A 55309-nucleotide genomic window follows, 5' to 3' on the forward strand; every position below is an offset into this window, starting at 1 on the left:
CCCGGAACGCATTCACGTGTCGCGCGAGAAACCGAGCTCGAAACACAACTGGGCGCGCGGCGTCGTGACCGACATCGCGTACATGGGCAGCTACTCGCTGTACCACGTGCGCTTGCCGAGCGGCAAGACGGTGGTGTCGAACCTGTCGAGCTCGCACCTGATGAACGACAGCGCACCGGCGTGGAACGACGACGTGTTCGTGTCGTGGTCGCCGGCCAGCGGCGTCGTGCTGACGCAGTGAGGACGCCACGATGAGAACCTCCGCCTCCAATCCGTCCGCGCCGGTGCCGACCGGCGCCGCGAGCGCCGGCACCGGCCGCGCCCGCCCGGGCCGCTTTGCCGCGCTGTCGCGCTTCCTGCCGTCGGGCCGCAGCGTTGCGATCGGCGTGCCGTTCCTGTGGCTGGCCGTGTTCTTCGCGCTGCCGTTCGTGCTGGTGCTGAAGATCAGCTTCGCCGACCAGGTGATGGGCATTCCGCCGTACACGTCGCTCGTCGAGATCAAGGACGGCGTCGTGCACTTCGCGCTGCAGCTGTCGCACTACGCGTTCCTGCTGCAGGACGACCTGTACATCGCGACCTACCTCAGCTCGCTGAAGATGGCCGCCGTGTCGACGGTGCTGTGCCTGTTGATCGGCTATCCGATGGCGTACTACATCGCGCGCTCGGAACCGAATCGCCGCAACGTGCTGATGATGGCCGTGATGCTGCCGTTCTGGACGTCGTTCCTGATCCGCGTGTACGCATGGATCGGCATCCTGAAGGACGACGGCCTGCTGAACCACACGCTGATCGCGCTCGGCATCATCCACACGCCGCTGCGCCTCTACCACAGCGATGCCGGCGTCTACATCGGGATGGTCTATTCGTACCTGCCGTTCATGGTGATGCCGCTGTACGCGCACCTCGTGAAGATGGACCTCACGCTGCTCGAAGCCGCGTACGACCTCGGCGCGAAACCGTGGGTCGCGTTCACGCGGATCACGCTGCCGCTGTCGAAGAACGGGATCATCGCCGGCAGCCTGCTGGTGTTCATCCCGGCGGTGGGCGAGTACGTGATTCCGGAACTGCTCGGCGGCGCCGACACGCTGATGATCGGCCGTGTGATGTGGGATGAATTCTTCAACAACATGGACTGGCCGATGGCGTCCGCAGTGACGGTCGCGATGGTGCTGCTGTTGCTGGTGCCGATGGCGCTGTTCCAGTACTACCAGGTCAAGGAACTGGAGGACGCGAAATGATCAAGCCGAGCAAACCGCTGTCGACGGGCGTTCTCGCCTTCGGCTTCCTGTTCCTGTACATCCCGATCATCAGCCTGATCGTGTACTCGTTCAACGAGTCGAAGCTGGTGACGGTGTGGTCGGGCTTCTCGCTGAAGTGGTACTCGGCGCTGCTGGACGACGACGAGCTGCTGACCGCCGCATGGCTGTCGCTGAAGATCGGCTTGCTGACCGCCACCGCGTCGGTCGTGATCGGCACGTGGGCGGGCTTCGTGCTCGCGCGCTTCGGCCGCTTCAAGGGCTTCACGCTGTACACGGGGATGATCAACGCGCCACTGGTGATTCCGGAAGTGATCCAGGGCATCTCGCTGCTGCTGCTGTTCGTGGCGCTGGAGCAGATGTTCGGCTGGCCGAAGGGCCGCGGGATGGTGACGATCTGGATCGGTCACGTGATGCTGTGCGTGTCGTACGTGGCGATCATCGTGCAGTCGCGCGTGAAGGAGATGAACAAGTCGCTCGAAGAGGCAGCGCTGGATCTGGGCGCGACGCCGCTGAAGGTGTTCTTCGTGGTGACGCTGCCGCTGATCTCGCAGGCGCTGCTGTCGGGCTGGCTGCTGTCGTTCACGCTGTCGATCGACGATCTGGTGCTGTCGGCGTTCCTGTCCGGGCCGGGCTCGACGACGCTGCCGCTGGTGGTGTTCTCGCGCGTGCGGCTGGGGCTGAACCCGGAGATGAACGCACTGGCGACGCTGTTCATCACGGCCGTGACGATCGGCGTGATCGTCGTGAACCGGATGATGATCGCGCGCGAGCGGCGCCGCATGGCCGACATGAAGGCGGCGTTCGCGGTGGCGTGACGCCCCGCCACCCGCGTCAAATATAACAAGGACTGCAGACAAGCAAGACGCGCTGCCCCAGGGGGGGCGCGCGATTCGATCCCGATTTGACAGGCGCACGACAAGGAGAATCCGCAATGAAGAAGAAACTGATCTGCCTGCTGGTGGCCGGCGCGTTGCCGGGCATCGCGCTGGCCGACTCGACATCCGCCGAGATCAAGGCGCTGCAGGCGCAGGTCACGGCGCTGCAGAAGCAGATGAAGGCGATGCAGGCACAACTGTCGGCCAAGGGCGGCACCGCCACCGCCCAGGCCGGCACGAAGGCAGGGGCTGGCGCCGCGCCGGTCGCGGTGGCCGTCGATCCGAGCTCGCCGGACTATGGCAAGGCACAGGCCACGCTGACCAACGACGAGGTCGGCGAAATGAAGCAGCAGATCGCGAACCAGCAGTTGAAGGTCGACTCGCTGACCGATGCGGCCAACACAGGCCCGCTCGCCGGCCTGTCGGTCACGGGCTACATCGATCCGACCTACATCTACAACCGCGCGCCCGGCACGTCGTCGTTCCTGTTCGCGAACCACGAGAACGCGTACAACTACTTCAACAGCACGTTCGGCGATCTCTACCTCGACATCAAGAAGACCTTCGGCGTCGGCCCGATGGCGCCGTCGGCGGAAATCACGCTGATGCCGAACCGCGGCAACGGCATCACGCTGCTGCAGAACTCGCGCGGCTCGATCACCGACAACCTGCTGAACACGGCGGTCGTCAACGTGCCGATCACCGCCGAGACGACGCTGGTCGCCGGCCTGATCCCGAGCTTCGGCGGCTACGAGGTGCAGCAGTCGAACCAGATGCTCACGCTCACGCACAACCTGCTGTACGATTTCTCGGATCCGGGCAGCTACGTCGGTATCGGCGCGAACTACACGAAGGGCAACTGGGCGTGGAAGTTCTTCCTCGGCAACGAGCAGTACCGCACGTACGGTTCGGTCACGACGACGGGCACCAACGCGCTCGGCGATCCGATCACCACCAGCAACAAGGTGCCGACCTTCACCGCGCGCGCGGACTACACGTGGTCGAGTGCGCTCGATCTCGGCGGTTCGTTCAACATCGGCCGCCAGACGCTCTCGAGCGCGATCGATGCGAACGGCGTCGTCCACTACGGCCCGGGCGGCGCGGCGCCGAGCGCATACGGTTCGTTCTTCTTCGGCGAACTCGACGCGACCTACACGCTCGCCGACATTCAGTACAACGCGGAAGTCGACTACGGCCGTCAGCAGCATGCGGCGTTCAACGGCGGGCTCGCGCAGTGGTACGGCCTGTCGCTGCTCGCGCACCGCAAGTTCAACGCACCGGTGGTCGGCCGCATGGGCGTGACGCTGCGCTATGACCTGCTCGCCAACTCGAAGAACGGCGGCGGCGGTGGCGGCATCGCGCTGAACGGCAACGGGATGGATCCGAGCAACGGCTTCGGCGTCGACGCGGACTGCCTCGCACAGTCGAAGGCCGGCGGCGGCCTGGGCTTCGAGTGCAAGGGGGCGGTACGCCAGGATGTCGCGCTCGACCTGCTGTTCTATCCGACCCAGCAGATCACCGTGAAGGTCGAATACCGCCACGACTGGGCGAACAACAAGGTGTTCCTGCGCAACGACGGGTCGTACGGCAAGTCCAACGATCTGCTCGCGACGCAGTTCATCTATTCGTTCTGACGCGGGGTGCGCGGGACGCCGTGCCGTGCGCACGGCGTCCCGCGCCGTTTTACCGGCCGGATGACGGTGCGCGATGCACCGGCGCCGGCTGCAACGAGGGAGTCGGATTCATGACGCAGTCTTTCACCCGCCGCGCCGATGCGCTCGCGCGCGACTCGTACTACGAAGCGACGGCCGAACGCCCCGCCGTGGACGACCCGTCGCTCGACGGGACGATCGACGTCGACGTCTGCGTGATCGGCGCCGGCTTCGCCGGCCTGTCGACGGCGCTCGACTGCCGCGCACGCGGGCTGTCCGTCGCGGTAATCGACGCGCACCGGCCCGGCTGGGGCGCGTCGGGCCGCAACGGCGGCCAGGCGATCACCGGCTTCGCGAAGGACGAGGAGATCGAACGGCAGCTCGGCGCCGACGGCGCACGCGCCGCGTGGTCGCTGTCGCTCGACGGCGTCGCGCTGATCGCCGAGCGGATCGCGCGCTACGGAATCGACTGCGATTTCACGCGCGGCTACCTGACGGTCGCGACGAAGCCGCGCCGCATCGACGACCTGCACGCGTGGATGGACGCCGCGACGTCACGCTGGGGCCATCCGTCGCTCGCGTGGCTCGAACCCGCCGACATCCGCACGCGCATCGCGTCGACACGCTATCTGGCCGGCGTGCACGATCCGCTGTCGGGCCACCTGCATCCGCTCAAGTACTGCCTCGGCCTCGCCGATGCCGCGCGGCGCGAGGGCGTCGCGCTGTACGCGCATACGCCCGCGCTCGACGTCGCGCGCGGTGCGCGGCCCGTCGTGCGCACGCCGTCGGGCGACGTGCGCTGCCGCTTCGTCGTGTCGTGCTGCAACGCGGGCCCCGGCGGCGTGCTGCCGGCCGCGACGGCCGCGCGCATCGCGCCGATCGCGTCGTACATCATCGCGACCGAGCCGCTCGGCCAGGCACGCGCCAACGCGCTGATCGCGCAACGCGAAGCCGTGTGCGACAACAATTTCTTCCTCGACTATTTCCGGCTGTCGGCCGACCACCGGATGCTGTTCGGCGGTCGCGCGAATTCAGCCGGCGCGTCGCCCGCCACGCTCGCCGAAACGATCCGGCGCCGCATGGTCGGCGTGTTCCCGCAGCTCGGCGACGTGCGCGTCGACCACGCGTGGGGCGGCTTCGTCGACGTCACGCGCAACCGCGCGCCGGATTTCGGCGCACTCGATCCGAACTTCTTCTACGTCCAGGGCTTCAGCGGGCACGGCGTCGCGCTCACCGGCATCGCCGGGCGCGCGGTCGCCGGCGCGATCGCGGGCGACACGCGCGCGTTCGACCTGTTCTCGCGCATCCGTCACCGGCGTTTCCCCGGCGGCGACGCCTGGCGGCAACCCGCGCTCGAACTCGGGATGCTGTACCACCGCGTGCGCGAGCTGTTCTGAGCCCACTTTCTCCGCTCTCCTGATCATGCAGACATTCGCCAACCAGCCGCACGTCGCGTCCTACTACGCGGCGACTGCCAACGATACGACCCGCCACGCGCCGCTCGCCGGCACGATCGACGCCGACGTGTGCGTGATCGGCGCGGGCCTCACGGGCCTGTCCGCCGCGCTCAACCTCGCCGAGCGCGGCCATTCGGTGACCGTGCTCGAAGCGTCGCGGGTCGGATGGGCGGCGAGCGGCCGCAACGGCGGTCAGCTGATCGGCGGGTTTGCGTGCGACATCGACACGTTCGGGCAATTCATGCCGGAAGGCGACGTGAAGCGCATCTGGGACATGGGGCTCGAAACGCTGGCGCTCGTGAAGTCGCGCATCGCCAGGCACGACATCGACTGCGCGCTGGTGCCCGGCTACCTGACCGCCGCGAACACCGAGCGTGACGCCGATTCGCTGAAGCGCTGGCGCGACGAGGCCGCGAAGCGCTTCGGCTACGACCGCCTCCACTTCGTCGAAGCCGACGAACTCGGCGACTACGTGCAGTCGGCCCGCTATTGCGGCGGGCTGTACGACCCCGACAGCGGCCACCTCCATCCGCTCAACTACACGCTCGGCCTCGCCCGCGCGGCGACCGATGCGGGCGTGCGGATCCACGAGGACAGCTGCGTGACGCGCGTGCGCGACGTCGCGGGCGGCCATGTCGTCGAGACGAGCGGCGGCAACGTGCGCGCGCGCTTCGTCGTGCTCGCGTGCAATACCTTCGTCGGCACGCTCGCGCCCGCGCTGGCGAAGAAGATCATGCCGGTCGGCACCTACGTGATCGCGACCGAGCCGCTCGGCGACGCGCGCGCCGCCGCGCTGATGCCCGCACGCGCGGCGATCTGCGACAGCCGCTTCGTGCTCGACTATTTCCGGCCGGCGCCCGACACGCGGCTCGTATGGGGCGGCAAGGTCAGCTATTCGACGCGGGAGCCGCGCGATCTCGCGGCGGCGATGCGCGCGGACATGCTGAAGACGTTCCCGCAGCTCACGGACGTGAAGGTCGAGTACGCATGGGGCGGCTTCGTCGACATCACGATGAACCGTGCGCCGCACTTCGGCCGCATCGCGCCGACGATGTATTTCGCGCAGGGGTTCTCGGGGCACGGCGTGAACACCACCGCGCTCGCGGGCAAGCTGATCGCCGAGGCGATCGACGGCCAGGCGAGCCGCTTCGACCTGTTCGACAAGATCCGCCATCGCGACTTCCCGGGCGGCGAGGCATTGCGCACGCCGGCGCTGGTGCTCGCGATGAGCTGGTACCGGCTGCTCGACGCGTTCGGCGTGCATTGAGCAACGGCCACATCGACGAAAAACGGCTGCGCCGAAACGCAGCCGTTTCTTGCCGCCGAGCGCCGACGCGCTCTCGCTAGTCGGCCACCTTCTGCCGCATCGTCACGAACTCCTCGGCCGCGGTCGGATGGATGCCGATCGTGTCGTCGAACTGCGCCTTCGTCGCGCCCGCGCGAATCGCGATCGCGATGCCCTGGATGATCTCGCCCGCATCGCGGCCGACCATGTGCGCGCCGACCACGCGCTGGCTGTCGCGCGCGACGACGAGCTTCATCAGCGTGCGCTCGTCGCGGCCCGACAGCGTATGGCGCAGCGCCTTGAACGACGTGCGGTAGATGTCGACGTCGCCGTCGTACAGGTCGCGCGCGGTCGCTTCGGTGAGGCCGACCGTCGCGACTTCGGGCTGGCTGAACACCGCCGACGGCACCCATTCGTGATCGGCCGCGACGCGCGACCCGCCGAACAGCGTGCGGGCGAGCAGCCCGCCGTCGCGCGTCGCCACCGGCGTGAGCTGCGGGCGCGACGTGACGTCGCCGATCGCATGGATCGACGGCACCGACGTCGCCGAATACGCATCGACGGCAATCGCGCCGCGCGCATCGAGCGCCACGCCCGCCTGTTCGAGTCCGAGCCCGTCGACGTTCGGCACGCGGCCGGTCGCATAAAGCACCTCATCGTACGGCCCGTGCCGCGCATCGCCGACGCGCACGCTCAGCGTGCCGTCATCCGCGCGCTCGATCGACTCGACCACCGAGCGCGCGTGGATCGCGACGCCCTGCTTCGTCATCTCGTCGGTCAGGAACTGGCGCACGTCGTCGTCGAAGCCGCGCAGGATCTTCTCGCCGCGATAGAACAGGTCGACGTGGCTGCCGAGGCCGTTGAAGATGCCCGCGAACTCGACCGCGATATAGCCGCCGCCGACCACCGCGATGCGCTTGGGCAGCGCGGCGAGCGACAGCGCCTCGCGCGACGTGATCGCGTGCTCGATGCCGGGCCGCGCCGGGTGCGACGGGCGCGAGCCGGTCGCGATCGCGATGTGGCGCGCGCGGATCGTGCGTTCGCCGATCGCGACCGTGTGCGCGTCGACGAGCGTCGCGCGGCCGGCGTGCATCTCGACGCCCGATTGCCGCAGCAGGTTGATGTAGATGTCGCTGAGCCGGTTGATCTCGCGATCCTTCGCGGCAATCAGCGCGGGCCAGTCGAACGTGCCGGCGCCGAAGGTCCAGCCGAAGCCCTTCGCGTCCTCGACTTCGTGCGGGTAGTGCGATGCGTAGACGAGCAGCTTCTTCGGAATGCAGCCGCGCAGCACGCAGGTGCCGCCGATCTGCTCCTCTTCCGCTATGCCGACACGCGCGCCGTATGACGCGGACATGCGCGCGAGCCGCACGCCGCCCGAGCCGGCGCCGATGACGAACAGGTCGTAGTCGAAATCCATCGCATTCCCTCATCGCAGTTCGGATGAAGGCACGATAGCAAGATTCCGGCATTCGTGCGGCGCACGGTGCAGCCGGGAGCGCGCCCAATAAAAAACGGCGAGAGACGTTGCCTCTCGCCGATCAACCCAGCTGCCGGGTGTGCCATGCGTCACCGATCGACCGCATGCCCGACGGCCGGCTGCGCGGCACCGGTCCGCCCGGGCGCGCGAAGGGCGCGCCCGCGGCCGGACCAGCCGCCATGCTCAGGCCTGCGACGTGTCGCTGCCGTCCGTCGCCTGCGTGTCGTCTGCCTGCTGCGGCTGCTCTTCCTTCTTCTCGAGCATGCCTTCGATCGCTTCCGCACCCTTGAAGCCGGCGACGGCTGCCGCCGCCTTGGTCAGCAGGCCCGCATCCGGATCCAGCTTTTCCGCGCCTTCGACAGCTGCGACTGCGCCAGCGATTTCACCCACGGTGTTCAGGATACCCATCGTCATCCCCTTTCAAGAAAATCGTGAGCGCATCGTCCCACGAAAAAAACCGGCGGACCGCGATTGTCATCACCGGATACACAAGTTACGCACCAGGCCGGCCGCACTCGCCGAGCGCGACCGGAACGACGCACGCGCGCGCCTCACGGCACGCAACGGGCGATGCACGCAGCGTAGCGGAAAGCCTGCGCGCGTACTGTAAAAGTATGTTCTGGATTGCCGACGGATCCCTTACGGCGCGGGGGTCTCGTGATGAAGCATTCGCCGAATAGTCGTGCGCGCGTATGAAGGTCGCGTGACGAAAAAAAAGAGGCGCCTCGCGGCGCCCCTTCGATGCGTGCCGGACGACTGCCGGCGCGTGCGTTCCGACGTTCGTCAGAAGATATTGCGCAGGCCGATCGCGATGCCGGTCTGGTTGCTGCGACCCGGCAGCTCGACGTTCGCCGCGCCGCTCGTCTTGTTGAAGTCGACGGTGCCGTACACTTCCGTGCGCTTGCTGAGCGCGTACTCGGCGATGCCGACGACCGCGTAGCGGTTGCCGCTCGCGAGCGTGCCGTTGGTGGTCATCGCATTGCGCATATGGTCGTAGTAGAACGCGCCCGTCAGCGTCAGCGGCGCGCTGACCTGCCAGCTCACGCCGGCGAACGGACCGTCGTCGATCCGGCCAGTGCCCTTCGCGACCGGAATCGACTGCTGCGCGAGCAGGCTGTCGACGAAGCCCGTGTCGTCCTTCGAGCGCAGGTAGCCCGCGTAGATCTTCGCCTTGCTGAACGCATACACGACGTTCGCGTGGTAGATCGTCTGCTTGCGCGCCGAGTTGTCGCTGTTCTGCTGCGCGCCGGCTGCGATGCTGAGCGGGCCCATCACGTACGACAGCGACACGCCCCACGCATTGCCCTTGCCGAGCGAACCCGGGATCTGGCCCGAGAAGCCGCCGGCGCCGGTCGATTCGTAGTTGGTGCCGGTCGAGTACATCGCCTTCGCGGTCAGCCCTTCGAACTTGCCCGTGTACTTGATCTGGTTGTCTGCATACAGGCCGCCGCCGAGTGCGACCGGCAGCCACGCGTTTTCGAGGTAGTTACCGACCGTCAGCGGATCGTAGGTGTCCGACAGCAGGTCGAACAGCGGCGTCTTCTGGCGACCGAGGGTCACCGTGCCGTACGGGCTCTGCAGGCCGACGTACGCTGCGCGGTTGAACAGGCGGCCGCTGTCGGCGAATGCGCCGTTCTGCAGGTTCACGCCGCTTTCGAGGTTGAACACGGCCTTCAGGCCGCCGCCGAGGTCTTCCGTGCCGTAGATGCCGAAGCGGCTGTTGGTGATCGCGCCGTTGGTCATCGACAGCAGGCCGTCGTTCTTGGCGTTGGCGTTGGTCAGGTAGCGGATGCTGGCGTCGGCGACGCCCCACAGCGTGACCGAGCTTTGTGCGGCCGCGTACTGGCTGGCGAATGCGAGCGCGGCGCCCCCTGCGATGGCTGCGAGTCGGGTGGTCTGCTTCATGAGCTTTCCTTTTTGTAGGTGTCTCCATTCATGGCCGGCCGCGTGCGCAGCCGGGTGGCGATCGCTCACGTTCTTGGCGCGCGCGATGTGGGCTGAATCATATGACGAGTGCAATCGCTGAAAGAAATTGAAATGCGCGGTAACGGCAGAACTGTCGCCCGCGCACAACGCTGCGCGTGCGAGGCTTGCCCGGCGGGCGTCGGGTGCCGCGCAGCAGCATTCGGCCACGCGGCTGACGGACCGTTAGGACTGTAAGACTCACCCCGCGGGCGCGGGGAAACAGGCAGGCGGCCGGGAGCGCCGGCGGGATGCCCCGCTACCGTTACGCCGCGGCCGGCGGCTCGCCGGGCGTCGCGCGGCGACGCCACGCACGCCGCACGATTTCCGCGAACGCGCCGACGAGCAGCAGCACGGCGCCCCACAGCGCGACGTCCGGCACGAGCCGCGTCACGAGGCCGCCGACCACCGCGCCGGCCAGGAAGCAGAAGCTGATCGTCGCGAGCAGCGCCGAGTCGTGCAGCGCGCCCGCGTCGTAGCGCGGGATCAGCCCGACGAACAGCTTCTGCGCGGCGCGCCGCAGGTTGCCGGTCGTCATCACCGACGTGTACGACAGTTCCTCGAGATGGGTGAACGACAGCGTCTGCAGCGTCGCGACGAACGAAATCCCCGGAATCAGCCAGGCGCTCGACGCGCCGACGAGGCCGCTCGCGGCGACGCCGAGAAAGGCGATCTCGACGAGCAGGCTCGTGAACGCCGTGTGCCGCATCCAGCCGCGCTGTGCGGCGAGGCCGAGCAGGTGCGCGACGAACACCGCGACCACGAAGCCGCCGAGCGGCGGCACGTGATGCAGCGCGGCGGCCCATTCGCCGGCCGACAGGTTGATGCCGAGCAGCGCGACGTTGCCGGTCATCGTGTTCGCGAACACGTGGCCGTGGCCGACATACGTGTACGCGTCGAGGTAGCCGCCGGACAGCGTCAGCAACGCGGCGACAGTGAGATTGCGGCTGGCGCCGTCGAGATCCATCGAGCCTCCCGTGGTGCGCGCCGCCCGGCCGCGCGCGGCGGGCGGTGCGAAATTCAGTTCTGCCGGCCGGCGCGAACGCCGCCGGCGCTGCGCGGCCGGGCATCGCCGCGTGCCGCGCGCCAATATAATGCCCGCCGTCGGGGGGCGGATTCCCGCCGCGCGGCGCCGGCCGGAACGTGTCCATCGCGCAGGTTTCGCCGCCGCGGCGCCGGCCGAGTATACCGGGCGGCCTGAGCCCGGTTGCGCCCCGATCGCCCCCGCGCCGCCTCACCGAGCCTTCGAATGACACTCGCGAAGTTCTTCCTGCGCTACACCGTGATCCCGTTCGCCGCGATCGTGCTGGTGGCCGTCTGGGCGTTCAACCGCGAATCGGGCGAGATCGATGCGCGCCAGTACGCGGCGCTGGTGGCCGCCTATCCGTCGTTCACGCCGAAGCTGAAGCACGAGGTGGCCGACGCGTTGCGCGGCGGCAAGGTCGCGAAGGCCGACTACGGCACGATCATGCGCGATGCGCTCGAGGCCGGATACGTGGTCGACTGGCCCGCGACGACCGACGACGTCGGCAGCGAGCGCGGCCGGCTGCTCGGGATCGTGAACAGCGACCTGCCGGCGTCGCAGTAGCGGGCGGCCGCAGCCGGCAACGGCCGGCTGCGTGAAGGATCGCTCACTGTCCGATGCCCGTGAGTCCGATCAGCGCGCCGCCCGCGAGCAGCCACAGCGGATGGATGCGCGTGCGCCACGCGAGCACCGCGCACGCGGCCGTGATGCCCCACTGGATCGCCGTGCGGTTCGACGCTTCCGAGATCAGCACCGCGCTCGCCGCGACCAGCCCGGCCGTGACGGGCATCATCCCCTGCTGCACATAGCGGCGCCACGGCCGGTCGCGAAAGCGCTCCCACGCATGCAGCGCGAGCACGGTGACGATCGACGACGGTCCGAACTTCGCGAGCGACGCGACCAGCAACCCGCTCCAGCCGGCCACGTGCCAGCCGACCAGCGACACGATCATCATGTTCGGCCCGGGCGCCGCCTGGGCCAGCGCGAACAGCGCGGTGAACTCGTGCGCGCTCATCCAGTGATGGACGTCGACGACCTGCCGCTGCATCTCCGGCAGGATCGTGTTGCCGCCGCCAAACGCGAGCAGCGACAACTGGCTGAAGATCGTCGCGATGGCGATCAGCGTGTCGTTCATGGCCGGTCTCCTCGCTGCGTGTCGCGCGCCACGGCCGGCGCCGGCTGCGGCGTATCCGCATCGCGGCGCCGCGACGCGAGCCAGATGCTGACGGGCGTCAGCACGAGCATCGCGGTCAGCAGCGGGATGCGCAGCACCGCGATCGCGACGAACGCGAGCGCCGCGATGCCGGCTGCCGCGCGGGCATGCCGCAGCGGCTTCGCGACCTTCACGGCCATCGCGACGAGCAGCCCGGCCGCCGCCGCGGCGAGCCCCGCGAACAGGTGCTGCACGCGCGGATCGTTCTGCGTCTTCGCGTACAGCACGCCGAGCGCGACGACGACGAGCGTCGGGCCCGCGATCAGCCCGAGAATGCCGGCGAACGCGCCGGCGACGCCGCGAAAGCGCATGCCGACGGCCACCGACAGGTTGATCACGTTGCCGCCCGGCAGGAACTGGCACAGCCCGAGCAGATCGGTGAATTCGTCGGCGGAGAGCCATTTGCGCTCTTCGACGATGGTGCGCCGCGCGAACGGCAGCGCGCCGCCGAACGACATGAGGCCAAGCGACAGGAAGCCGGTGAACAGCTCGGCGAGGCCGACACGGCGGGGCGACGCGGCTGGCGGCGGGGCGGCAGGCGGAAAAGCGGATTGCATGGGGCTCCTCACGAAACGGTGAACCGAGGTTACCGCCGTTCCAGACGCTGGCAAAACGATTTTATCGGCGCGTCCTTGTGATCTAGAATCACAAGCATGGCACGCGATCTCCCGCCCTTTTCCGCGCTTCGGGCCTTTGAAGCCGCGGCACGACACGAAAGCTTCAGCGCCGCCGGCGATGAGCTGCATGTGACTCATGGTGCCATCAGCCGGCAGATCGCCGGGTTCGAGGCATGGCTCGGCAAGCCGGTGTTCCACCGCTACGGCAAGCGCGTGAAGCTCACCGACGAAGGCCGCCGCTACCTCGACACCGTGCGCGCCGCGTTCGACAGCATCGCGCTCGCGACCGAGCAGTTACGCAACACGGGCGCGGCGCGCGTGCTGCGCATCAACGCGCTGCCGACCTTCGCGATGAAATGGCTGCTGCCGCGCCTGTCGCGGTTCCAGCGCGACGTGCCGAACGTGGAACTGAAGCTGTCGACGTCGAACGCGCCGCTCGACACGCTCGACGGTTTCGACGTCGCGATCCGCCGCGGCCCCGGCCACTGGCCGAACTGCACAAGCGGCCACTTCCTCGACGAAAGCGTAATTCCGGTCTGCAGCCCCGCGCTGCTCAAGCGCGTGCCGATCGCCCGCGCGGACGATCTCGCGCGGCACGTGCTGCTGCATTCGGATACGCGGCCGGAAGGCTGGCGCGACTGGTTCGCGGCGGCCGGCGTGGCGATGAAGGGGCGCAAGCGGCAGTCGTTCGACCACTTCTACCTGGCGCTGCAGGCGGCCGTCGACGGGCTCGGCGTCGCGCTCGGCCCGCTGCCGCTGATCGACGACGAACTGGCGAGCGGCCGGCTCGTGATGCCGCTGGCGGGGCCGCGCATTGCGACGCGCAGCTACTGGTGGATTGCGCCGCGCGCGCCGGCGGACGATCCGCTGGTCGCGCAGTTCTGCGCGTGGCTGCAGACGCAGTCGAACGTCGGCGCGTAGTCGCGCTGGCGCGCGACGAAGAAGATGACGCGGGCGGCAGGACGCCGCCCGCCGAACGCTCAGACCACCGGGCCCGGTTCCTTTTCCTTGCGCAGGATCGCGTACAGGATGATCGCGCCGAACGTCGCGGTGCCGATCCCGCCGAGCCCGAAGCCGCCGATCTTCAGCGAGAAGTCGCCGGCGCCGAGCACCAGCGTGACGGCCGCGACGATCAGGTTGCGGTTGTCGGAGAAGTCGACCTTGTTGACGACCCAGATCCGCGCGCCCGTCACCGCGATCAGCCCGAACACGACGATCGACACGCCGCCGAGCACCGGGCCCGGAATCGTCTGGATCACCGCGCCGAACTTCGGCGAGAAGCCGAGCACGATCGCGATCACCGCGGCCACCGCGAACACCAGCGTCGAGTAGATCCGCGTGACGGCCATCACGCCGATGTTCTCCGCGTAGGTCGTCACGCCCGTGCCGCCGACGCTGCCCGACACGATCGTCGCGAGCCCGTCGCCGATGAACGCGCGGCCCACGTAGCGGTCGAGGCTGGTGCCCGTCATCGCGCTGACGGCCTTGATGTGGCCGAGGTTTTCCGCGACCAGGATCACCGCGATCGGCGCCAGCATCAGCATCGCGTGCGGATCGAACACCGGCGCGCGGAAGCTCGGCACCCCGAACCAGGCCGCATGCCCGACGATCGAGAAATCGATCGGCTTGCCGAGCCCCATCCCGTTGGTCGCGACCGCGTAGATCGCGTAGGCGATCACCAGCCCGACGAGGATCAGCAGGCGCTGCACCATGCCGCGCGAGAACACCGCGACGCCGCCGACGCACAGCACCGTGACGAGCGCCATCACCGATTCGAAGGTCGACGCGGACACGCCCTTGACCGCGATCGGCGCGAGGTTCAGCCCGATCACCGCGACCACCGCGCCGGTCACGACGGGCGGCATCAGCGTCTCGATCCAGCGCGTGCCGATCGCCTGCACCAGCAGGCCGAGCGCGACGTACACGACGCCGCACGCGATGATCCCGCCGAGCGCGACCGGGATGTTCGGGTTCGGGCCGCTGCCGCCGTAGCCGGTCACCGCGATCACCAGGCCGATGAACGCGAAGCTCGAGCCGAGGTAGCTCGGCACGCGGCCGCCGACCAGCACGAAGAACAGCAGCGTGCCGATGCCCGACATGAAGATGCACAGGTTCGGGTCGAAGCCCATCAGCAGCGGCGCGAGCACCGTCGAGCCGAACATCGCGACGACGTGCTGCACGCCCATCGCGACCATCTGCGGCCACGCGAGGCGCTCGTCGGGGCCGACCACGCGCGATGCCGCGCCGGTCGATTGCACCCGCCAGCGCGGGAAGTAGGAATCGGACATGGGGAAAAGGGCTCCTGTCGGTCGGTCGCCGGCTGCAGAAGATGCGCCGGTCTGGAATCTGGCGCGAGTTTACGGAGCGGAAATGGGGCTGGCAAGCGCACTGATGCGCGGGCCGGCAAGCGCCAAGCACGGCTGGCCGTGCGCGCGAAACGGGGCACGAACGTGCGGCCCGGTGAAGCGCCCATCCGCGCGCGAAGACGCGCGGGCGGCAGTCCACACCGGCCGCGATGTAAGCGGGCGCTCACATCGCGGCTGGCGCGTCGTGCATCAGGGATTGATGTACTGGAACAGCGACAGGTTCTGCAGCTGCGCGTACGCCTTCTGCGAGCCCGTCAGCGCGTTCTGCATCTGCAGGAACTGGCTGATCGTCGACACCATGTTGGTGCTCGTCAGGTCGGACAGGTTGCTGGTGATCTGCAGCGTGTTGGTCTGGTTCACCGCCTGCATCGCCTTGATTTCCTGCTCGCGTCCGCCGACCGACGCCTGCACGGTGAGGACGTTCGTCATCATGTTGTTCAGCTTCGTCGTGCCGGTGGTCATCGTGTTCGCGAGCGCGGTCGCGGCAGCCGTGTTGTTGCTGATCGGCGTCTTCAGCGCGGTGATCATCGAATCGAGCGCCGCGAACACGTCGGTGCCGGCTTTCGGCGCGGGCGTGACCGTGAACGTGTCGCCCGGCGCAGGCGTGCCCGACACGGGCACTGACAGGCCGTTGCCGAGCGCGATGGCCGAATCGGCCGTATACGGCTGCGCGGCGCCCGGGGTCGGCGGTACGACGGAGTTGTCGGTGACCGTATAGGTCGGCGCGGCAGCCGTGCCGCCGAACGTGATCGTGAACTGGTGCGTGTTGGTCGCGGCCGACGGGCTCGTGATCGACACCGCGCCGATCGTACCCGTGCCCGTGTTGTTCGCACCGGCGACCGGCACCGGCTGGCTGCCGAGCATCGGCACCGACAGGAACACGCTGGCGCCGCTGTCGCCCTGCGAGATCGCGCGCGTGTCGGCGATCTGCACCTGCCGCGAACCCGTGTCGCCGCTGTAGTTCACGCCGCCGCCCGGTGCGTTCGAGAACGGCGCCGTGGTCGACTGGAAGCCCGCGAACAGGTAGTTGCCCGCGCCGTCCGTCGAGTTCGCGAGCGTCAGCAACTGGTCGCGATAGCCCTGCAGCTGGGTCGACAGCGCCGCTCGGTCGCTGTCGGCCAGCGAGCCGTCGCCGGCATGTATCACGACCGAGTGAATGGTGTTCAGCAGGTCGTTGACGCTGAAGAGCGTCTGGTCTTCCTTCTGCAGCGACGACAGCGCGACGTTCTGGTTCGACGAATACTGCGACAGCGTCGCCGACGTCATCGACAGCTGCACCGCCTGCGCGGCGCCGAGCGGGTTGTCGGCCGGCGTCGACAGGCTCACGCCGCTCGAGATCTGCTGGTACAGCTGCGACAGCTGCGCCTGCTGGTCGCTCATCTGAGCGACGTTCATCTGGTAGAACTGGGTGGTGGAAATCCGCATCGCTTCGATCCCCGAAATCAGTTGAACAGGCCGAGCACGGTCTGGAACAGCGTCGCCGCCGTCTGGATCACCTTCGCGTTCGCCTGGTAAAGCTGCTGGTACTGCATCAGGTTGGCCGCTTCCTCGTTCTGGTTCACGCCCGACACCGACTGCTGCGCGGACGTGATCTGGCCGACCAGCGCGGTCTGCGCGGCGCTCGACGACTTCAGCTGGCTCGTCGTGTTGCCGATGCCGTTCACGTAGTTCGCGTACGCGCCCGTCAGCGTGGTCGAGCCGTTGCCGAACGATTTCGCGTTGACGAGCTTCGACAGCGCGAGCGCGTTGCTGCCGTCGTTGGTGCCGCCCGTGTTCGGCGCGACCGTGAACGTGTCGCCGGCCGTGGGCGTGCCCGACACCGTCACCGTGACGCCGGCCGTCAGCGTGATCGGCGAGCCGGCCTGGTACGCCTGCGGCGTGCCGGTGCTCGGCGGCGTGACGGAGTTGTCGGTGACCGTGTAGGTCGGGCTGGCGGTCGTGCCGCCCATCGTGATCGTGTAGTTGTGCGGGTTGGCCGCGGCGGTCGCGCTCGTGACCGACAGCGCGCCGATCGTGCCGGTGCCCGTGTTCGTCGCGGTGGCCGACGGCACGAACGGCGCCGCCGCCGCGATCGCGGAGCCGTTCGACGTCGCGAGGCCGAAGCCGTTCAGCGCGCCGCGCGTCGGCTGCACGGTGAACTTGTCGCCCGGCTGCATCTGCGTGCCGGCAGTGGTCGAGAAATTCAGTCCACCGAGCGAAACCGGCATCGGCCCCTGCTTCTGGTCGACCACCGTGCCGCTCGCGCGATCGGTCAGCGTGTAGTTCTTGCCGTCGAACGACAGCGTGTAGTCGCCGGTGGTCGGCTGCGACGCGTTCGCGAACGACACGGACAGCGCCGCGTTGCCGGTATTGCCCTGGTTCGCGTACGTGATCGGCGTGCCGGTCGTGAACAGGTTGCCGCCGACGTTGCCCGACAGGTCGAGGCCGAGCGCGTTCTGCGCGTTGACCTGCGCGGCGAAGCTGGTCGCGATCGCGCCAAGCTGGGCTTCGGCCGGATCGAGCGTCTGGCTGCGGAACGAGAGCAGGCCGCCGAGCGTGCCGCCCGACAGCGACGCGTCGGACAGGTACTGGTTCGGGCCCTGCGGGTTCGCGCCGGCGATGCCCTGCGACACGACGGTCAGCTCGCTCGGATCGGACGGCGACGTAACGGTCGCGAGCTGGTAGCTCTTGTCCGCGACGACGAGCGGCGTGCCGCCCGCGAGAAACACGCTGTAGCCGTCGCCGTTGCGCGCGACCTGCACGCCCGCGAGGTTCGACAGGTTCGACACCGCGAGGTCGCGCTGGTCCATCAGCTGGTTCGGCGGCTGGCCCTGGCTGCTCGCGGCCGAGATCTGCTGGTTCAGTTGCGCGATCTGCGCGGTGTACGCGTTGATCTGCGTCACGGTGCTCGTCAGCTGCGTGTTCACGCTCTGGCGCAGCGCGTCGTACTGCTGGCCGGCCGCCGTGATCTGGTTCGCGAGCGTCTGCGCATTGCTCATCGCGGTCTGCCGCACCGACGAGTCGGACGCGCTGTTCGCGACGTTCTGCAGCCCGGTGAAGTAGTTCGTGATCGCGGTCGAGATGCCGGCCGTCGGGCTGCCGACGTAGTTGTTCAGCTGCGTGACGAGCGAATACCACGTCGATAGCGCACCGCCCTGCGTCTGCGCGCCGTTCAGCTGGTCGCTCAGGTACTGGCTGTACTGCCGCTGCACGGTGGCGGTGTTCACGCCCTGCGGCAGGTAGCCGCTGCTCGTGTACTGGCCGCTCGCCTCGGCATAGACGGGGCGTTCGACCGAATAGCCCGGCGTCGCCGCGTTGCTGATGTTCTGGCCGGTCGTCGTGAGGCCCCAGAGCGCGGCATTCAGGCCGCTGACGCCGAGGTTCATGAGTGTGTTGGACATGCGCGATCCTGATGAGCCGGCCGCGCTGCGGCCGCCGGGTTGCGTGACTCCCGGTATAACGGCCGCGGATCGAAAAAATTGAGGAAAAAATGCGTGCGCGACGCGCGAGCGCGCGTCGCCGCTCGCAGCGGGCGGCCAACGGTGCCGCCAACGCTGCGCGGGCGGCCCCGGGCGGGGCCGGCCACTGCTTGCGCGTCAGGCCCGCGCGAGCGAGCGGCGCTTCATCTCGAGCTGCGTAATCAGCCGCTGCAGCGTGTTCTCCGCGCTGCCCGGCAGCGACAGGTAGCGAAAGCCGAGCTGGTAGCGCCGCGACCCGTTCGGCATCTGCGTCGAACGCTGCGACACGAGCTGCAGGTCGAGCGACAGCTTGCCGTGGCCGGTCAGTTCGAGCTCGACGTCGGGCAGCTGCGTGCCGACCTCGAGCGCCTCGACGCGTTCGTCGGCCGTGCGCAGCCCCACGCCGCCGAGCGACAGGTTATGCACCTCGAACAGGAAACTCTCGCCGTCCGGCAGCTTGCCGCGGCACAGGAACGGATCGACGATCGGCGCGTCGACGCGGAAATATTCGCGGCGCTGGATGCACATCAGCACGTCGGGGAAATCGGCGACGAACGCGGGCAGCCCCTCGTAGCGCGTCTCGCGCGGCGTGCCCGTGGAGAATTCGACGCGCACGCCCTCCGGCGCGGCCGCGAACGTGCAGTGCGACGCGCCGAGGATGCCGGCGTTCTGCTCCGACAGCGCACCCCAGTCGAACGTAAACGTCCGCTCACCGACATCCACCTCGAGCAGGCGCGTGACAAGCTGGCCGCCCGGATACTGGACGGTCAGGAAATCGCCGCGGTTGACGAGGTTGCGCAGCTGCACGCCGATTTCCAGCGGATTGCGGCGGGCATAGTCGGGCCCGGAGTGGCCTGCATCCAGGCTGGGGTCCGTCGACGTTTCGATATTCATGGCTAGCCGGTCTTTCTTGTCATGGGCGCCCGGGCAACCGGTGCGCAATAAAACCGGGCCAGAACGGGGGCCCGGTCGCAGGTCTCTCACACTTAGCGGCAGTGCTGACCGAAAGTTTAGATCGAATTGCGGATTTTTTTCGCGCAAACGTTGAAACCGCGCGCGGCGGGCTGCCGGGCGCGGTCCAGAGGGTACAACCGGCAATCGCCGACGGGTGCGTCAGCCGATCTGCTGCATGATCGAAATCAGCTTCTTCGCGTAGTTCGGGTCGGTCGCGTAACCGGCCTTCTGCATCCCGTGCGCGAAGCCTTCGACGCTGCGGCTCGCGCTCAGCACGCCCGAGTAGCGCGGGTTGTTCTTCAGCAGGTTCGCGTAATCGGTCATCGCATGCTCGTACGAATCGTACGCGCGGAATTTCGCGACCACGCGGCGCGGCGTGCCGTTCACGTATTCCGTCGTCAGCGCCGACACCGTGCGGCCGGTCCAGCCCTTGGTCGCCTTGATGCCGAACACGTTGTAGCTCGTCGAGCCATCGGTCGCGCGGATCTCGCGCTTGCCCCAGCCCGATTCGAGCGCCGCCTGGCCGACGATGAAGCGCGCCGGGATGCCGGTCGATGCGCTGGCCGCCTGCGCGGGGCCCGCGAGCCGGTCGACGAACGCGTCGGCGTCCTGCACGCCGCTCGCGCCTTTCAGCGGCGGCGTCAGCGCGCTGCCGGCCGAATAGCCGCGCGTACCGGCGAGCCCGCCGTTGTTCGCCGCGTTCGCGTAGGCCTTCGCCATCGCGTTCATCGCGGCGAGGCCGCCTTCGTTGCCGGACGCGCCGAGGCCGGCCGCGCCCATCGCGCCCGCGCCGACGTCAGCCGCCGTGTCGCTGCCCGCGCCCTGCCCCGCGTTGCGCATCAGCTGCTTCATCAGCGCGTCGGCGACGCCGATCCCGCGCGTCGACATCTGCTGCGCGAGCTGCTGGTCGAGCATCGACGTGTACAGCTTCGACGTGTGCGAATCGAACAGCCCGCCGTCGGGCGACGCGTCGCGCATGCTCTTGAGCATCATCTGCGTGAACATCGCGTCGAACTGGCCGGCGACCGCCTTCGCGCCGGCCTGCGGCGACTGCTTGGCCTGCGCGCGCAGCGCGTCGAAACCCTGCACGTCGAGCGCAAAGCGCTGCGTGAGGTCGTTCGCGTTCGGGAGAGAGGCTGCCATTTAGATGATCTCCAGGTCGGCGCGCAGCGCGCCGGCGGCCTTCATCGCCTGCAGGATCGACATCAGGTCCGCAGGCGTCGCGCCGAGCGTGTTCAGCGCCTTCACGACGTCGGCGAGATTCGCGCCGGCCGTCACCATCTTCAGCGCGCCGTTGTCCTGCTTCAGCTGGATCTGCGACTGCTGCGCCACCACCGTCTGCCCGTTCGAGAACGGCCCCGGCTGCGACACGACCGGCTGCGTGTTGACGACGACCGACAGGTTGCCGTGCGCGACCGCGCAGCTCTGCAGCGTGACCATCTGGTTCATCACGATCGAGCCGGTGCGCGCGTTCAGGATCACCTTCGCCGCGGCCTTGTCCGGGCTGACGTCGAGGTTCTGCAGCCGCGCCATGAACGCGACCTGCTGCGCCGAATCGGCCGGTGCGGCCAGCTGGATCGTGCGGCCGTCGAGCGCCGTGGCAGTGCCCGGGCCGAAGCTCGAATTGACCGCGGACACGATCCGCTGCGCGGTGCCGTAGTCCATGTCGTTCAGTTGCAGCTGCAGCACACCGTTCATCTGCGCGATCGCGTTCGGCACCGCGCGTTCGACGATCGCGCCGCCGACGATCCGGCCGGCCGCGAGCTGGTTCACCTGCACGCGGCTGCCGTTCGCGCTGGCGCCGGCGCCGCCGACCGCCATGTTGCCCTGCGCGAGCGCGTAGACCTGGCCATCGGCGCCTTTCAGTGGCGTCAGCAGCAGCGTGCCGCCGCGCAGGCTTTTCGCGTTGCCGAGCGACGACACGGTGACGTCGAGCGCCTCGCCCGGCCGCGCGAACGGCGGCAGCGTGGCGGTCACCATCACGGCCGCGACGTTCTTCAGCTGCATGTTGCTCAGCGACGACGGGCCGCCGTTCGCCGAACCGTTGTTGATCGAGATGCCGAGGTTCGCGAGCATGTTCGCGAGCGTCTGCGTCGTGAACGGCGTCTGCATCGTCTGGTCGCCCGTGCCGTCGAGACCGACGACGAGGCCATAGCCGATCAGCGGGTTGTCGCGCACGCCCTGGATCTGCGCGAGGTCCTTCAGGCGTTCCGCATGCGCGGGCGCCGCGCCGAGCATGCAGGCCGCGGCCACGGCCGCGAACGCGACGGCGAGCCGCGCGGCGGCATGCGCGCGGGCCGACAGGCGGTTGAACAGGGTCTTCTGCATCGTCATCACCACGGCGCGATGTTGAGGAAGAAGCGCTGCAGCCAGCCCATCGTCTCGGCTTCGTTGATGTAGCCCTTCGACGAGTATTCGATCTTCGCGTCGGCGACCTGCGTCGAGTAGACGGAGTTCGCACCCGAGATCGTGTTCGGGTTCACGACCCCCGAGAAGCGCACGAATTCGTTGCCCTGGTTGATCAGCATCTGCTTCTCGCCGCTGACCACGAGGTTGCCGTTCGGCAGCACGCCGGTGACGGTCACCGTGATCGTGCCGTTGAACGTGTTCGCCGCGCTGGCGCCGCCGGTCGCCGCGAACTTGTTGTTGCCGGTCGCCGACAGGTTCGCCTTCGCGAACAGCCCGCCGAGGAAGCCGGCCGTCGGCACGTTGAAGTCGGTGTTGCCCTGCCGGTTCGTGTTCGCGCCCGACGACTTGGTCGCGTTGATGTTCTCCGCGATCATGATCGTCAGGATGTCGCCGATATTGCGCGGCCGCTGATCCTCGAAGAGCGGCCGCCCCGCGTAGCCGGGGTTGTAGATCGAGCCGGGCGCCTGCATCGACATCGGCATCGGCGGCTGCGCCGTCATCGGCTGCTGGATGATCGGATCGCGCGGAATCTGCGCGCAACCGGCGGCGAGCGCCGCCACCGCGACCGCGCATGCGGCGCGGACGGTGGCTGACGGGAGGAGGCGAACCTGCTTCATGGCGACGACGGGTGTTCCGGTTAGCTCTTCATCTGCGTGACGGTCTGCAGCATCTGGTCGGACGTCGTCACGGCCTTGCTGTTGATCTCGTAGGCACGCTGCGTCTGGATCATGTTGACGAGCTCCTGCACGACGTTCACGTTCGACGCTTCGACATAGTTCTGGTTGAGCGTGCCCGCGCCGTTCAGGCCCGGCTGCGACACGTTCGGCGCCCCCGACGAGGTGGTCTCGGAGAACAGGTTCTCGCCACGCGCCTCGAGGCCGGCCGGGTTGATGAAGGTCGCGATCTGCAGCGAGCCGATCTGCACCGAATTGGTCGACCCCGCCTGCGTGATCGTCACGACGCCGTCCTTGCCGATCGTCAGCGAGTTCGCGTTCTGCGGGATCGTGATCGCCGGCAGGATCTGGTAGCCGCTCGACGTGACGAGCTGGCCCTGCGCGTTGGTCTGGAACGAGCCGTCGCGCGTGTACGCGTTCGTGCCGTCCGGCATCAGCACCTGGAAGAAGCCCGCGCCGTTGATCGCGACGTCCTTCGAGTTGCCGGTCTGCGTGAGGCCGCCCTGCGTGTACAGGCGCTCGGTCGCGACCTGCTGCACGCCGGTGCCGAGCTGCAGGCCCGACGGCAGTTCCGTCTGCTGCGTCGAGTTCGCGCCAGGCTGGCGGATGGTCTGGTACAGCAGATCCTCGAACACCGCGCGCGACGCCTTGAAGCCGTTCGTGCTGGTGTTCGCGAGGTTGTTCGAAATCACGTCCATCTGCGCCTGCTGCGCATTCATGCCGGTGGCGGCGATGTAGAGCGAACGGTTCACTTGTCGATTCTCCTGCGTGGGCTGGCGCGGGCGCTCAGCTGAAATTGAGCAGCTGGTTCGCCGACTGCTCGTTCTGGTCGGCCGTCTGGATCAGCTTCGACTGAAGCTGGAACGCGCGCGCGTTGTCGATCATCGCGACCATCGCGGTCACCGGGTTGACGTTGCTGCCTTCGAGCGAATTCGGCGTGACGACCACGTTCGGGTCGGCATCGGCCGGATTGCCGTCGGCGGTGCGGAACAGCCCGTCGTTGCCGCGCGTGAGCGTGGCCGGATCGGGATTCACGAGCTTCATCTGGTCGACGATCGCGACCGCCGTCGGCGGGTCGCCCGGCATCAACGCGGAAATCGTGCCGTCCTTGCCGATCGTCACTTCCGCGTTCGGCGGTACCGAGATCGGGCCGCCGTTGCCGACCACCGGCAGGTTGCTCGCGTTGACGAGCTGGCCGTTCTCGTCGACGTGCAGGTTGCCGGCCCGCGTGTACGCCTCGCTGCCGTCGGCCGCCTGCACCGCCAGCCAGCCCGCGCCCTGCACGGCGACGTCGAGCGGGTTGCCGGTGCGCGTGATCGGACCCGGCGCGTAATCGGCGCCGGGCGTCGACGCGAGCACGTAGGTGCGCGTCGTCGTCGGGTCGACCGTGCTGCCGTCGCCGAAATTCATCGGCACCGCGCGATACGTCGCGAGCTGCGCGCGAAAGCCCGTCGTCGACGCGTTCGCGAGGTTGTTCGCGACGATCGCCTGCTGGTCGAGCGACTGCGACGCACCCGTCATCGCCGTGTAGATCAGTCGGTCCATGGCTGCCCGTTATCCGCGCTTACAGGTTGATGAGCGTCTGGTCGACGGTCTGCTGCGTCTTGATCGTCTGCGCGTTCGCCTGGTAGTTGCGCTGCGCGGTGATCAGGTTGACGAGCTGCGACGTGAGGTCGACGTTCGAGTTCTCGAGCGCGCTGCCCTGCAGCGTGCCGTGGTTCGTGCTGCCCGGCGCCGAGATCTGCGGCACGCCCGATGCGGCGGTTTCCGCATACTGGTTGCCGCCGAGGTTCACCAGCCCGTTCGGGTTGTTGAAGTTCGCGAGCGCGATCTGGCCGAGCACGGCGGTCTGGCCGTTCGAGTAGTTGCCGGTCAGCTTGCCGTCGGTGCCGATCGTGTAGGTCGTCAGCGTGCCGCTCGCGTAGCCGTCCTGCGCGAGGTTGTTCACGCCGTCCTTGCCGCCGTATTGCGTCGTGCCGGTCAGGTCGAGCGTGAGGTTTTGCGGCGTCGCCGAGCCGTCGGTGTTCGGCACCGTGAACTGGAACTGGCCGAGCGACGTGGTCGGCGTGGCCGGCGTGCCCGTCGTCGTGCTCTTGATCGCGCCCGACGAGTCGAACGTGACCGTGCCGAGATCGTTCGTGCCGCCGCCCTGGGTGACCGCGTACGCTTCCCAGACGCCGGACGCCGTCGGCGACTTCACGAAGTACATGTTGACCGGTTGCGAGCCGCCGAGCGAGTCGTACACCTGGATCGACGTCGAGTAGTTGTACGTCGTGTTGTCGGTCGGGTCGAACGGCGTCTTGGCCGGCACCGTGTCCTGCGAGTTCAGGTTGAACTGGGCGGTGATCTTGGTCGTCGCGGTCGGCGCGATGTTGGTCGTCGGCGCCTGCAGCGGCACGGTCTGCGCGGTGTTGATCACGCCGTTCTTGTCGGCCATGTAACCCATCAGGTTCATGCCCTGCGCGTTGATGATGTAGCCGTTCTTGTCGCGCTGGAACGTGCCGTCGCGCGAGTACGTCTTCACGCCGTTGTTCGACATCTGGAAGAAGCCGTTGCCGTTGATCGCGACGTCGAGCGACGAGTTCGTCGTGTTGATCGTGCCCTGGCCGAACTGCTGCTCCACCGAGTTCAGCGACGTGCCGATGCCGATCTGCGAGTTGACCGACGTCGCGACCGAGTTCGCGTACATGTCGGAGAACTGCGCGGTGCTCGACTTGAAGCCGACCGTATTCGCGTTCGCGATGTTGTTGCCGATCACGTCGAGCGCGTTCGATGCACCCGAGAGGCCGCTCAGACCCTGTTGATAACCCATTTCGGTCTCCGTTTCGAGATTGCTCGATCAGTATCAGTTGGAGGTGGTGCCGCCGGACGAGGACGAAGCCGACGCGGACGACGTGGTGTTCGGGAAGATCGACGCGACCTGGGTCAGCCCCACCGTCGTGCCGTTCGACAGCACGAGCCCCGCCGTGCCGTCCGCCTGCTTGATCACGCTCTGCACCGTCGATGCCGCGAGCGTCGTGGCCGGCTGCGGCGTGCCGTTGACGTCGGTGTACGACGCGCTGACCGTGTACTTGCCGTCCGGCAGCGCATTGCCTGCCGAGTCGGTCGGGGTCCAGTTGAACGGCACGGTGCCGGCCGACTGCGCGCCCGCATTGATCGTGTTCACCACGGTGCCCGCCGCGTTCTTCACGGTGATCGTCAGGTTCGACACCGAGCTCGACAGCGACACGCCGAACGGCGATGCCGCGCCGCTCTTCACCGCGACCGCGTTGCCCGGCGCGAGCACGTTGGTGCCGATCAGCAGCGCGGCCTGCGTCTGCTGGCCGGCCGTGAGCTGCGTCGACAGCGACGAGAGCGACGTGTTCAGCTGCGCGATGCCGCTCACCGTGTTGATCTGCGCGAGCTGCGACGTCATCTGCGAGCTGTCGACCGGGCTGGTCGGATCCTGGTTCTGCAGCTGCGTGACGAGCAGCTTCAGGAACGTCGCCTGCAGGTCGCTCGCCGACGTGCCGTTGGTCGACGACACGTTGTTGGTGTTCATCGTGTCGGTCGGCAGGTTCGACACGTTCGTGCCGTTGCTGCCGATCGTCGTGCTGGAGGAAGTCATCCTGGGTGGCCTTCTGTCGGAACTGTCGGATCTGTAAGGTCGGTCGACGCGGCTTACGAGCCGATCGTCAGCGTCTTGAGCATCAGCGTCTTCGCGGTGTTCAGCGTCTCGACGTTGGCCTGGTACGAGCGCGACGCCGAAATCATGTTCACCATCTCCTGCACCGGATCGACGTTCGGCATCTGCACGTAGCCGTTCGCGTCGGCGGCCGGGTTCGACGGGTCGTAGGTCGACTTCATCGGCGACGGGTCGTCCATCACCTTCGTCACGCGCACGCCGCCCACGCCCTGGCCGGACGCGGTGCGCGCGCCGCCGATCGGGTCGGTCGCGAACACGACCTGCTTGGCCTTGTACGGCTTGCCGTCGGGGCCGGTCGCGCTGTCGGCGTTCGCGAGGTTCGACGCGGTGACGTTCAGGCGCTGCGACTGCGCGGACAGCGCCGAGCCGGCGACGCCGAAGATGTTCATCAACGAGGGCATGGAAGCTCCTTTTGCTCGGATTCGGAGGCGGTGCGCGCCGTCACTGGTTCGTCGTGATCGCGGCGATCATCGCCTTGATCTGCTGGGTCATCACGGTCATCCCGGTCTGGTAGTGCAGCGCGTTGTTCGCGAACTGCACGCGCTCGACGTCGAGATCGACCGTGTTGCCGTCGAGCGACGGCTGCAGCGGCATCCGGTACTGCGCGCGGCCGTAGTCGTCCGACGGTCCGCCCGTCGGGATCAGCTTCGCGGTGCCGGCCATATGGCCCGCCGCCGTCGACACCATCGACATGCCGCTCGTCACGCCGGCCGGCTGCGTCATCGGCAGTTGCGCGGCGTTGCTCGGCGCAAGGCCGCCGCCCGCCTGCTTCAGCGAGCGCGCGAGCGTCGACGCGAAATCGACGTCGCGGGCCTGGTAGCCGGGCGTGTCGGAGTTCGCGATGTTCGACGACAGCAGTTCCTGCCGATAGGCGCGCACGTCCAGCGCCTGTCGGCCGAACGCGAATTCCGCATCGAGTTTGTCCAGCATGTGTGCGTCTCTCCGTATGAAGCGCTGCACGCCCCTCGCGCCGGATGGCGACCCAAGAGGCTTTTTTCCATGACAGCGATGGTAGGCGTCGGACGCAACCGGCAATCGGGCGAATAACGCGGCAAAGGCCCCCTCTATTCATCGTTTGCGCGACGGCCCGGCTCCCTAGAATGCGAAGCGGAGCAACGGATCGGGGATACGGCGATGACTGGCAGCGCACTTCGCGGAAGGAACGGGCGGCTCACGCACGTCCGGCGTGCGTTTGCGCTCGCCGCGGCGCTGTGGATCGCCGCCCCGGCCGCGCACGCGGACGACGGGATGATCGTGATTCCAGGGCGCGGCGAGACGGCCGAAACCGCGCTTGCGCATGCCAATGCGGCGAGCGGCGGGCAGTTCGGCGGGAATGCGGCGATCGCGCCGGGTTCGGGCCTGGCGCCGGACGCGGGTCGCACGGCGAGCGGCACAAGCGCCGCCGCGGCCGGCACCGGCTACGCGCCGCAACCGGCCGGCACGATGGTCGTGACGACCGTCCCGCCGCCGGCTCCCGCGCCGGCCCCAGCGCCTCGCCCCGTCTATGCAGCCGCCCGCGCGAACGCCGGATACGGCGCGCCGCGCGCGGCCGATCCGAACGCGATCGCGACGGTCGTCGCCGGCACGGCCGAGCCCGCGTCGAATCCCGTACGGCCGCCCCAGCAGCCGGCCATCGCCGCGCGCATGGCGGCGGCCCGCGCCGCGTCGGCCGCGCCGGCGCCGCGCGCAACCCCGGTTTCAGCCAACCCGGCCCAGCCCGTGACGCCGCCCGGCCAGCAGGATCCCGAGTCGATCCGGCGCGCGGCCCTCGCGTTCCTGCAGCAACAGATCGCCGGCCTGCCCGGCAAGACCACCGTGACGGTCACGACCGCGTTTCCGCGCGGGCTCGCCGCGTGCACGACGCTCGAGCCGTTCCTGCCGACCGGCGCGCGCCTGTGGGGCCGCACGACGGTCGGCGTGCGCTGCGCGGGCGAGCGGCCGTGGACCGTCTACCTGCAGGCGAAAGTCGCCGTGCAGGCCACCTATTACGTCGCCGCGCGCCAGATCGCGCCCGGCGAGCCGCTCTCCGCGGCCGACCTGGTCGCCCGCGACGGCGACCTGACGGTGCTGCCGCTCGCGGTGATCACCGATCCGGCGCAGGCGATCGGCGCGACCGCGCTCGCGCGCATCTCGGCCGGGCTGCCGCTGCGGCAGGATCTGCTGAAGAGCGCGGCGTCGGTGTCGGCCGGCCAGACGGTGCGGGTCGTCGCGGCCGGGCCCGGTTTCACGATTTCGGCCGAGGGCAGCGCGCTGGCGAACGCGGCGCCGGGCCAGTCGGTACGGGTGCGGATGGCGGCGGGCCAGATCGTCACGGCGATCGTCAAGGACGCCGGCACCGTGGAAATTCCGCTGTAGGGACGGATCTAGCGGAAAGAATGTAAAGAATTGTTTATTCGGAGCATTTCGGGCTCGCGATGCTAAAGTTCGGGCCGACCCGGCCGTTATCTGGGTCAAACCGAACAGGAAACCCATCGTGAAGATCGATTCCACTCCGAACCCGAGCCCCGTGGCGCCGACCGGCAACGGCGCGACCCGTGCGCCATCCGGCACGGCCTCGTCCTCGTCCGCGCAGGCGGCCGACGCAGGATCGACCGGCGGCGACACGACCGTGAACCTGTCGGGTCTGTCCGGCCAGCTGCGTTCGGTATCCGCGTCCGGCAACGGCGATATCGACACGGGCCTGGTCCAGTCGATCAAGGACGCGCTGAACAACGGCACGCTGAAGATCGACGCGAACAAGATCGCCGACGGCGTATTGAATACCGCCCGCGAGCTGCTGCAGCAGCAGCGCCCGGGCAGCTGAAGCCGGCCTCGCGAGGCCGGTCCCCCGGTTTGCCGGCGCTCACCCGCGCCGGCGCGACGAGCATGACGCGATGAGAGAAGAGCTGCTGGCCACGGTCAACGACGAACACGCGACGGTCGAGGCGTTCGCGTCCCTGCTCGTCTACGAGGAAAAGGCACTGACGACGGCCGAGCCGCTCGAGATGCTGCCCGGGATCGTCGAAAAGAAAAGCGCGCTGATCGACCGGCTCGCGCAGCTCGAACGCACGCGCGATACGCAGCTTTCCGCGCTCGGCTTTCCGTCCGGCAAGAAGGGGATGGACCAGGCCGCCGAACGCGATGCCCGCCTCGCCGGCCGCTGGCAGTTGCTGCAGCAGTCCGCCGAACGCGCGCGCCAGGCCAATGCGAACAACGGGATGCTGATCCGGATCCGGATGGACTACAACGAGCGTGCGCTCGCGGTGCTGCGCTCGGCCCCCGCGCCGGCCGGCGTCTACGGCCCCGACGGGCGCGTGTCGGCACTCACGCGCTGACATCGCGCCGCGCGACCGCCCGGCGGCCGCGCCCCTGCCTGCTTCCTCGTTACAACAGCGGACACGCGGTGACCTGCGTGCCGCGCTCCACGCACAGCCGCTCGTAGTCGCGCAGGTACGCGCGCTCGCCGTCGTCCAGCAGGTCGAGATCGATCAGGTCCCAGTCGTAGCCGACCGTCACGATGTTCTCGAACGTCACGGTATCCGGCTGCGCGTCGTCCTGGCGGATGATCACGATGTTCTCGATCCGCACGCCGCCCTTGCCCTGCACGTAGATGCCCGGTTCGACCGAAATCACCGCATTCGGCACGAGCCCGTACTTCGCCCCCGGCGCGAACCGCACGCCGCCCTCGTGCACGTGAATCCCGACGCCGTGCCCGGTGCCGTGGCCGAAATCGTGGCCGTGGTCGCGGCACACCTGCCGCACGAGCGCATCGACGTCGCCGCCCTTTGCCGTGCTCGGGAAGCGCGTGACGAGCCCCTTGATGCACGCCTTCAGCGCGACCGTGTAGATCTCGCGCTGCCACGGCTGCGCGACCGTATCCGGGCGGGTCCGGCGCAGCACCACGCGCGTGCAGTCCGTCGCGAAGCCGGCTTCGTAATAGGCGCCGCTGTCGAGCAGCACGAGTTCGCCTTCCGTCAGCTCGACGTCGGCGCTCGCCGCCGTGTAGTGCGCGAACGCGCTGTTCGCGCCGTTTGCCGCGATCGACGGAAACGTCAGCGCCACCGCCGAACGCGCGCCGTATGCGTCGTTGATCGCGCGCGCCAGGTCGTATTCGGTATGGCGTGCGCCCGGCTCGCCGGCCTTCGCCCAGCGCATCGTCTCGGCGATCGCCGCGGAGCTGCGCGCGAACGCGTCGCGGAACCGGTCGAGCACCGCCGGCGTCTTGCCGGCCCGCATCGCTTCGACCGGGTTGAAGTCGGCATGCCGCGCCTGCGGCCACACCCGCTTCACCGCGTCGACGAGCGCGCAGTTCACCGATTCGAAGCCGTAGCACACATGCTCGACCGCGAACTGAGCCAGAAAGCGCTCGAGCGCCGCGACATCGCGCCGGATCACCTGCAGCGCCGGATACGACTCGAGCGCGACCTCGCAGCGGTCGCAGCCTTCCGGCAGGAACAACGCCACCTGCCCGCCGACCGCGAACAGGAAGCCGAGGTGCGACGACGCATTCGGGATGTGATAGCCACGGCTGTTCAGCAGATACGCGAGATCGTCCGACGCGCACGTGAAGAACGCGGTCTTGCCGTCCGGTGCGCCGGTATGCGCGGCGAGCTGGCGGTTCAGTGCGTCGAGGTTCTGCGCGACGCTCAGGCCGGTCATCGATTCCGGCACCTCGAAGATCGGCCGCTCGACGACCCAGCCCGGCAGTGCGATCGCGCGATCGATCTCGCGCTCGGCGAGGCTCGTCCAGTCGAGCGACACCGCCTGCGTCTGTTCGAACAGGCGATCGCGCTGCGCGACGCTGATCCGCAGCGCGTCGTAGCCGACCCGCGCGAGCCGGCTCCCGTGCGCGACCAGCCAGTCGGCCATCGCCTGCCAGATCGTCACGTTCATCCCGAGCTTCTCGATGCGCACGCGCGCCGGATCGCACTGCTGCTCGGCCTGCAGGTGATAACGGCCGTCGACGAACAGCACGAACGGGGGCAGATCGAGCGCCTGCGCGGTCGCCGCGCTCAGGAAGATCCCGCAGCCCGCCGAGCCGTCGAAACCCGACAGCGCGTAGCGCGGGTTGTTGCTGCGCGGCAGGTACTCGGTCACGTATTCGTCCTGCGACGTGACCAGCACCGCGTCGAGCCGCGTGGCGTCGAGCAGGCGTGACAGGCCTGCCTGAGTATCGGCGACGGATGCGTCGTACGGGGGAAGGCCGGAGAAGCTGTATTTCAGTCGATCGATCATCGGAAGCCCGTTATGCGTTGTTGTCGGCGGCCGGCGGTGACGCGGCGGGGAGCAAGCCCGAGGCAGGCCTGACACGGCACGGCGTCGCTGCACGGTCGGCGCTCGACCCCGCATGGCGCCGGGCCACCGTTCCGTTCCGGCGGCAGGCCCTTGAAAAAATTTCGTCCCACTTAACTTTGTTTGATACGCGCAGCAGAATCTAGAGCACGCCGAAATTGAGGTCAAGCTAAAATTTTCGTAGGGCTAAAATCGGCGTGGCGCCTGCGCATCCCGGCACAACGTCAATTCACCCGGCGACACCGCGCGGTACAATTCGCCGGCATCGCCGCCCCGACGGCCGTGCTTCGTGCGATGCGCGGAATTCCCTGTTCGGCGACTGCACCGCCCGTCCGCCCGCCTCCCGACTCGTTGCCACGAAAGAGATTCATGGATTCAGACCTCATGCTTATCGGCCAGCGCATTCGCCGCCTGCGCCGGGAAGCGAAGAAGACACTGCTGGAAGTCGCGACCGAAGCGAAGCTGTCGGTCGGGTTCCTGTCCCAGGTCGAGCGCCACCTCACGGGCATCTCGCTGTCGTCGCTCGTCAACGTCGCGAAGGCGCTCGGCGTGCCGCTCAGCGCGCTGATCGACCAGCCGCGCCAGGCCCAGCCCGATTCTCACGAGGGCCGCCGCAAGCCGTACGCGCTCGACGCCAAGTCGCAGTGGTACGAACGCCTGTCCACCACGTTCGACGGCAGCCAGATCAATGCGCTCAAGGTGCAGATGATGGAAGGCTACCGCTCGGAATGGGTCGCGCACGGCGGCGACGAATTCGTGTACGTGCTGGCCGGCCGGATCTGCTACACGGTCGGCAAGAAGGATTACCCGCTGTCGCCCGGCGACTCGCTGCACTTCGACGCGCGCAAGCGGCACCGGGTCGCCAACGTGGGCGACGGGCCGGCCGAGGTGATCGCGGTCGGCACGCTGCCGCTGTTCGACGACCGTGGCGCCGGGTTCGTGTCCGCGACGATGGACCTCGGGAAACCGGCGCCCGTCGCGCGTGCGACACCGGCCGAGCCGCGCGCGAGCCGCCGCGGGCCGGCGCCCAAGCGGGCGGAGCGCGATCGTGACGCTGGCGCGGCACGCCCCGCCAGCGCAGCAGGAAAAGAAAAGAAGGGTACGACCAAGCCGCGCGCCTCCGCCGGCAAACGCCCCGCGGCCGCCAAGCCGGCGCGCAAGAAGAAGTCGTAACGGTTGTCGGGCGGGAGGCGCGCGATGCGCGCCCTTCCCGTCGCCCCTATTCGCCGATCTCGAGCGCCTGCGCGACGGCCTCGATCCGTGCGCGATGCACGGCTTCCTTGATCTTCTCCGTATCGTTGCCGATGCCGCGCGCGATCGCGCCGGCATCGACGCTGCGCGCGGCCGCGAGCGCGACGCGCAGCCGCTCGGCCTGCGGATACGGCTGGGCTTCGAGCCCGAGCCGCCCGCGCGCATCCGATTCGCACGCCTGCAGCATCTCGGCGAAACGCGCCGGCTTGCGCAGCGCGTCGCTGCGCTCGAAGAGCCGTACCAATGCCGCCGCGCCCATCTCCATCACGCGATGCAGGTTGCCGTGCTCGCGTGCGACCACGAGCGCGAGATCGCGGCATTCGTTCGGCACGCGCAGCCGCTCGCACAACGGCTTGAGCAGGTCGACGCTGCGCCCCTCGTGGCCGACGTGGCGCGGCAGCACGTCGGCCGGCGTCGTCGCCTTGCCGAGATCGTGCGTGAGCGCCGCGAAGCGCACCGGCAGCGAATAGCCCTGCTTCGCCGCATAGTCGACGACCATCATCACGTGCACGCCCGTGTCGACCTCCGGGTGGTAGTCGGCGCGCTGCGGCACGCCCCACAGCGCATCGACTTCGGGCAGGATGCGCGCGAGCGCGCCGCAGTCGCGCAGCACCGCGAACATCCGCGACGGCTTCGCCTCCATCAGCCCGCGCGCGATTTCCTGCCACACGCGTTCGGGCACGAGCGCGTCGACTTCGCCCGCGTCGACCATCCGCCGCATCAGCGCGAGCGTTTCATCCGCGACCGTGAAATCCGCGAACCGCGCGGCGAAGCGCGCGATGCGCAGGATCCGCACCGGATCCTCGACGAACGCGTCGCTCACATGCCGGAACACGCGCGCGCGCAGGTCGGCCTGCCCGTCGAACGGATCGATCACGGGCCCGACCAGCTCGCCCTCCGGATTCACCTCGCGCGCCATCGCATTGATCGTCAGGTCGCGCCGCGCGAGATCCTCGTCGAGCGTCACGTCCGGCGCGTAGTGGAACTGGAAGCCGTGATAGCCGGCCGCCGTCTTGCGCTCGGTGCGCGCGAGCGCGTATTCCTCCTGCGTCCGCGGATGCAGGAATACCGGGAAATCCTTGCCGACCGGCCGGAAGCCCTGCGCGGCCATCTGCTCGGGGGTCGCGCCCACCACCACGTAGTCGCGGTCCTGCACGGGCACGCCGAGCAATGCGTCGCGGATGGCGCCGCCTACTGCGTAGATGTTCATGGCCGGGGCTCGTATTCGGCGATCACGTTCGTTTCGCGGCGCGCGGCGTCGATCCACCGCTGGACGGCCGGCAGCGCCGTCACACGGGCCGCATAGCCGGCCGCTTCCGGCGACAGACCCGGCGCGTACGTGTTGAAGCGCATCACGACGGGCGCATACATCGCATCGGCGATCCCGAATTCGCCGAACAGGAACGGCCCGCCCGACGCCTCGAGACACTCGCTCCACAGCGCATCGATGCGCGCGACATCGGCGAGCGCCTCGGGGGTCGCGCCGCGCCCCGGCATCGACGCGCGCACGTTCATGCCCATTTGCGTGCGCAGCGCGCCGAAGCCCGAATGCATCTCGGCCGCGACGCAGCGCGCATGCACGCGCTCGAGCGGATCGGCCGGCCACATCGGGAACTGCGGATAGCGTTCGGCGAGCGTTTCGGCGATCGCGAGCGAATCCCAGATCGCGACGCCGTGGTCGTCGACCAGGCACGGCACCTTGCCGGACGGCGAATACTCGAGGATGCGCGCGGCCGTGTCATCGTGGCGCAGCTCGATCGCGATCTCGTCGAACGGGATGCCGAAATGCGCGAGCAGCAGCCACGGACGCATCGACCACGACGAGTAGTTCTTGTCTCCAATGACGAGTTTCATGACGGGGTTCCGGAAGACGCAAAAGGGGAAAGGAAAGGGGCCGGACGACGGCAACCCGCGCGAGCGCTAGCGGCGCGAACGGAACCAGTCGAACCGGGAGCGCTGCGCGGCATGGCCGAGATACGCGGGCGCGATGCTTTCGAGACTCGCGGGCGAGATCCCGAGTTCCGGCGCGAGCGGCCCCGACAGCACGTTCGGCACCGACATCGTCGCAAGATTGTCGCGCGTGAGCACGGGCTCGCCGGGCAGCCATTCGAACACGCGCGCCTGCAGCCGCGCGAGCGCGTCGGGCAGCCGCACGATGCGTGCCTGCCGGCCGACCAGCGTGCCGCAATAGCGCACCAGCTGCTCGAGCGTGTAGACGGTCGGGCCGCCGAGTTCGTAGGTCTTGCCGTGTGCGCCCACGAGATCGAGCGTGTTGACGAACGCGCGTACGACGTCGCCGACGAACACCGGCTGGAAGCGCGCATCGGGCATCGCGAGCGGCAGCACGGGCACCGTGCGCTGCAGGTTCGCGAACGTGTTGAGGAACGCATCGCCGGGGCCGAACACGACCGACGGGCGGAAGATCGTCAGCGCGAGCGAATCGGTCGCCGCGATCGCATGCAGCGCGGCCTCGCCGTCGCCCTTCGAGCGCTGGTACATGCTCGCGCCGCGCGAATCGGCGCCGAGCGCGCTCATGTGCAGCACGCGCTGCACGCCGACCTCGGTACAGGCGGTCGCGAGCGCGGCCGGCAGCGTGACGTGTGCGCGCTCGAAGCCGGGCCCGTACGGCGTGCCGCGGCCGCCGTGCAGCACGCCGACGAGGTTGATCGCCGCGTGCGCACCGGCGACGAAGCGCGCGAGCGTGCGCGTGTCGAGCCCTTCGAGCTCGACGATTTCGACCGGCAGCATCTGCAGGTGACGCGCGTGGTCGCGCCGGCGCGTGCCGATCCGGACCTGCTTGCCGGATTCGATCAGCGCATTGACGAGCCGGCTGCCGATGAAGCCGGTGCCGCCCAGCAGCGCGACGGTCTGGCGATCCATGTTCGAAGCCTCAAAAGAACACTGCCGCGTCTCGCGCGGCAGTGTGAAGATTGCGGATCAGGGCGAGATCATGCCTAGACGTTTCTTCAACGACTGCGGTTTGCCCTCGAAGAGCGCCGCGTAGTAGACGGTGTTCGACAGCACGTTCTTCACGTAGTCGCGCGTCTCGTTGAACGGAATCGTTTCTGCGAAGATCGCGCCTTCGACCGGCTGCGTCAACACCTGGCGCCACTGGCGCGGCCGGCCCGGGCCCGCGTTGTAGCCGGCCGTGGCGAGCACCGGCGAGCTGTCGAAGTTGTTGTAGATGTCCGCCAGATACCAGGTGCCGAGCTGGATGTTGGTATCGATGTCGTGCATCTGCGCGCGCGAGATCGTGCCCATGCCGAGCTTCTTCGCGACCATCTGCGCGGTGGCCGGCATCAGCTGCATCAGGCCGCCCGCGCCCACCGACGAACGCGCGCTCGTGATGAAGCGCGATTCCTGGCGGATCAGCCCGTACGCCCATTCGATGTCGAGGCCCGTCGATTGCGCGTAGCGCTCGACGATATTTCGGTACGGCGACGGGTAGCGCAGCGTGAAATCGTGCTCGGCCTTCGTGCGGTCGGCCGTGTTGACCGTGCGGTCGAGCAGCTCGACGCGCTTGCCGTATTCGGCCGCGGCCAGCAGCTGGCGATCGGTCATCCCGCGCAGCGGCCAGTTCCATTCGCGGTTGCCTTCGAGGCGCAGGTTCAGTGCATAGAAACGCTGCGCGAGCGCGAAGCCCGGAATCTTGCTCATCGCGTCGATCTCGGCGTCGCTCACCTTCGTGCGCGGCGGGATCGACGTACGCTGGCCGAGCTCTTCGCCGGCGAGCTGCCCGTAGAAGTTGAACTGGCCGGCGACCTGCTCGAATTCCTGGTTCGCCTGCAGCGTGTCGCCGCTCTGCTTGAGCGCGCGCGCATGCCAGTAGATCCACGCCGGATCGTCGCGCAGCGACGGCGGCATCTGCTCGATCGACCAGCGCACCATCGGCCAGTTGCCGGCGAGCAGCGCGGCGCGCGTGCGCCATTCGTAGCCCGGGTTCGACAGCGGCGCGTTCGCGGATTTCGCATACCAGACCGACGCGAGCGGCGAGCGCTTGATCGCGCCCTGGTAGCCGATCGCGCCCCACGCGATCGCCTGTTCCGGCTTGGTCAGCGACGGCGCGACCGACGTCAGCATCCCGGCGGCGGCGTCCGGATCGTTGCGCGCCATGCGGCTGAGCGCAATCAGTGCAAGCTGGTGCGACGTCGCGTCGGCACCGACGCCGCGCGCGAGGTACAGCGGCGGCGCGCTCGTCGCCTGGTCGAAGCCGACTGGGCGCGGGCCGAGCGCATCGACGATCTTGCCGCCGAGCGTCGTGTAGTTCTGTTCGTACGCGAGGCGCGCCTGCTGCCACACGTCGTCGCTCGTGAACTGCTGGTTGACCGTCAGCGCGGTGATCAGGTCGACGCACGCGTCGCCGTAGTTCTTCGGCTCGACGAGCAGCGCACGCGCCGCATCGGCGACGTTCTCGCCGCGCGAGGCGCGCGATTCGAGCGCGTAGCACTTCACCTGCGTGTCGTCGTCGAGCACGAAGCGCTTGTATTGATCGTCGAAGTTGCGCCAGTCGTGGCGCGCGCCGAGCACGAGCAGATAGTCGTTGCGCAGGCGGTCGGCGATCGCCTGGCCGTCGTAGCGCTGCAGGAACGACTGCACGGGCGCGTCCGGCGCGTCCACGCGCGCGCGGCCCGTCGAATCGAACAGCTGCGGCTTGATCTGGAAATACTCGACGTAGGACGGGACCGGATAATTCGGGATCATCGACGCGAGCTGCGCGGCTTTCGCGGCGTCGTTGCGGCGTGCGGCTTCACGAAGCTGCACGAAGGTCTGGTCGTCCCCGGAGACCGTATCGTCGTTCGGTGCGGCGCACGCGGCCGTGCCCGCGACGAGCGCGGTGGCCGAAAGCGTCAGCGCGACCGCGCGATATACTCGGAAAAGGCTGTTCGACATCGTTTTGAATGGAGCGCGAAGTGAGCGAAAGCATAGCACGCAACCCTGTGCCAAACCCGAAGGTTGCGCTACGCAAAACGCTGTCCGGCGCGCGGCGCGACGCCGCGTCGCAACCCGCCGCGAACGCCGCGCTCGACGCGCGGCTGCGCACGCTGCTGGATCGGCTCGCCCCGCGCACGGTCGGGTTCTACTGGCCGCTGCCGGGCGAATTCGATGCGCGCGACGCGGTGCTCGGCTGGTGCGCGGCCGGTGCCGGCCGGCAGGCCGCGCTGCCAGTGATCGACGAGCGGCACACGCCGCTCGAGTTCCATGCGTGGGATCCGCACACGCCGATGCGCGAAGGTCATCACCGGATTCCGGAACCGGCGTCGGGAATCGTCGTCGTGCCCGACCTGTTGCTGATTCCCTGTGTGGGATTCGATCTGCAGCGCTACCGGCTCGGCTACGGCGGCGGCTACTACGACCGCACGCTCGCCGCGTGGCCGGGCAGCGCGCCGCCCGTGACGGTCGGCATCGCCTATGAAGCGTGCCGTGTCGATGCGCTGCCGGCCGAAGCGCACGATCTCTCGCTGCACTGGATCGTGACCGACGGCGCGCTCTACCCGGCCGCCGGATGAAGCGGCGGGCGGCGCCGCGTCCGTCGTCGCATGCCCGTCAGCGCAACGCCACGCGCTTTCCTTGCCGCAACCGTTTACAGCGACGCCGCCGCGCGCGCGGCCGTGTCGTACAGGCCCGACGCGTGGCGCAGCAACTGCGCCGCGTCGCCGATCTGCTCGTTGGTGAGCCCGCTGTCCTTCAGCGTCTCGATCAGGCAGTGCTCGCGCACCTCGCGATACTTCTGGCACAGGTCACGGCCGGCGTCGGTCGCGAAGAAGAACACTTCCTTGCCGTTCTTCTCGCTCTTCACATAGCCGCGGGCGATCAGTTTTTTGAGCGCATAGGTCGCGACGTGCGTATCCTCGATATTGAGCACGAAGCAGATGTCGGCGAGCTTCTTCTTGCGTTCGCGATGGCTGACGTGATGCAGCAGCGACACCTCGACCGCCGTCATGTCCTTCGCGCCGGCCGCCGACATGCAACGCACCATCCACCGGTTGAACGCGTTGCCTGCCATGATGAGCCCGTATTCGAGCTCCGACAGCTCCGCGCTCGAATCGGAAACGAGGTGTTCGGATGACACGATCTTGGTCGCAGGACGCTTCATGGAAAGGCGGCGCAAGCCGGATGACAGGGTGTGCCGAGTGTACGCCAGAAGCCCCGACATACGAGCTAGGCGAAAACGCTTATTGGGAAGTTGTCGATATTTTATTGACAATGTGCGCTAACATTGCCGTCCGAACCGTGCCAGTCCGATGACGCAACCCCGCATTTATCCGCTCGGCGATGCCGCCCTCGTCTGCGAGGTGCCGCCGCCCGCCACGCTCGATTGCCAGCGCCGCGTCTGGGCCGTTGCCGAGGCCGCGCGCGCGTGGCCCGACGTGATCGACGTCGTGCCCGGCATGAACAATCTGACGATCGTATTCGACGCGCTCGCCACGACGGCCGAGTCGCTCACGCCGGCGCTGCGCGACGCGTGGGAAACCGCCGACGTCGAGCACGCGGACGGCCGCGAGGTCGAGATCCCGGTCGAGTACGGCGGCGCCGCCGGCCCCGATCTTCCGGCCGTCGCCGCGCATACCGGCCTGTCGGCCGACGAGGTCGTCGCACGTCACGCGGCCGGCGCCTACGTCGTGTTCTTCGTCGGCTTCCAGCCGGGCTTCGCGTATCTCGGCGGGCTCGACGCCGCGCTGCACACGCCGCGCCGCGCGGCGCCGCGCCTCGAGGTGCCGGCCGGCTCGGTCGGCATCGGTGGCGCACAGACGGGCATCTACCCGGCCACGTCGCCCGGCGGCTGGCAACTGATCGGCCGCACGTCGCACGTGCTGTTCGATCCGGCGCGGCCGCAGCCGACGCTGCTGCTGCCCGGCGACCGCGTGCGCTTCACCATTGCCGGAGTCGACGCACGATGACCCAGAGCAACGCACCGGGCACCATCGAGGTGGTGCGGGCCGGCCCGCTGTCGACCGTGCAGGATCTCGGGCGCCGCGGCGCGCGCCATCTCGGCGTCGCGCAGGGCGGCGCGCTCGACGGCCTCGCGCTCGAGGTCGGCAACCGGCTGGTCGGCAACCGCCCCGACGCGGCGGCCGTCGAAATCACGATCGGCCCGGCCGCCTTCCGCTTCCCGCGCGCCACCCGCATCGCGATCACCGGCACCGAGTTCGGTGCAACACTCGACGGCCGGCGCGTATATTCATGGTGGAGCCTGCCGGTCGAGGCCGGGCAGACGCTCGTGCTGCCGGCCGCGAAACGCGGGATGCGCGGCTACCTGTGCATCGCGGGCGGCATCGACGTGCTGCCGATGCTCGGCTCGCGCAGCACCGATCTCGCATCGCGCTTCGGCGGCCTCGGCGGCCGCGCGCTGCGCGACGGCGATCGCCTCCCGGTCGGCGTGCTTCCGGCCGGAATGGGGTGCCTCGCGGCCGATGCGCCCGAATTCGGGGTAAAGGCGCCGGCGTGGTGCGCGTTCGTGCGCGTCGACGAACCGCCGCGCCGCCACCGCCCCGCGCATGCGCCGTGGGCCATGCCCGTGCGCGTGCTGCCGGGCCCCGACTACGCATCGTTCGCCGCCGATTCGCAGCAGGCATTCTGGGATGAGGAATGGCTTGTCACGGCGAACAGCAATCGTATGGGCTATCGGCTAGCCGGCGCCGAGCTCATGCGCGAGCGGCCGGCCGAGCTGCTGTCGCACGCGGTGCTGCCCGGCACGATCCAGGTGCCGCCGAACGGCCAGCCGATCGTGCTGATGCACGACGCGCAGACCACCGGCGGCTACCCGAAGATCGGCACGGTGATCCGTGCGGACCTGTGGAAACTCGCGCAGGCGCGGCTCAACCTGCCGATCCGCTTCGTGCGCACGACACCCGACGCCGCGCGCGCCGCCCTGACCGCAGAACGTGCCTATCTGCGGCAGATCGACGTGGCGATCGACATGCGCGAGGAAGCGCGCCGCCGCGCCGAATCGCGCGCGGCGTGACAATGGCGGTAGCGGTACCGCAGGCAGTAGCAGTAACGAAGACGGGCCACGCAATCAGTGGACGAGGAACATCATGGAAATCGATCTGAATGCCGATCTCGGCGAAGGATGCGGTTCGGACGAGGCGCTGCTCGACCTCGTGACGTCCGCGAACATCGCATGCGGGTGGCATGCGGGCGGTGCGAACGCAATGCGCGACTGCGTGCGCTGGGCCGTGCAGAAAGGCGTGGCGATCGGCGCGCATCCGAGCTTTCACGATCCGGAGAATTTCGGCCGCAAGGAAATGCAGCTGCCGGCCGGCGACATCTATGCGGGCGTGCTGTACCAGCTCGGCGCGCTGTCGGCGATCGCGCAGGCCGAGGGCGGGCGCATCGCGCACGTGAAGCCGCACGGCGCGCTGTACAACCAGGCCGCGCGCGACCCGATGATCGCCGATGCGGTGGTGTCCGCGGTCCGCGATTTCGATCCGTCGCTCGCGGTGTTCGGGCTCGCGAACAGCGTGTTCGTCGCGGCCGCGCGGCACGCGGGGCTCGCTGCGGTGGAAGAAGTGTTCGCCGATCGCGGCTACCGCGCGGACGGCTCGCTCGTGCCGCGCAACCAGCCCGGCGCGCTCGTCGACGACGAGGACACGATGATCGCGCGCACGCTGGACATGGTGCGCAGCCGGCAAGTCCGCGCGATCGGCGGCGAATGGGTGATGCTCAATGCGCAGACCGTCTGCCTGCACGGCGACGGGCCGCATGCGCTGGCGTTCGCGAAACGGATTCGCGCCGCGCTCGAAGCGGTGGGTGTCGACGTGGTCGCGCCCGGCCTGCTGCAGGCCGACGAACGCGCCTGATCCGGATCCGGCCATCGCGCGCGAGCGCACAATAATCCGTCGCACAAAAGAAAAAAGCGCCCTCGTGGCGCTTTTCCGTTGGCGCAATCGCTGCGGCTTCGCCGTCTGTCGATTCTCGCCCCCCGAAACCGTCTTGCGACGGTGACCGGAAAAATCTTCCGGATTAAAAAACGTCCGCCGCCGCCCGATCACTGCCTTTCCCCGGTGGGACGACGGAACGCTGCTTATCCCGCAAGTCGGCCTGCATGCCTTGTTGTTGTCCGACGATGATTGGCCCCGCCGTACATGCAGACACTTCCGCGGCCGGCACGTACATCACGTGCCGGCAACGCGCTAACCCCGCGCTTTATTTTCTGCTACCCCGTAGAACTTTTTCTATTCTTTTCATTTTTTCAACTTGTGGAATGAAGAATAGATATTGGCAGATCGGGATGTCAATCGTTTGAAACGCTATTTTCCGACGAATCGAGGGTTTTCCTTATCGAATAGCGTGCCCATACAAGCGTTTGACGCCGGTCGCGCGACGTCGATCAAACAGGGGAGGATCGGTTCGGGCGCGACGGTGACGTTCAGTTCGCGTCGACGCTGTAACCTTGTTGACGCAACAATTCGAGCACGCCGCGCGGGCCGCCCAGATGCAGCGCGCCGATCGCGACGAACAGCGGCCGGTTCGGTGCGGCGATTGCCGTCATCCGTGCAACGAAGCGGCGGTTGCGCTCGTACACGATCTTGTTGTCGATCGACGCCGACAACGCCTTCGACCGCGCGAGCCGTTCACTCTTCGCGACCGCCCATGCCGAGATCGCATCGGCGTCGCCAATTCGCCACAGCCGGTGCAGCGACTTGATGTCGTCGGCGTTCTGCGCGGGCGTCTGCACCATGTCCTGCGCGAGCATCTCGCGCTGCTCGGCCAGCGTCAGCCCGGTGAACGCGCGCATCTGTTCGGCGAGCGTCTCGAGCCCGATCACGCGGCCGCCCTTCTTCTTCAGGAACACGTTCTGCAGCTGCGCCTCGGTGCCGTACTCGGTCTGCAGGCCGGCCGACAGCGAATCGTAGGTCTCGACGACGAGCGCCGCGAGCCACGGCCGCATCTTGCGGATCTCGGTGAGCGCGGCCGGATTGCCGCGCAGACGCGCCGCGAGCCGCTGCCACAGCGGCTCCGGCAGCAGGCGCTGCAGGCACGGGTAGCGGCAGACGCCATACTTCGACACGTCGTCCTGCGATTCGAGCAGGTCGTCGGGCGACAGCTCGAGCGCGAGCGTCGGCGACGCGGCGAGCGCCGCGAGGATGCGCGGCCGGAACGGCTGCGCGCTCGGGTAATCGGACGGATCGCCGGTGTGCAGCGTGCCGAGCACGTACAGCGTGACCTTGCCCTTGGTCGCGACGTAGAACGGCATGCGCGCGGGCTGCACGCGCACGGTGCCGCGCGATACCGTGCCGTCCGACACGGCGGGGGCGTGGAAGCCCGGCAGGCTCATGCCGGGCGGCGGGACTTGCGATGGATGGATCGGTGAAGTGGCCGGCGCGCGCCCTTCGGCGCGCGCGGTTTCGACGGGAACCACGAGGCTGGCCGCCACGCACGCGCCGGCCAGCGCCGCGCCCGTGACGGTACGCACGCTCCAGCGCCGCGCGTAGCGGTACGCGCGCATCACGCGCGCGCTGCTTGCCCCCGCACGGCGCACGCCGGACGCGCGCGCCGCCAACGCTTCAGGCATTCGCCTCCCCTACCTCCTCGGCCCGATGGCAGGCTACGCGCCGGCCGTCTACCTCACGCAGCTGCGGCTCCTCCGCACGGCAGCGCTCGACCGCATACGGGCAGCGCTGGTGGAACGCGCAGCCCGACGGCGGATTGAGCGGCGACGGCAATTCGCCCTGCAGCTTGATCTGCACGCGACGGTCTTCCTCGAAGATCGCCGGCGTCGCCGACATCAGCGCGCGCGTGTACGGATGGCGCGGCCGTGCGTAGATCGTCGCCTTGTCGCCGAGCTCGGCGACGCTGCCGAAATACATCACCATCACGTCGTCCGCAACGTGCTCGACCACCGCGAGGTTGTGCGAGATGAACACGTAGCTGGTCTTGAACTGCTCCTGCAGATCCATGAACAGGTTCAGGATCTGCGCCTGGATCGACACGTCGAGCGCGGACACCGGCTCGTCGGCGACGACGATGCGCGGATCGAGGATCATCGCGCGCGCGATCGCGACGCGCTGGCGCTGGCCGCCCGAGAACATGTGCGGATAGCGCTTCGCGTGCTCGGGCCGCAGGCCGACCGTGCGCATGATCTGCGCGATGCGCTGCGCGCGTTCGGCGGCCGTCAGGTTCGCGTTGATCTCGAGCGGCTCGGAGAGCGTCTGCTCGACGGTCTTGCGCGGGTTCAGCGACGCGAACGGGTTCTGGAACACCATCTGCACGCGGCGGCGCAGGTCGGCGACCGTCTCGCGGCTTGCGCCGGCGACGTTCTTGCCGTCGATCGTCAGGCTGCCCGACGTGGGCGTTTCGATCATCGTCAGCTGGCGCGCGAGCGTCGACTTCCCGCAGCCCGATTCGCCGACGACGGCGAGCGTCTTGCCGCGCTTCAGCGAGAACGACACGCCGTTCAGCGCCTTCACCGTGCCCTGCCCGAACATCCCGCGCTTCACCGAATAGTGCTTCGCGAGGCCGTCGGCCACCAGTACGGCGTCCTCGTCGTGCGAAGTGGCACGCGCTTGATTGACTGCATTCATCGTGCACCTCCCGTCAGGTCGAGGTTGGAAACGTTGAGCGGCTTGATGCAGCGTGCGCGCATCGCATCGTTGCCGGACACCAGCGTGTCGAGCGCCGGCCGCGCCTTGCGGCAGTCGTCGACGACGTACTTGCAGCGCGGCGCGAACAGGCACCCGGACGGGCGATCATCGCGGCCCGGTACCATGCCGGGCAATGCGGCAAGGCGACGCGCCCCCTTATTGTGCTCGGGAATCGCCGCGAGCAGCGCTTCGGTGTACGGATGATGCGGCGCGCGGAAGATGTCGGGCACGCGGTTGGTCTCGATCACCTCGCCCGCATACATCACCGCGACGCGCTGCGCGACTTCCGACACCACGGCCAGATCGTGCGAGATCAGCACGAGCGCCATCCCGCGCTCCTTCTGCAGCTTCACGAGCAGATCCATGATCTGCGCCTGGATCGTCACGTCGAGCGCGGTGGTCGGCTCGTCGGCGATCAGCAGCTTCGGGTTGCACGCAACCGCCATCGCGATCATCACGCGCTGGTTCATCCCGCCCGACATCTGGTGCGGGAACGACGCGATGCGGTTCTTCGCGTCGGGAATGCCGACCTGGTCGAGCAGTTCGAGCGCGCGCCGGTGCAGCGCGTCGCCGCGCAGCCCTTCGTGCAGCTTCAGCACCTCCTTGATCTGGTAGCCGACCGTGTAGCTCGGGTTCAGGCTCGTCAGCGCATCCTGGAACACCATCGCGATGTCCTTGCCGACGATCTTGCGGCGCGCCTTCGGCGATGCTTTCAGCAGGTCGACGCCGTTGAACGTGACTTCATCTGCCGTCACCTTGCCCGGTGCGTCGATCAGGCCCATCAGCGCCATCATCGTCACGCTCTTGCCCGAGCCCGATTCGCCGACGACGCCCACCACCTCGCCCGGCGCGATCGACAGGTTGATCCGGTCGACCGCGGGCAGGCCATTGAAGTTCACCGCGAGATTGCGGATGGTCAGAAGATCTTGTGTCATTTGTGTCATGTCACGCCATCCGTTTCAGCTTGGGATCGAGCGCGTCGCGCAGCCCGTCGCCGAGCAGGTTGATCGCGAGCACCGAAATCAGGATCGACAGGCCCGGCATCGTCACGATCCACCATGCGTTGTCGATGTAGTCACGCGCGGACGCCAGCATCGCGCCCCACTCGGCGGTCGGCGGTTGCACGCCGAGGCCGAGGAAGCCGAGCGCGGCCGCGTCGAGGATTGCCGACGAGAAGCCGAGCGTCGCCTGCACGATCAGCGGCGCCGTGCAGTTCGGCAGCACCTGCGAGAACATCAGGCGCAGCGTGCCGGCACCGGCCACGCGCGACGCCGTCACGTACTCCTTCTGCAGCTCGCCGAGCGCCGATGCACGCGTGAGGCGCACATAGGCCGGCAGCGCGACGATCGCGATCGCGAGCATCGTGTTGGTGAGGCCCGGGCCGATGATCGCGACGACCGCGACCGCGAGCAGCAGCGACGGCAGCGCGAGCAGCACGTCCATGATGCGCATCACCGGCGTGTCGGCCCATTTCTGGAAGAACGCGGCGACGAGCCCGAGCACGATGCCGGGGATCAGCGCGAGCACGACCGACACGAAGCCGATCCAGAACGACATCCGCGCGCCGTACATCAGGCGCGAAAGAATGTCGCGGCCCGCTTCGTCGGTGCCGAGGATGAATTTCCAGTTGCCGCCGTCGAGCCAGGCGGGCGGGATCTTCACGAAATCGCGGTATTGCTCGGCCGGGTTGTGCGGCGCGAGCAGCGGGGCGAGCAGCGCGACCAGGATCAGCACGATCACGACGATGCCGGCGCCGACCGCACCGCGGTTGCGCGAGAAGTTGGCCCAGAACTCGCGCAGCGCGAGCGCACGGCCGCCGGCCGGCGCGGATTCGGTCGGCAAGGTATTTTGCAGATTGCTCATGGGATTACCTCGTGTGGCGGATGCGCGGATTCAGCACGCCGTACAGCAGGTCGACGACCAGGTTCACGACGATGACGAGCGTCGCGATCAACAGGATGCCGCCCTGGACGACCGGATAGTCGCGGCGGCCGATCGCATCGATCAGCCACTTGCCGACACCGGGCCACGAAAAGAGCGTCTCGGTCAGCACGGCGCCCGCGAGCAGCGTGCCGATCTGCAGGCCGATCACGGTGACGACCGGGATCAGCGCATTGCGCAGCGCATGCACGACCACCACGCGCGCGGGCGACAGCCCCTTCGCGCGTGCGGTGCGGATGTAGTCCTCGCGCAGCACTTCGAGCATCGACGAACGCGTCATCCGCGCGATCACCGCGAGCGGAATCGTGCCGAGCACGATCGCGGGCAGGATCAGGTGGCTGACCGCCGACTTGAACGAGCCTTCATCGGGCGCGAGCAGCGCGTCGATCAGCATGAAGCCCGTCGGGTGCGGGAAGTCGTATTCGACGGCGATGCGCCCCGACACGGGCGTCCAGCCGAGGTACGACGAAAACACCATGATGAGGATCAGCCCCCACCAGAAGATCGGCATCGAGTAGCCGGTGAGCGCGGTGCCCATCACGCCATGGTCGACGACCGAGCCGCGCCGCAACGCCGCGATCACGCCGGCCGGCAGCCCGACCGCGAGCGCGAACACGAGCGCGCACAGCGACAGTTCGACGGTCGCCGGGAAGCGCGCGAAGAACTCGCCCGCGACGCTCGTGTTGGTGATGATCGACGTGCCGAGGTCGCCATGCAGCGCCCGGCCGATGTAGTGGAGGTACTGCATGGGCAGCGGCTGGTCGAGCCCGAGGCGTTTCATCGCCTCTGCATGCATGGCGGGATCGACGCCGCGCTCGCCCATCATCACTTCGATGGGGTCGCCCGGTATCAGGTGAATCAGCGCAAACGCCAGGATGGTGATGCCGATGAAAGTCGGGATCACCATGCCCACGCGGCGCAACACGAATGTGAACATGATGCGTCTCGTATTTTCTTGTGGGAAATGTGCGACCGGCGACGGGAAGCTTTTGGCCTCCCGCCGCCGGATGAATTAGCCGGTCTCGGTCTTCGTAGACAGCTTACGCCGGGCGTGTTACTTCACGCTAACACCGTCGAAGCGGACATAGCCGAGCGGCTCGATACGCATGTCGGCCACGTTCTTGCGCACCGGCTGGTAGACCGTCGAGTTCGCGATCGGCGAGAACGGCAGCTGTTGCGCGAAGATCTGCTGAGCCTGCGTGTAGAGCTTCGTCCGCGCGTCCTGGCCCGTCGTCGTGCGACCCTTCTGAATCAGCTCGTCGAACGGCTTGTAGCACCAGTGCGAGAAGTTGTTGCCCTTGATCGCTTCGCAGCCGAGCAGCGTGCCGAGCCAGTTGTCCGGGTCGCCGTTGTCGCCCGTCCAGCCGATCAGCATCGTGTCCTGCTCGCCCGCGTGCGCGCGCTTGATGTACTCGCCCCACTCGTACGTGACGATCTTGGCCTTCACGCCGATCTTCGCCCAGTCGGCCTGGATCATCTCGGCCATCAGGCGGGCGTTCGGGTTGTACGCGCGCTGCACCGGCATCGCCCACAGCGTGATGTCGAAACCGTTCGGATAGCCGGCCTTCGCGAGCAGCGCCTTCGCCTTCGCGGTGTCGTTCGGCGCCATCTTCAGGTTCTTGTCGTACGACCATTGGGTCGGCGGCATCGGCGCGGAAGCAGCCTGGCCTGCACCCTGGTAGACGGACTCGAGGATCGCCTTCTTGTTGATCGCCATGTCGAGCGCCTGACGCACCTCGAGCTTGTCGACCGGCTTGTGCTCGACGTTGTACGCGAGATAGCCGAGGTTGAAGCCTGCCTGCGACGGCATGTCGACGCCGGCATCGGCCTTCAGCGTCGCGATGTCGGCCGGACGCGGATAGCTCATCACCTGGCATTCGTTGCGCTTGATCTTCTGCACGCGCACGCCCGGATCGGGCGTGATCGAGAAGATCAGCTTCGAGATCTTCACTTCGCCCTTCTTCCAGTAATCAGGATTGCCGTCGAATCGGATCGTCGCATCCTTCGTGTAGCTGCGGAAGATGAACGGGCCCGTGCCGATCGGCTTCTGGTTGATGTCGGCGGCCTTGCCGGCCTTCATCAGCTGGTCGCCGTATTCGGCCGACAGGATCGATGCGAATTCCATCGCCATGTTCTGGATGAACGGCGCATTCGGCTCGGCGAGCGTGAACTTCACGGTGTACGGATCGACCTTCTCGACCTTCGTGATCAGCTTGTCGAGGCCCATGTCGGTGAAGTACGGGAACGACACCGGGTACGCCTTGCGGAACGCCTGGTTCGGGTCGAGCATGCGCTGGAACGTGAACAGCACGTCGTCCGCGTTGAATTCACGCGTCGGCTTGAAGAAGTCGGTCGTGTGGAACTTCACGCCGTGGCGCAGGTGGAACGTGTACACCTTGCCGTCCGACGACACATCCCACTTCTCGGCGAGGCCCGGCTCGACCTTCGTGCCGCCGCGCTCGAATTCGACGAGGCGGTTGTAGACGGTGAACGTGGCGGCGGTGAAATCGACGCCGGTCGTAAATTGCGCGGAATCAAAACCCGCCGGGCTGCCTTCTGAGCAGTAGACGAGAGTCTTGTTCGGGATCTGTGCGAATGCAGAGCCCGCGACGCCGAACGATGCCGCTGCCACGCCTGCAATGGCGGTAACACGCAGGGTGTGCAACAGACGGTTGTATTCCATGTTTCCTCCAGGTCTCCAGATCGGAACCGACCCGCCAGGGGCCGGTGTACGCGGATATTACTTGAGCTAACGATGTGGCAACAAGCTGGAGAAAAAACTCTTCTATATGCCTCGCCGGGTTTTTGCCGATGTTTAGTGGGGGTAAAAAAATGCGATAACGCGCGCGAGCGACAATTCCGTTCATCGCACGCAAGTTTCGTTCGATGACTAAACAAATCGGGCGCGAACACGAAGGGGCGACGCACCGTTTTCCCGAGTTCTGCAGCACATCATTGCGTTTTGCGAAACGATCCGATGACCGTCTTCAAATCGTCATGTCGTCACGCGGGTGCATCGAGGTCGGCGCTGCGCGCGGGCACGAACGCGACCGCGACGATCGACAGCGCGATCCCGGCCATCACATAGTAGGTCGGCGCGAGCGGCGTACCCGTGACCTTGATCAGCCACGTGACGATGAACTGCCCGAAGCCGCCGAACAGCATCACCGCGACGTTGTACGCGATCGACAACCCGGTCGAGCGCACGTTGGCCGGGAACAGCTCGGCGATCATCGCGCCGAACGGCCCGTAGTAGCCCGCGAGCGTGACCGACAGCACGGCCTGCACCGCGATCAGCCGCGCGATGCTCGGCGCGGCGTCGAGCCACGCGAACAGCGGATACATCAGCACGAGCGTCAGCGCCAGCGACCACAGCGACAGCCCCTTGCGGCCGATGCGGTCCGACCACGCGCCCGCGATCGGCGACAGCACCATCAGCAGCAGGTTGCCGACGATCACCGCGTAGAACGATTCCGCGTAGGGCAGCTTCAGCTGCTTCACCGCGAAGGTCGGCAGATAGCTGATCAGCACGTAGATCGTCACCGTCAGCGCGATCACCGAGCCGAGCCCGCACAGCACCTCGCGCGGGTGGCGCGTGAACACGTCGCGAAGCGTCGCGCGGCGCGCGTTCTGCTGCGCATGGAGGAACGCTTCGGAATCGGCGAGATGGCGGCGGATGTAGAAGCCGATCGGGCCGATCACGAGCCCGAGGATGAACGGCACGCGCCAGCCCCAGCTGCGCAGCGCATCGTGCGACAGCCCGCGCGTGATGGCCGCGCCGACGAGCGCGCCGATCAGCAGCGCGGCCGCCTGGCTCGCCATCTGCCAGCTGCCGTAGAAGCCGCGTTTCGAGAACGGTGCGGCCTCGATCAGCAGCGCCGTCGCGCTGCCGAATTCGCCGCCCGCGGAGAAGCCCTGCAGCAGCCGGCCAAGCACGATCAGGAGCGGGCCGCCGATGCCGATCGCCGCATAGGGCGGCGCGACCGCGAGCAGGAAGATGCCGGCCGTCATCAGCAGGATCACGAGCGACAGCGCGGCCTTGCGGCCGGCGCGATCCGCGTACAGCCCGAACACGATGCCGCCGATCGGGCGCATGAAGAACGCGACGCCGAACGTCGCGGTGGTCAGCAGCAGCGACGAGTATTCGCTGGAGGTCGGGAAAAACAGCTCGGCGATCACGACCGTCATGAAGCCGAACACCGTGAAGTCGTACCACTCGAGCGCATTGCCGATCACGGCGGCCGCGACTGCGCGCCGGTTCAGCGCACGCTCGGGCCGGATCGTTTTCGTTGAATTCGCAATCGTCGCCATGCGTGCCTCGTCCTCGTCAGTTCGCCGTGTCGGGCGGCGCGGCACGCGGGGTGCCCGCGGCGCGTTGGTTTGCAGCGAGTGTAGAAAGCGACGGAACCGTTTTCAAGCAATAAAAAACGCCCGCCATCTTTCGACGGCGGGCGTTTTGCGGTTTTCGCCACAATGCGGCATCGCACGATGCCGCACGGGCCTCAACCCATCTTCGAGAAGGCACTGCACCAGCCCTTCGCCGACACCTGCTTGCCGGGGAAGGCGCCGCACGGGCCCGAGGCCGAGCCCTTCTTGCCCTGGTACAGCATGCAGGCCGCACAATCCTGGCCCGCTGCGTACTTCGGGTACTTCGTCTTGTCGACCTTGGTGGCATCGGCCTTGTAGCCGAGCGCCACGGCGGTCGGATCGGTTTCCGACAGCATCGGCGCATCAGCCAGCGCTTCGCGCGACAGCGCCAGCGCGGACACCGCACCAATGCTCGTAATCAGGAAACTCCGACGGGATGTTTTCATGGGGGACTCGCTCCAACGTTATCGGTTTGAAAGCTGTTCTGGCGACAGCCGTTCGACAGAATAACGCTCAAGCGACAAAACGTGCGCGCCGAAATGCCGGAGATAAGGAATTTCACACAGCCGTCACGGCGTCGCCGCCCCCCGATTCAACGATAAGCCGCCATCTCGCCCACGCGCTGCGCGAGTGCGAGCGACGCGGTCAGCCCCGGCGACTCGATGCCGAACAGGTTCACGAGCCCCCGCACGCCATGCTGCGCGGCGCCCTGCACGATGAAATCGGCCGGCGGCTCGCCGGGCCCCGCGACCTTCGGCCGGATGCCCGCGTACGCCGGCTGCAGCGCGTCGTCGGGCAAGTCAGGCCAGAACGCGCGAATCGACGCGTAGAACGCGGTCGCGCGCGCGGGATCGACTTCGTAGCGCAGCGCATCGACCCATTCGACGTCCGGGCCGAAGCGCGCCTGCCCGCCGAGATCGAGCGTCAGGTGCACGCCGAGCCCAGCGCGGTCGGGCATCGGGTAGATCAGGTGCGAGAACGGTGCGCGCCCTGACAGGCTGAAGTAGTTGCCGCGCGCGAGGTAGAGCGGCGGCACCCAGCGCGGGTCGAGGCCGCGCGTGCGACGCGCCAGCGCCTGCGCGCCGAGGCCCGCGCTGTTGATCACGCAGGCGGCCTCGATCTCGGTCGGCGCGTCGCCGCCCGTGCGCACGACGAAGCGCCCGCCGCGCAGCACGTCGATCGACTCGACCGGGGATTTCAGCGCGCACACGGCGCCGTCGCGTTCCGCGTCGCCGAGCAGCGCGAGCATCAGCTGGTGGCTGTCGACGATGCCGGTGGACGGCGAGAACAGCGCCTCGACGCATTCGAGCGCGGGCTCGAGCGTCTGCGCGTCGGCGCGCGTGAGCGGCATCAGGTCGAGCACGCCGTTTTCGGTCGCGCGCGCGGCGATCGCCTTCAGCTGCTTCACTTGCGCGGCGGTCGTCGCGACGAGCAGCTTGCCGGCGCGCCGGTGCGGCACGTGATGCGTCTCGCAGAATTCGTACAGCAGGTCGCGCCCGTGCACGCACGACATCGCCTTCAGCGACCCGCGCGGATAGTAGAGCCCCGCATGGATCACTTCGCTGTTGCGCGAACTCGTACCCGTGCCGATCGCATCGGCAGCCTCGAGCACGAGCGTTTCACGCCCGCGCGCGGCCAGTTCGCGCGCAATCGCCAGACCGACGACGCCCGCGCCGATCACGACACAATCCATCTGCTCCATGACGTTTCGCGCCGCTAGCGCGTCGAGGGGAGAGAAGAGAATTGTACGTCCCGGTTCACCCGCTTGCCGAAGGTCGTGCAGCGTATCGTGACGACACCGTGCATGACGGTCGACACACGGCACGGCACACGGCGCGGCACGGCGTGCGCATGCCGCCGCCGTGCGCGCGCCGCCGGGTCAGAAGCCGATTGGCCGGCGCTTCGCGGCGCCCTCGTCGGCCCGGATGTCGCGCGGCCCGATCGCATCGCGGCCGTCGAGCCGCGCGGCGCCGAATGCGTGCAACAGCGCGCGGCGCATCGTGCGCGGCGGGGTCGCGGCCAGCACGTCGAGCGCGTCGTCGCCGAGGGTATCCGGGAAGCGCCGCCCCCACGCATGCGACGTGCGGATCTCGTCGTAGATCGTCTGCGCAATCCGGCGCGCGCCGGCCGCATCGGGCGGCTCGATCTCGTACACGTTCATCCGGTTGAGCAGCGGCTCCGGAATCGCGTGCGCCTCGTTCGCGGTCGCGATCCAGATCACGTTGCCCGCATCGATCGGCACTTCCGCGAATTCGTCGATGAACGCGCGCGCGGTGTCGTGCTCGAGCAACGCATACAGCGCGCCGAGCGGATCGTATTGCGCATCGCTGCCGGCCTTGTCGATCTCGTCGACCGCGATCACCGGGTTCGCGTAGCTGCCGTTCACGAGTGCATCGAACACCTTGCCGGGCTTCGCGTTCTTCCACTGCGACGACGCGCCCGACAGGATCCAGCCGGCCGTCAGCGAACTCATCGGCACGTAGTGGTACGCGGTGCCGAGCAGTTGCGCGAGCGCCTTCGCAAAGTGCGTCTTGCCGATGCCCGGGGGCCCGAGCAGCAGGATCGGCATCAGTTCGAGCCGGTCGTCCGTTTCGAGGCACAGCGCGACCTGCTTGCGCACGTCGTCGAGCGGCTCGGCGAAATTGGGCAATGCCTCGCCGAGCGCGTCGAACGACGGCATCCGGTTCGGCTTCACGCAGAAGCGCAGATTGCCCGTCTTGAGCATCCTCTCGTAGGTGGCGCGCAGTGCGTCGCTCGCGCTCTCGTTCAGGTCACTCAGCGCCGTCTCGACCTGCTCGAGGTCGTACACCGTGCTGAAGGACGCCACCGCCAGTTCCTGTTTCACCATCGCCGTCGTCATACCAACCTCGCTGCCGCTTGCTGTCACACGACCATCAGACCCTTACGATTTCAGTGTAGCGATCCCGCATCCCCGCGCAAGCAAGCAGCCACGCGCGTCTGCTGCTAACACCCCGCGCCCGCTGCACGCCGGCGCGCCGCGGCGTATGATCGTCGGTTCACCCACCCGCTGCACCGGCCTTGCCGACAGCGCCCGCGCGGCGCGTCGGACCCCGTCCCGAAGGTATGCCGATGTCCGTCCCCACTGCTGTCCCGCGTGCCGATGCCGATGCGATCGGCGCCGTCGACGCGGCGCTCACGTCGCGCCGCGCGATCCGCGCGTTCCTGCCGACACCCGTGCCGCGCGACACGCTCGAGGCGATCCTCGAAGCCGCGAGCCGCGCGCCGTCGGGCACCAACATCCAGCCGTGGCGCGTGTACGTCGCGACGGGTGCCACGCGCGATGCGCTCGCCGCCGCGCTCACCGCGGCCCACGACGATCCCGCGCGCGACGAGAAATACGTCGCCGAGTACGACTACTACCCGCGCGAATGGGTGTCGCCGTATATCGACCGGCGCCGCAAGGTCGGCTGGGACCTGTACGGCCTGTTGAACATCGGCCGCGACGAGAAGGCGCGCATGCATGCGCAGCACGCACGCAACTTCCGCTTCTTCGATGCACCGGTCGCGCTGTTCTTCACGCTCGACCGCGTGATGACGCACGGCGCATGGCTCGACTGCGGGATGTTCCTGCAGGGCGTGATGACGGCCGCCCGCGCACGCGGGCTCGATACCTGCCCGCAGGCCGCGTTCGTGCCGTTTCACCGGATCGTCGCCGAATACCTCGGCATTCCCGCCAACGAACAGCTGGTCTGCGGGATGTCGCTCGGCCATGCGGACCCGGATGCGATCGAGAACCGCCTCGTCACCGAGCGCGCGCCCGTCGCGGAGTTCGCGCGCTTTTTCGCTTGAAAACGCATGACGCGGCCCTACCTTTTGAACAGGACCGCATCGCGCGGCGAACCTGCCGCGGCGCGTCCTGTCACATCGCGATCGAAAACGATCGGGCGTAAGATGTGCGTCCGTTCCCCGCTATTCCGCGTTTCCGGAGACGTTTCATGCTGAAACACGGCCTGGCCGTCCTGCTCGCGAGCGTCGCGCTCGCCGCCCATGCACAGAGCCCCGCACCGGCCTCCGTCGCGTGGGAGATCCAGGTGGTGCGCGACGGTCAGACCATCGACACGTTCCAGCAGCGCACCACCGTGGGTCAGACCCGTACCGATACCCATCGCTATCCGTCCGCCGTGCCGGTCGGCTGCGGCAATGCCGCGCGTGTCGTGCCGACCGAGCGCTCGCGCTCGGTGACGGTCGCGCCGCTCACCGTCGATGCCGGCGCGAACACCGTGTCGCTCGCGCTCGACGTGCAGGAAACGATCGACGACGAAGGCGCGAAGCCGGCCGATCCGTGCCTGCCCGCGTCGCCGCGGCAAATCGTCGCGAGCCACCCCGGCCTGACGGTCGGTGGCGACGCGTGGACCGACTGGACGCTCGTCGAACAGCATCCGCACCTCGTGTACCGCGTGCGTGCGCACGTCGCGAAGGATTGAGCGTCATGTCCGCCGACGCCCTGTCCCTGCCGTTCGCCGAACCGCACGCCGCGCCCGACGAACTCACCGCGGTGAGCTGGAACCTGCACAAGGGCCGCTCGC

The 55309-nt window shown here is 68.1% G+C and carries 54 protein-coding genes (2 of these 54 only partly in view); 19 read left to right on the forward strand and 35 right to left on the reverse strand.

What is annotated here, in order from left to right:
• The 6 genes from ACN8ZM_RS16110 to ACN8ZM_RS16135 form a co-directional block, all read left to right on the forward strand.
• Positions 1–241, forward strand: partial view of an ABC transporter ATP-binding protein gene (locus ACN8ZM_RS16110; protein ID WP_420210295.1) — the end only. It extends 914 nt beyond the left edge of the window; the window shows 241 of its 1155 coding nt (coding positions 915–1155); its start codon lies beyond the left edge, outside the window; its stop codon occupies positions 239–241.
• 10 nt (positions 242–251) lie between these two features.
• Positions 252–1238, forward strand: a complete 987-nt coding sequence (locus ACN8ZM_RS16115; protein WP_043178743.1) for an ABC transporter permease subunit — start codon at positions 252–254, stop codon at positions 1236–1238.
• On the forward strand, positions 1235–2074 hold the full coding sequence (locus ACN8ZM_RS16120) for an ABC transporter permease subunit (RefSeq protein ID WP_043178742.1): 840 nt from the start codon (positions 1235–1237) through the stop codon (positions 2072–2074). Before ACN8ZM_RS16115 ends, ACN8ZM_RS16120 begins: the two co-directional genes overlap by 4 nt.
• A gap of 116 nt (positions 2075–2190) precedes the next feature.
• Positions 2191–3768, forward strand: a complete 1578-nt coding sequence (locus tag ACN8ZM_RS16125) for a DUF3138 family protein (RefSeq protein WP_043184618.1) — start codon at positions 2191–2193, stop codon at positions 3766–3768.
• Between the two features lie 110 nt (positions 3769–3878).
• On the forward strand, positions 3879–5183 hold the full coding sequence (locus ACN8ZM_RS16130; RefSeq protein ID WP_420210296.1) for an NAD(P)/FAD-dependent oxidoreductase: 1305 nt from the start codon (positions 3879–3881) through the stop codon (positions 5181–5183).
• Between the two features lie 25 nt (positions 5184–5208).
• On the forward strand, positions 5209–6510 hold the full coding sequence (locus tag ACN8ZM_RS16135; RefSeq protein WP_420210297.1) for an NAD(P)/FAD-dependent oxidoreductase: 1302 nt from the start codon (positions 5209–5211) through the stop codon (positions 6508–6510).
• Positions 6511–6586: 76 nt separating this feature from the next.
• Here ACN8ZM_RS16135 and gor read toward each other — a convergent pair whose 3' ends face one another.
• The 4 genes from gor to ACN8ZM_RS16155 all read right to left on the reverse strand — a co-directional run bounded on the left by gor (position 6587) and on the right by ACN8ZM_RS16155 (position 10934).
• On the reverse strand, positions 6587–7945 hold the full coding sequence (gene gor, locus ACN8ZM_RS16140) for a glutathione-disulfide reductase (RefSeq protein ID WP_301769680.1): 1359 nt from the start codon (positions 7943–7945) through the stop codon (positions 6587–6589).
• A gap of 243 nt (positions 7946–8188) precedes the next feature.
• Positions 8189–8413: a hypothetical protein gene (locus tag ACN8ZM_RS16145; RefSeq protein ID WP_043185162.1), complete on the reverse strand. Its 225-nt coding sequence runs from the start codon at positions 8411–8413 to the stop codon at positions 8189–8191.
• A gap of 375 nt (positions 8414–8788) precedes the next feature.
• The gene (locus tag ACN8ZM_RS16150; RefSeq protein ID WP_043184625.1) at positions 8789–9910 is read right to left on the reverse strand and encodes a porin; all 1122 of its coding nucleotides are present in this window, start codon (positions 9908–9910) and stop codon (positions 8789–8791) included.
• Positions 9911–10232: 322 nt separating this feature from the next.
• On the reverse strand, positions 10233–10934 hold the full coding sequence (locus ACN8ZM_RS16155) for a YoaK family protein (protein WP_089451496.1): 702 nt from the start codon (positions 10932–10934) through the stop codon (positions 10233–10235).
• Between the two features lie 282 nt (positions 10935–11216).
• Between ACN8ZM_RS16155 and ACN8ZM_RS16160 the strand changes: the two genes are divergently transcribed.
• Positions 11217–11555 carry a hypothetical protein gene (locus ACN8ZM_RS16160; RefSeq protein WP_089451398.1) on the forward strand — a complete coding sequence of 113 codons (339 nt, stop codon included), beginning with the start codon at positions 11217–11219 and terminating at the stop codon, positions 11553–11555.
• Between the two features lie 43 nt (positions 11556–11598).
• Here the strand turns inward: ACN8ZM_RS16160 and ACN8ZM_RS16165 are convergent, their stop codons facing one another.
• Together ACN8ZM_RS16165 and ACN8ZM_RS16170 are read right to left on the reverse strand one after the other, a co-directional pair.
• On the reverse strand, positions 11599–12126 hold the full coding sequence (locus ACN8ZM_RS16165; protein ID WP_043184629.1) for a chromate transporter: 528 nt from the start codon (positions 12124–12126) through the stop codon (positions 11599–11601).
• On the reverse strand, positions 12123–12761 hold the full coding sequence (locus ACN8ZM_RS16170) for a chromate transporter (RefSeq protein ID WP_043184631.1): 639 nt from the start codon (positions 12759–12761) through the stop codon (positions 12123–12125). Before ACN8ZM_RS16170 ends, ACN8ZM_RS16165 begins: the two co-directional genes overlap by 4 nt.
• A gap of 96 nt (positions 12762–12857) precedes the next feature.
• On the opposite strand from ACN8ZM_RS16170, the gene ACN8ZM_RS16175 reads away from it, so the two are divergent.
• The gene (locus ACN8ZM_RS16175) at positions 12858–13742 is read left to right on the forward strand and encodes a transcriptional regulator GcvA (RefSeq protein WP_175025881.1); all 885 of its coding nucleotides are present in this window, start codon (positions 12858–12860) and stop codon (positions 13740–13742) included.
• A 59-nt stretch (positions 13743–13801) separates the two neighbouring features.
• Here the strand turns inward: ACN8ZM_RS16175 and ACN8ZM_RS16180 are convergent, their stop codons facing one another.
• The 13 genes from ACN8ZM_RS16180 to ACN8ZM_RS16240 form a co-directional block, all read right to left on the reverse strand.
• Positions 13802–15109 carry a solute carrier family 23 protein gene (locus ACN8ZM_RS16180; RefSeq protein ID WP_043184635.1) on the reverse strand — a complete coding sequence of 436 codons (1308 nt, stop codon included), beginning with the start codon at positions 15107–15109 and terminating at the stop codon, positions 13802–13804.
• Positions 15110–15376: 267 nt separating this feature from the next.
• Positions 15377–16612 (reverse strand): flagellar hook-associated protein FlgL, encoded by a 1236-nt coding sequence (gene flgL / locus ACN8ZM_RS16185; RefSeq protein WP_043184637.1) that lies wholly within the window; start codon positions 16610–16612, stop codon positions 15377–15379.
• Between the two features lie 17 nt (positions 16613–16629).
• Complete coding sequence (flgK, locus tag ACN8ZM_RS16190) at positions 16630–18567, reverse strand: flagellar hook-associated protein FlgK (protein WP_301769683.1); 1938 nt, start codon at positions 18565–18567, stop codon at positions 16630–16632.
• Between the two features lie 195 nt (positions 18568–18762).
• A complete protein-coding gene (locus ACN8ZM_RS16195) occupies positions 18763–19518 on the reverse strand; it encodes a flagellar brake protein (protein WP_043184640.1) in 756 nt (251 codons plus the stop codon).
• Between the two features lie 219 nt (positions 19519–19737).
• Positions 19738–20721 carry a flagellar assembly peptidoglycan hydrolase FlgJ gene (gene flgJ / locus ACN8ZM_RS16200; RefSeq protein ID WP_089451401.1) on the reverse strand — a complete coding sequence of 328 codons (984 nt, stop codon included), beginning with the start codon at positions 20719–20721 and terminating at the stop codon, positions 19738–19740.
• Complete coding sequence (locus ACN8ZM_RS16205; RefSeq protein WP_043185168.1) at positions 20722–21906, reverse strand: flagellar basal body P-ring protein FlgI; 1185 nt, start codon at positions 21904–21906, stop codon at positions 20722–20724.
• Positions 21907–21911: 5 nt separating this feature from the next.
• Positions 21912–22604 carry a flagellar basal body L-ring protein FlgH gene (flgH, locus tag ACN8ZM_RS16210; RefSeq protein ID WP_043184642.1) on the reverse strand — a complete coding sequence of 231 codons (693 nt, stop codon included), beginning with the start codon at positions 22602–22604 and terminating at the stop codon, positions 21912–21914.
• 20 nt (positions 22605–22624) lie between these two features.
• A complete protein-coding gene (gene flgG / locus ACN8ZM_RS16215; protein WP_043184643.1) occupies positions 22625–23413 on the reverse strand; it encodes a flagellar basal-body rod protein FlgG in 789 nt (262 codons plus the stop codon).
• 34 nt (positions 23414–23447) lie between these two features.
• Entirely contained in the window at positions 23448–24206 is a 759-nt protein-coding gene (flgF, locus tag ACN8ZM_RS16220; RefSeq protein ID WP_089451402.1) for a flagellar basal-body rod protein FlgF, read from the reverse strand.
• 19 nt (positions 24207–24225) lie between these two features.
• Positions 24226–25473: a flagellar hook protein FlgE gene (flgE, locus tag ACN8ZM_RS16225; protein WP_043184645.1), complete on the reverse strand. Its 1248-nt coding sequence runs from the start codon at positions 25471–25473 to the stop codon at positions 24226–24228.
• A 33-nt stretch (positions 25474–25506) separates the two neighbouring features.
• Positions 25507–26268: a flagellar hook assembly protein FlgD gene (locus tag ACN8ZM_RS16230; RefSeq protein ID WP_043184646.1), complete on the reverse strand. Its 762-nt coding sequence runs from the start codon at positions 26266–26268 to the stop codon at positions 25507–25509.
• 53 nt (positions 26269–26321) lie between these two features.
• On the reverse strand, positions 26322–26747 hold the full coding sequence (flgC, locus tag ACN8ZM_RS16235; protein WP_021164156.1) for a flagellar basal body rod protein FlgC: 426 nt from the start codon (positions 26745–26747) through the stop codon (positions 26322–26324).
• 40 nt (positions 26748–26787) lie between these two features.
• On the reverse strand, positions 26788–27276 hold the full coding sequence (locus ACN8ZM_RS16240) for a flagellar basal body rod protein FlgB (RefSeq protein WP_043184647.1): 489 nt from the start codon (positions 27274–27276) through the stop codon (positions 26788–26790).
• A gap of 204 nt (positions 27277–27480) precedes the next feature.
• On the opposite strand from ACN8ZM_RS16240, the gene flgA reads away from it, so the two are divergent.
• From flgA to ACN8ZM_RS16255, 3 genes are all read left to right on the forward strand, one after another.
• Positions 27481–28701, forward strand: a complete 1221-nt coding sequence (gene flgA / locus ACN8ZM_RS16245) for a flagellar basal body P-ring formation chaperone FlgA (RefSeq protein ID WP_420210298.1) — start codon at positions 27481–27483, stop codon at positions 28699–28701.
• A gap of 118 nt (positions 28702–28819) precedes the next feature.
• Complete coding sequence (gene flgM / locus ACN8ZM_RS16250; RefSeq protein ID WP_089451404.1) at positions 28820–29149, forward strand: flagellar biosynthesis anti-sigma factor FlgM; 330 nt, start codon at positions 28820–28822, stop codon at positions 29147–29149.
• A gap of 70 nt (positions 29150–29219) precedes the next feature.
• On the forward strand, positions 29220–29660 hold the full coding sequence (locus tag ACN8ZM_RS16255) for a flagella synthesis protein FlgN (protein ID WP_175026137.1): 441 nt from the start codon (positions 29220–29222) through the stop codon (positions 29658–29660).
• A gap of 49 nt (positions 29661–29709) precedes the next feature.
• Here the strand turns inward: ACN8ZM_RS16255 and ACN8ZM_RS16260 are convergent, their stop codons facing one another.
• Positions 29710–31560 (reverse strand): M24 family metallopeptidase, encoded by a 1851-nt coding sequence (locus tag ACN8ZM_RS16260; protein ID WP_420210299.1) that lies wholly within the window; start codon positions 31558–31560, stop codon positions 29710–29712.
• 426 nt (positions 31561–31986) lie between these two features.
• Between ACN8ZM_RS16260 and ACN8ZM_RS16265 the strand changes: the two genes are divergently transcribed.
• Complete coding sequence (locus ACN8ZM_RS16265; protein WP_420210300.1) at positions 31987–32790, forward strand: helix-turn-helix domain-containing protein; 804 nt, start codon at positions 31987–31989, stop codon at positions 32788–32790.
• Positions 32791–32836: 46 nt separating this feature from the next.
• Here the strand turns inward: ACN8ZM_RS16265 and ACN8ZM_RS16270 are convergent, their stop codons facing one another.
• The 4 genes from ACN8ZM_RS16270 to ACN8ZM_RS16285 all read right to left on the reverse strand — a co-directional run bounded on the left by ACN8ZM_RS16270 (position 32837) and on the right by ACN8ZM_RS16285 (position 37758).
• Positions 32837–34078 carry a multifunctional CCA addition/repair protein gene (locus ACN8ZM_RS16270; protein ID WP_043184655.1) on the reverse strand — a complete coding sequence of 414 codons (1242 nt, stop codon included), beginning with the start codon at positions 34076–34078 and terminating at the stop codon, positions 32837–32839.
• A complete protein-coding gene (locus ACN8ZM_RS16275) occupies positions 34075–34722 on the reverse strand; it encodes a glutathione S-transferase family protein (RefSeq protein WP_043184656.1) in 648 nt (215 codons plus the stop codon). The genes ACN8ZM_RS16270 and ACN8ZM_RS16275 overlap by 4 nt, the downstream gene beginning before the upstream one ends.
• Positions 34723–34788: 66 nt before the next feature.
• The gene (locus ACN8ZM_RS16280) at positions 34789–35748 is read right to left on the reverse strand and encodes a complex I NDUFA9 subunit family protein (protein WP_043184657.1); all 960 of its coding nucleotides are present in this window, start codon (positions 35746–35748) and stop codon (positions 34789–34791) included.
• A 57-nt stretch (positions 35749–35805) separates the two neighbouring features.
• A complete protein-coding gene (locus ACN8ZM_RS16285) occupies positions 35806–37758 on the reverse strand; it encodes a lytic transglycosylase domain-containing protein (protein ID WP_089451410.1) in 1953 nt (650 codons plus the stop codon).
• Between the two features lie 8 nt (positions 37759–37766).
• On the opposite strand from ACN8ZM_RS16285, the gene ACN8ZM_RS16290 reads away from it, so the two are divergent.
• On the forward strand, positions 37767–38375 hold the full coding sequence (locus tag ACN8ZM_RS16290; protein ID WP_301769690.1) for a 5-formyltetrahydrofolate cyclo-ligase: 609 nt from the start codon (positions 37767–37769) through the stop codon (positions 38373–38375).
• 74 nt (positions 38376–38449) lie between these two features.
• On the opposite strand, the gene ACN8ZM_RS16295 is transcribed toward ACN8ZM_RS16290, so the two are convergent.
• Positions 38450–38962, reverse strand: coding sequence for a winged helix DNA-binding protein (locus ACN8ZM_RS16295; RefSeq protein WP_089451412.1), 513 nt, complete (start codon positions 38960–38962; stop codon positions 38450–38452).
• Between the two features lie 148 nt (positions 38963–39110).
• Between ACN8ZM_RS16295 and pxpB the strand changes: the two genes are divergently transcribed.
• The 3 genes from pxpB (at position 39111) to pxpA (ending at position 41669) form a co-directional block, all read left to right on the forward strand.
• A complete protein-coding gene (gene pxpB / locus ACN8ZM_RS16300) occupies positions 39111–39767 on the forward strand; it encodes a 5-oxoprolinase subunit PxpB (protein ID WP_122946469.1) in 657 nt (218 codons plus the stop codon).
• A complete protein-coding gene (locus ACN8ZM_RS16305) occupies positions 39764–40831 on the forward strand; it encodes a biotin-dependent carboxyltransferase family protein (RefSeq protein WP_089451414.1) in 1068 nt (355 codons plus the stop codon). The genes pxpB and ACN8ZM_RS16305 overlap by 4 nt, the downstream gene beginning before the upstream one ends.
• Before the next feature lie 73 nt (positions 40832–40904).
• Positions 40905–41669: a 5-oxoprolinase subunit PxpA gene (pxpA, locus tag ACN8ZM_RS16310; protein WP_043184663.1), complete on the forward strand. Its 765-nt coding sequence runs from the start codon at positions 40905–40907 to the stop codon at positions 41667–41669.
• A 569-nt stretch (positions 41670–42238) separates the two neighbouring features.
• Here the strand turns inward: pxpA and ACN8ZM_RS16315 are convergent.
• From ACN8ZM_RS16315 to ACN8ZM_RS16360, 10 genes are all read right to left on the reverse strand, one after another.
• Positions 42239–43384, reverse strand: coding sequence for a TraB/GumN family protein (locus tag ACN8ZM_RS16315; RefSeq protein ID WP_043184664.1), 1146 nt, complete (start codon positions 43382–43384; stop codon positions 42239–42241).
• Complete coding sequence (locus tag ACN8ZM_RS16320) at positions 43377–44393, reverse strand: peptide ABC transporter ATP-binding protein (protein ID WP_043184665.1); 1017 nt, start codon at positions 44391–44393, stop codon at positions 43377–43379. Before ACN8ZM_RS16320 ends, ACN8ZM_RS16315 begins: the two co-directional genes overlap by 8 nt.
• Positions 44390–45388, reverse strand: a complete 999-nt coding sequence (locus tag ACN8ZM_RS16325) for an ABC transporter ATP-binding protein (protein WP_043185170.1) — start codon at positions 45386–45388, stop codon at positions 44390–44392. Before ACN8ZM_RS16325 ends, ACN8ZM_RS16320 begins: the two co-directional genes overlap by 4 nt.
• Positions 45389–45398: 10 nt before the next feature.
• Positions 45399–46316, reverse strand: coding sequence for an ABC transporter permease subunit (locus ACN8ZM_RS16330; RefSeq protein WP_043184666.1), 918 nt, complete (start codon positions 46314–46316; stop codon positions 45399–45401).
• A 4-nt stretch (positions 46317–46320) separates the two neighbouring features.
• Positions 46321–47331, reverse strand: a complete 1011-nt coding sequence (locus tag ACN8ZM_RS16335) for an ABC transporter permease subunit (RefSeq protein WP_011353491.1) — start codon at positions 47329–47331, stop codon at positions 46321–46323.
• 117 nt (positions 47332–47448) lie between these two features.
• On the reverse strand, positions 47449–49077 hold the full coding sequence (locus ACN8ZM_RS16340) for an ABC transporter substrate-binding protein (RefSeq protein WP_043184667.1): 1629 nt from the start codon (positions 49075–49077) through the stop codon (positions 47449–47451).
• A gap of 320 nt (positions 49078–49397) precedes the next feature.
• Positions 49398–50705 carry an MFS transporter gene (locus ACN8ZM_RS16345; protein WP_043184668.1) on the reverse strand — a complete coding sequence of 436 codons (1308 nt, stop codon included), beginning with the start codon at positions 50703–50705 and terminating at the stop codon, positions 49398–49400.
• Between the two features lie 191 nt (positions 50706–50896).
• Positions 50897–51208, reverse strand: a complete 312-nt coding sequence (locus ACN8ZM_RS16350) for a high-potential iron-sulfur protein (protein WP_021163765.1) — start codon at positions 51206–51208, stop codon at positions 50897–50899.
• A gap of 146 nt (positions 51209–51354) precedes the next feature.
• Positions 51355–52464 (reverse strand): NAD(P)/FAD-dependent oxidoreductase, encoded by a 1110-nt coding sequence (locus ACN8ZM_RS16355; protein WP_043184669.1) that lies wholly within the window; start codon positions 52462–52464, stop codon positions 51355–51357.
• A 177-nt stretch (positions 52465–52641) separates the two neighbouring features.
• Positions 52642–53622, reverse strand: a complete 981-nt coding sequence (locus ACN8ZM_RS16360; protein ID WP_043184670.1) for an AAA family ATPase — start codon at positions 53620–53622, stop codon at positions 52642–52644.
• Positions 53623–53852: 230 nt separating this feature from the next.
• Here ACN8ZM_RS16360 and ACN8ZM_RS16365 point away from each other — a divergent pair, with 230 nt between their 5' ends.
• The 3 genes from ACN8ZM_RS16365 to ACN8ZM_RS16375 form a co-directional block, all read left to right on the forward strand.
• Positions 53853–54572, forward strand: a complete 720-nt coding sequence (locus ACN8ZM_RS16365) for a nitroreductase (RefSeq protein ID WP_420210301.1) — start codon at positions 53853–53855, stop codon at positions 54570–54572.
• Between the two features lie 146 nt (positions 54573–54718).
• Positions 54719–55207 carry a hypothetical protein gene (locus tag ACN8ZM_RS16370; RefSeq protein WP_043184671.1) on the forward strand — a complete coding sequence of 163 codons (489 nt, stop codon included), beginning with the start codon at positions 54719–54721 and terminating at the stop codon, positions 55205–55207.
• Positions 55208–55212: 5 nt separating this feature from the next.
• Positions 55213–55309 carry the start of an endonuclease/exonuclease/phosphatase family protein gene (locus tag ACN8ZM_RS16375; protein ID WP_011353499.1) on the forward strand. The gene runs 719 nt beyond the window's last position, so only the first 97 of its 816 coding nucleotides appear in the window; it begins with the start codon at positions 55213–55215; its stop codon lies off the right edge, out of view.

Origin of the sequence: Burkholderia aenigmatica, assembly GCF_048627025.1 — a bacterium.
Lineage (GTDB): Bacteria > Pseudomonadota > Gammaproteobacteria > Burkholderiales > Burkholderiaceae > Burkholderia > Burkholderia aenigmatica.

Excerpts from the sequence above, each read along its gene's own strand:
- ACN8ZM_RS16115 (WP_043178743.1), top strand. The coding sequence starts at position 252 with ATGAGAACCTCCGCCTCCAATCCGTCCGCGCCGGTGCCGACCGGCGCC.
- ACN8ZM_RS16120 (WP_043178742.1), top strand. The coding sequence starts at position 1,235 with ATGATCAAGCCGAGCAAACCGCTGTCGACGGGCGTTCTCGCCTTCGGC.
- ACN8ZM_RS16125 (WP_043184618.1), top strand. The coding sequence starts at position 2,191 with ATGAAGAAGAAACTGATCTGCCTGCTGGTGGCCGGCGCGTTGCCGGGC.
- ACN8ZM_RS16130 (WP_420210296.1), top strand. The coding sequence starts at position 3,879 with ATGACGCAGTCTTTCACCCGCCGCGCCGATGCGCTCGCGCGCGACTCG.
- ACN8ZM_RS16135 (WP_420210297.1), top strand. The coding sequence starts at position 5,209 with ATGCAGACATTCGCCAACCAGCCGCACGTCGCGTCCTACTACGCGGCG.
- gor (WP_301769680.1), bottom strand. The coding sequence starts at position 7,945 with ATGGATTTCGACTACGACCTGTTCGTCATCGGCGCCGGCTCGGGCGGC.
- ACN8ZM_RS16145 (WP_043185162.1), bottom strand. The coding sequence starts at position 8,413 with ATGGGTATCCTGAACACCGTGGGTGAAATCGCTGGCGCAGTCGCAGCT.
- ACN8ZM_RS16150 (WP_043184625.1), bottom strand. The coding sequence starts at position 9,910 with ATGAAGCAGACCACCCGACTCGCAGCCATCGCAGGGGGCGCCGCGCTC.
- ACN8ZM_RS16155 (WP_089451496.1), bottom strand. The coding sequence starts at position 10,934 with ATGGATCTCGACGGCGCCAGCCGCAATCTCACTGTCGCCGCGTTGCTG.
- ACN8ZM_RS16160 (WP_089451398.1), top strand. The coding sequence starts at position 11,217 with ATGACACTCGCGAAGTTCTTCCTGCGCTACACCGTGATCCCGTTCGCC.
- ACN8ZM_RS16165 (WP_043184629.1), bottom strand. The coding sequence starts at position 12,126 with ATGAACGACACGCTGATCGCCATCGCGACGATCTTCAGCCAGTTGTCG.
- ACN8ZM_RS16170 (WP_043184631.1), bottom strand. The coding sequence starts at position 12,761 with ATGCAATCCGCTTTTCCGCCTGCCGCCCCGCCGCCAGCCGCGTCGCCC.
- ACN8ZM_RS16175 (WP_175025881.1), top strand. The coding sequence starts at position 12,858 with ATGGCACGCGATCTCCCGCCCTTTTCCGCGCTTCGGGCCTTTGAAGCC.
- ACN8ZM_RS16180 (WP_043184635.1), bottom strand. The coding sequence starts at position 15,109 with ATGTCCGATTCCTACTTCCCGCGCTGGCGGGTGCAATCGACCGGCGCG.
- flgL (WP_043184637.1), bottom strand. The coding sequence starts at position 16,612 with ATGCGGATTTCCACCACCCAGTTCTACCAGATGAACGTCGCTCAGATG.
- flgK (WP_301769683.1), bottom strand. The coding sequence starts at position 18,567 with ATGTCCAACACACTCATGAACCTCGGCGTCAGCGGCCTGAATGCCGCG.
- ACN8ZM_RS16195 (WP_043184640.1), bottom strand. The coding sequence starts at position 19,518 with ATGAATATCGAAACGTCGACGGACCCCAGCCTGGATGCAGGCCACTCC.
- flgJ (WP_089451401.1), bottom strand. The coding sequence starts at position 20,721 with ATGGCAGCCTCTCTCCCGAACGCGAACGACCTCACGCAGCGCTTTGCG.
- ACN8ZM_RS16205 (WP_043185168.1), bottom strand. The coding sequence starts at position 21,906 with ATGCAGAAGACCCTGTTCAACCGCCTGTCGGCCCGCGCGCATGCCGCC.
- flgH (WP_043184642.1), bottom strand. The coding sequence starts at position 22,604 with ATGAAGCAGGTTCGCCTCCTCCCGTCAGCCACCGTCCGCGCCGCATGC.
- flgF (WP_089451402.1), bottom strand. The coding sequence starts at position 24,206 with ATGGACCGACTGATCTACACGGCGATGACGGGTGCGTCGCAGTCGCTC.
- flgE (WP_043184645.1), bottom strand. The coding sequence starts at position 25,473 with ATGGGTTATCAACAGGGTCTGAGCGGCCTCTCGGGTGCATCGAACGCG.
- ACN8ZM_RS16230 (WP_043184646.1), bottom strand. The coding sequence starts at position 26,268 with ATGACTTCCTCCAGCACGACGATCGGCAGCAACGGCACGAACGTGTCG.
- flgC (WP_021164156.1), bottom strand. The coding sequence starts at position 26,747 with ATGCCCTCGTTGATGAACATCTTCGGCGTCGCCGGCTCGGCGCTGTCC.
- ACN8ZM_RS16240 (WP_043184647.1), bottom strand. The coding sequence starts at position 27,276 with ATGCTGGACAAACTCGATGCGGAATTCGCGTTCGGCCGACAGGCGCTG.
- flgA (WP_420210298.1), top strand. The coding sequence starts at position 27,481 with ATGACTGGCAGCGCACTTCGCGGAAGGAACGGGCGGCTCACGCACGTC.
- ACN8ZM_RS16255 (WP_175026137.1), top strand. The coding sequence starts at position 29,220 with ATGAGAGAAGAGCTGCTGGCCACGGTCAACGACGAACACGCGACGGTC.
- ACN8ZM_RS16260 (WP_420210299.1), bottom strand. The coding sequence starts at position 31,560 with ATGATCGATCGACTGAAATACAGCTTCTCCGGCCTTCCCCCGTACGAC.
- ACN8ZM_RS16265 (WP_420210300.1), top strand. The coding sequence starts at position 31,987 with ATGGATTCAGACCTCATGCTTATCGGCCAGCGCATTCGCCGCCTGCGC.
- ACN8ZM_RS16270 (WP_043184655.1), bottom strand. The coding sequence starts at position 34,078 with ATGAACATCTACGCAGTAGGCGGCGCCATCCGCGACGCATTGCTCGGC.
- ACN8ZM_RS16275 (WP_043184656.1), bottom strand. The coding sequence starts at position 34,722 with ATGAAACTCGTCATTGGAGACAAGAACTACTCGTCGTGGTCGATGCGT.
- ACN8ZM_RS16280 (WP_043184657.1), bottom strand. The coding sequence starts at position 35,748 with ATGGATCGCCAGACCGTCGCGCTGCTGGGCGGCACCGGCTTCATCGGC.
- ACN8ZM_RS16285 (WP_089451410.1), bottom strand. The coding sequence starts at position 37,758 with ATGTCGAACAGCCTTTTCCGAGTATATCGCGCGGTCGCGCTGACGCTT.
- ACN8ZM_RS16290 (WP_301769690.1), top strand. The coding sequence starts at position 37,767 with ATGGAGCGCGAAGTGAGCGAAAGCATAGCACGCAACCCTGTGCCAAAC.
- ACN8ZM_RS16295 (WP_089451412.1), bottom strand. The coding sequence starts at position 38,962 with ATGAAGCGTCCTGCGACCAAGATCGTGTCATCCGAACACCTCGTTTCC.
- pxpB (WP_122946469.1), top strand. The coding sequence starts at position 39,111 with ATGACGCAACCCCGCATTTATCCGCTCGGCGATGCCGCCCTCGTCTGC.
- ACN8ZM_RS16305 (WP_089451414.1), top strand. The coding sequence starts at position 39,764 with ATGACCCAGAGCAACGCACCGGGCACCATCGAGGTGGTGCGGGCCGGC.
- pxpA (WP_043184663.1), top strand. The coding sequence starts at position 40,905 with ATGGAAATCGATCTGAATGCCGATCTCGGCGAAGGATGCGGTTCGGAC.
- ACN8ZM_RS16315 (WP_043184664.1), bottom strand. The coding sequence starts at position 43,384 with ATGCCTGAAGCGTTGGCGGCGCGCGCGTCCGGCGTGCGCCGTGCGGGG.
- ACN8ZM_RS16320 (WP_043184665.1), bottom strand. The coding sequence starts at position 44,393 with ATGAATGCAGTCAATCAAGCGCGTGCCACTTCGCACGACGAGGACGCC.
- ACN8ZM_RS16325 (WP_043185170.1), bottom strand. The coding sequence starts at position 45,388 with ATGACACAAGATCTTCTGACCATCCGCAATCTCGCGGTGAACTTCAAT.
- ACN8ZM_RS16330 (WP_043184666.1), bottom strand. The coding sequence starts at position 46,316 with ATGAGCAATCTGCAAAATACCTTGCCGACCGAATCCGCGCCGGCCGGC.
- ACN8ZM_RS16335 (WP_011353491.1), bottom strand. The coding sequence starts at position 47,331 with ATGTTCACATTCGTGTTGCGCCGCGTGGGCATGGTGATCCCGACTTTC.
- ACN8ZM_RS16340 (WP_043184667.1), bottom strand. The coding sequence starts at position 49,077 with ATGGAATACAACCGTCTGTTGCACACCCTGCGTGTTACCGCCATTGCA.
- ACN8ZM_RS16345 (WP_043184668.1), bottom strand. The coding sequence starts at position 50,705 with ATGGCGACGATTGCGAATTCAACGAAAACGATCCGGCCCGAGCGTGCG.
- ACN8ZM_RS16350 (WP_021163765.1), bottom strand. The coding sequence starts at position 51,208 with ATGAAAACATCCCGTCGGAGTTTCCTGATTACGAGCATTGGTGCGGTG.
- ACN8ZM_RS16355 (WP_043184669.1), bottom strand. The coding sequence starts at position 52,464 with ATGGAGCAGATGGATTGTGTCGTGATCGGCGCGGGCGTCGTCGGTCTG.
- ACN8ZM_RS16360 (WP_043184670.1), bottom strand. The coding sequence starts at position 53,622 with ATGACGACGGCGATGGTGAAACAGGAACTGGCGGTGGCGTCCTTCAGC.
- ACN8ZM_RS16365 (WP_420210301.1), top strand. The coding sequence starts at position 53,853 with ATGTCCGTCCCCACTGCTGTCCCGCGTGCCGATGCCGATGCGATCGGC.
- ACN8ZM_RS16370 (WP_043184671.1), top strand. The coding sequence starts at position 54,719 with ATGCTGAAACACGGCCTGGCCGTCCTGCTCGCGAGCGTCGCGCTCGCC.